This window comes from Coleofasciculus sp. H7-2, from assembly GCF_042747725.1.
Classification (GTDB): Bacteria; Cyanobacteriota; Cyanobacteriia; order Cyanobacteriales; family FACHB-T130; genus FACHB-T130.
Window position 1 is genome coordinate 1 of record NZ_JBHZGO010000017.1, and the last position, 43,172, is coordinate 43,172.

Consider the following 43,172-nt stretch of genomic DNA (forward strand, 5'->3'; position numbering starts at 1 on the left):
GCCCATCGTCCTCTTGAGCAAGGTTTCTTGCTCAGGAGTCGGATAGATGCGGTACTTGAAGGCTTTCTGCGTCATGTCTCACAGTGTACCAGATATTTTGTGAGACGCTTAAGAGATTGGCGCTACCGCGCCGTCGCTATCCCTCCCTGTGCTAAAGCAGCAGGGTTTCCCTCGAGGTTTCGATGAGACATTAGCAACCATCTCTGGAACGTTGTTTCGGGGGTTCGCTTTTACAGCAATGATTGGTCTTTTTTCTCGTACCTCCGCATTGCTGACTGCGTTCATTGGGTTCTATGCGCTTGGCATTCCCCAATTCTTTGGAAAGGTAGATCGCGATCATCACCTTTTATGGTTTTCAGCAATTTTAGCGGCAAGTCGGTGTGGAGATTATTTTTCAGGCGATGCTATTTTTACTGCTTGGAAACGAGCCGATCGTGGTGTAGTTGAACCCCCTAGTTCCTCCAGCATCTACGCTTTACCGCTACGTTTTGTATGGCTCTTATTAGGGATTATCTACTTTTTTCTGGGTTTTTGGAAATTTTGGACGGGTTTGTCTGCCAAAATAGCGATCGCCACAGCTTAGTAAAAGTAAATTTCCGTGTAGGCTAACAATCGCGTCCAGCTAACAGCCGAGTCATGTTAAGATACTTGTCAATTCTGAAAACTGTGTTGGAAAGGTGGATTTTAATATGGAAGCAGCGCTGCTGTTGGCAAAACTGCCGGAAGCTTACTCCTTCTTTGACCCCCTGGTAGACGTTCTCCCGATCATCCCCGTGTTCTTCTTGTTGTTAGCTTTCGTTTGGCAAGCATCTGTGGGTTTCCGGTAAACCTGAACTGCCAAAAAATTGAAAGGGCACCTCTCTTGGGTGCCCTTTCATTATTCAGGGTAGGCACAAGGCTTATCCCTAAAACTTGTTTAACGCTGTGGTCCCATCGCTTTCTGAAAGGCAGGACGTTCCGAGAGTCGCTGGATATAGGTAACAATCGCTGGATATTCGCTCAGATCGAGCTTCAGCATCACTGGTATAAAAGCCAGAACCGATCCTACCGCTACATCGACAACAGTTAGTTCCTCTCCTAAGAAGAACGGTTGTCGTTGCAAAATTTCATTCAGCGGTGTCAGCAACTTGGGCATTTCGCGTTCCCGATTTGCTTCCACAAAAATCCCTGTACTCAAGGTGGCATTGCCAAATATTACCCACTGAGTGATTTGTGCTTGTTCCTCCAGAGTGGCTGGCATCTTAGTGTACTTTTGGGCGAGATAGAGTAAAATTGCCCCCGACTCCCAAAGCTTAAAATCCCCATCTACAATTGCCGGGACTTTTCCCATCGGGTTAATCGCTAGGTACTCTGGTTGCCGATGAGCGCCTGCCTGCATATCGAGCTGGACGAATTCGTAAGGAACGCCCAACTCTTCGAGATACCATTTGACAATTGATGCCCGACTAAAGGCACCGCCATAGAGTTTCAACATCACAAATATCCTAAAGAACCTTATGGGTGTGAGAGTGTTGTTTCACGTTGTCTTCTTTGCGGACAACGCGCTGAGCATTCAGCACTCGCTTGCGTTCGACAGAATAGTTAAAGTCATTGCGGGTAGCGCCTAGAGGAATATGGGATTTGGCTTCTGGTTTGTTCTTATAGGTGCGAGCAGATGCGATCGCCCGAAAAGCAAACTCATCGCTAAATTGCGCCTCTTCTGGAAAATCCGCTGGCTTCTGGAGGCTATCGCCGACGATAACTGCACCCATTGTGGTCGCAACAGCCATCTTGTAAGAGGTGGGAATCCCTTTAAGAATCGCTTCAAGAGCAGCTGAGGGGATGGGTTCAATAATGTTGACTTCTTGGACTTCGCCATCTTCCTTGAAGAAACAAGTGGCTAAGCCAAGTAGCAGGTAGTCATCTTCGCCGAGATCGGCAGCATTGGGATAAGAAGTTGCAGTTGTCATAGGACGGTTTTAATGAACGATTGCAAAACACCAGCGAGAGCGCGTAAGTATCGCTTGCATTCTACCAGCATCTATTCAGTTGGGGCAGTGGGGAGTATCGCTTCAAATTTTCCCCTGCACCCTTGTACAAGCCTTCCCCTCGCATCCCCAACTCAAAATCCATAGTTTATATTCCGATGCCAATTCTGCAAGCTTCACAGTAGTCTGTTCTCCCAGACTGGTAGATCCGAGATGAAGGCGAGTCTCTACAGATGGTTTCAGTAATGCTGCAAATTGGGACTGTAGATTTCATAAAGGACATCCAAACCGAATTGAAGGTATAGGCGATCGCTCCCCTGCTGGAAGACGCTTTACTCAGTGACACAAAACATCCCCGGCAACTGAGAGGAAGCCGCTAAAGTGATTCCAGATAAGTCTAAGGTACCCTTGAGGATGATTATGAACGCTCGCGCAATCAATTTTCAAGACCAGGCAAGACACCAACACGGTTCGCCGGTTTCATCGACCACCGGCGCGGTTCCAAGGCGTTTCCATCCAGTTACCTCGGTATCTGGAGGACACCAAAACTCATCCGTTCGCTCTCTACGCGCCTTAGCACAGGAAAAAGCTCAACACGGCGATCTCAATGGCGCGATCGCTATCCTAACGACTCTCCTAGAACTTAACCCCACCAGTGCCGCTGACTACAATAACCGGGGGTTGATTTATTTCCAGAACGGTCAAAAGGATAAAGCGATCGCCGACTATAACACGGCTTTGGAACTCGATCCCCACTTGGACAGTGTTTACAACAATCGCGCCAACTACTACGCTTCTCTGGGACAGTTGGCAGAAGCGATCGCCGACTACGAGATGACCCTGGATCTCAACCCTGGCAACGTTCGCGCTTGGATTAACCAAGGGATCACCTTTCGGGATCTGGGACTTTACGACTTGGCGTTAGAGAATTTTGACTTAGTGCTGGGATTAGGTCAGCTACAAGGTAATATCTATGCAGAGCGAGGTCGTACCTATCATCTGCGGGGCGACTGGAACTGCGCGATCGCTGATTATCGGAACGCTCTGGCTGTGTTGACTCCTTTTGGTTCTGCTGGACGCTTGCGCTTGCAAGTCGAAAATTGGATGAACCAACTGCTGAAACCGATCAGCGCTTGAGGAACCATTTAAAATTCAAAATTTAAAATATTTTGAATTTTTACTCATCAGTCGTATTATTATCCAGCCACACAACTTGACGCTGAGAGGGGTCAACTCGATGGCTTTGTTCCTGCATCACGCTTTTGGCTTGCTGGGGATCGAAGTAGCGGCTGAAGTTATTACTTAAACGATTGACACGTTTTTCTGTGCGCTTCACTTCTTCTCGGATTTCTCCCAGTTTTGCTTGCTGGGACAGATGATAAGGCAAAAGTTGCACGAGAGCGGCGATCGCTGCCGATGAAAGCACTACATTTACCGCTAATTTAGCTGTTGTTTCTATTGCGATCGCCCGGTTAGGATGGCGTCGCTGTTGTCGCCGCGTCCGAGGAACTATCCGGCGGCTTGGTGCCGGTTGCAAAGGTTGAGAGGGTTCAATAGCATTCATGGTGTCAGGATACCACTCTGGACGCTTGCGCCACTATGTCTGTCAATGGATGCCTGTCAAAGGCTTCAAAGGGATGTACACCTGCCTAGAGTTGCTGCAAGTGAATTAAGAAGCTAGGTATTGGGTGCTAGGGACTAGAAACTAGGGTAAGAGGGAGCGGGAGAAGGGAAGTCGATGTATACTGAAGCCCTTTCATCCCCTCACTCTCTCTTGCCATCAGCGGCTAGTCCCTAGCAGCGAGTGACATCTACTTGTACAGTTCCGTTGATAGCCGGACTGCCATGATGCCAGCAAACAGCGCCACAACTAAAGCAACATACACTTGGGTATCGGATATCGACATCGTTTACCAACTCCTTATTTCAGGTTTATAGTTCAACAATTTCGGCTAAATTATGCCCAACATAACCATCTTGTAACAAGATGCAACACACCTGCGTAAAAATTCTCGCTTCACCGTTTGGATCGATGAATGGGAATTTTCGACTAAATTTTCCCGACAAAGGTTAAGCTTAGTTAAGACAGCAATCATTTTGGCACAATTTAGCCAGTTAATTTTTGCTTTTAGTTTGATAGTTCCAGTTTGAAGCTTGCGTGAATGCTAGACCAAATCCTGAACTCTCCGCTCAATCCGGGACTTGAAGCTCCCCTTGTACTGCTTGTTCTAGTTGTATTAGAGGCAGTGCTGTCAGCGGATAACGCGATCGCCCTAGCAGCTATTGCCCAAGGCTTAGAAGACAGCACGCTCCAGCGTCGCGCCCTTAACTTCGGATTAGCAGTTGCCTACATCCTGCGAATCACTTTAATTCTGACAGCAACCTGGGTGATTCAGTTCTGGCAGTTTGAGTTATTGGGGGCACTATATCTGCTTTGGCTGGTGTTCCAGTATTTTACTTCCGATGAAGGGTCAGGTCGGGAACATCATGGACCGCGATTTACTTCCCTATGGCAGGCAATTCCGATAATCGCCATAACCGATTTAGCTTTTTCGCTTGATAGCGTCACTACAGCGATCGCTGTTTCCAAAGATACCTGGCTGGTTCTCACCGGAGGTACGATTGGAGTGATTACGCTGCGGTTTATGGCTGGATTATTCATCCGTTGGCTCGATGAATTTGTCCATCTTCAGGATGCTGGCTATATCACCGTTGCCCTTGTAGGATTGCGATTGCTATGCAAAGCGATTCAACCAGATTTAGTGCCGCCAGAGTGGTTAACCATCGTCTGTATTGGAGTGATATTTGCCTGGGGATTTTCTCAGCGCATCCCCGCTGAGGAAACCGCACAGAGTCAGCAGAAGGAAGAGCAACGTTAGGCAAAAAAGCACTGGGAATGGCTAATCGCCGATAGCACATTATTGTTTAAGAGCCGTTCGCGATTAGCCATTGGCTATTTACTCGTAGATCCAGGAAGTCAAGCTCGGCTTCCAGCTGACCAGTTCTTCATCTTTAAACCACAGAGCAATCTCGCGCTGCGCGGTTTCGATAGCGTCGGAACCGTGGATGAGGTTGCGACCAATGCTGACTCCATAATCGCCGCGAATTGTACCTGTTTCAGCGGTCAGTGGGTTAGTCGCACCAATCATTTTTCTGGCAGCTGCGACAACCCCATCCCCTTCCCATACCGTCGCGACTACTGGGCCTGAAGTGATAAACTCGACCAGACCCGCAAAAAACGGTCTTTCTCGGTGTACGTCATAGTGCTGCTCTGCCAGTTCCCGGCTTACACTCATCAACTTTAAGCCAACCAGAGTAAAACCTTTAGCTTCAAAACGCCGGATAACCTCACCCGCTAGGTGGCGCTGTACACCATCAGGCTTGACCATGACAAAAGTCCGTTCCAAGTTTATCTCCTTTAGATTTTACAAACTGATACAAAACACAGATTAGACTAGAAGGCTTTTTAACGCAAAGGTACGCGAAGATTAACTTTGATAGGACTCGCCGCACATCACCACATAGTAAGGGCAACCACAGGGGGATTGCCCCTACAAAACGCTATATGTATAAGCTTTGCGTAAGTCCTGTTTGAGTTAAATCCAATTGCTTTGACACCACTAGATTGAGAATCTCACCCAAATCCCCCTTGGCGTACCGAGAGCGTTAAAAGTTTACTACCCGTTATGCCGTTCTAGCGCCAGTTGAATCAGTTGATCGACTAATTCTGGGAAAGAAACACCCGTCGCCGCCCAAAGTTGGGGATACATACTTGTTGCAGTGAAACCGGGCATGGTATTGATTTCATTAATCAATACTTCGCCAGTGGCTTCAACGTAGAAAAAGTCTACTCGTGCCAAACCAGCACCATCAACTGCGGCAAACGCTTGGAGAGCCATTTCTTGGATTTGAGTGGCAATGGCATCTGGCACTCTCGCCGGGATCGCTAAATCCGCTCGTCCTTCGGTGTACTTAGTTTCGTAGTCGTAAAAATCACTTTCAAAGGTAATTTCTCCAACCACGGAAGCCTTGGGATTGTCATTCCCCAAAACGGCACATTCTAACTCCCGCGCTACGACGCCTGCTTCCACAATCAGGCGACGGTCGTAGCTGGCGGCGTTATCAAGGGCGGTTTCTAACTCCGAGAGCGATCGCACTTTGGAAATTCCTACCGATGAGCCTAAATTCGCCGGTTTCACAAAACAGGGATAGCCGAGTGTCGCTTCAATTTGTTGGCAAAGTTTGGGGAAAACACTAGGATTCGACCACACTTGCGATCGATTAACGGTGATATATTTCACTTGAGGCAATCTGGCATGGGCAAATGCCATTTTCATGGCAATTTTGTCCATTCCCATCGCGGAACCTAAAACCCCAGTCCCGACAAAAGGCACCTGCATTAATTTAAGCATCCCCTGAACGGTGCCATCTTCCCCATTCGGGCCGTGGAGAATAGGAAACCAGACATCTACCTCAGCCGCTTGGTGGGGAAATTGCCAACGAGTTGCGTTTTCGTTACTGGGTAATTGTTGCTGAGAATTTTCTGAGGCGAGTTGGGATTCCGGGGGTCTTCCAGATGCTAAAAGTTGTTGAGCTTTTTCCCCTGCTTGCCAATGTCCATCTTTGTGGATGTAGAAAGGCAGGAGTTCGTACTTAGCGCTGTTTTGGTTGGCACTCAAAGCGATCGCGATCGCTCGTGCCGAACTTAGCGAAACTTCATGTTCTCCCGAACAACCCCCAAACAGCAATCCAACCCGCATTTTATTCATTTGTGATACTCCTGACACTGCACACCGCCGATAGTTTACTACAGCCTAGAGGCGTGAGACGAACCCCGATACCGGAACTGCCTCTACTCTCTTTCTTATGATGCCAGTGTTGTTTGCCTCGCTCAGGAGCGTACAACGAGTTTCCAGGGGCGTTGGATACTCCTCGCTTCTTCCGGCTCCAGCACGGCAATCCGCCATCCTCTGCCCCAAGGTCGCGCCAGGACTACCCGATCGGGATTCGCTGCTTTGACCTTTTGAGCCGCCGTAGTTGTCAACTCGCTGAGGGCGATTTTTTCCACTGCTGGAGGTGCGATAGCGACTGGCGTCGTGTCTGTGGGTGCCGGAATGGTGGGTGCCGTGGCGACTGGCGTCGTGGCTGTGGAAGTCTGGAGGCTTGGTTTGGCGGTGGGGAGGGGTGCCGTGGCTGCGGAAGTCTGAATTGCCTGAATCGGGGGTTTTTTACCCTTGAGCTGAAGCGATTCCTGTTTCGGAAGAATCAGTTGACGAGTGCTAACACCGAGTAAGTAAGTAAAGCGGCAAGTCAACCAAGCAATGCTTCCAGCCGCAATTGCCGTCCAATACACCAATATCAGAGTGTTGTATAAGGTGTAAGCAATTCGAGGGGGAAGATAAACCGCTTCTTGTAAGTCTCGCCGGAGGAGTGGGAGGCGGGAATTTACTTCAAGTTTCCACAAGGTGATAAATGTTTTCATAGCAGATGCTAGCACCGCGAAATCCTCTGAGCCACCTAAAAATCTTATACCGGCACTGGCTGATGCACTTCCATTGGTTCTCCGGTCAAACTAAAAGCGCGAACTTCTGTGATTTTGACTTTCACCACTTGACCTTTGAGTTCGGCAATGTTACCGGTAAAGAAGGTGAGACGGTTGCCCCGCGTGCGCCCCATCACTTGGGTGGGATCTTTGGCATTTTGATCTTCTACCAAGACTTCTTCGATGCGACCGAAGTAACGCTGCGACGCTTGAGCTGCTTTAATTGAAACTAAGTGATTGAGACGTTGAAGGCGATCGCTTTTTACCTGTTCGCTCAGCTGATTCTCCCACAGGGCTGCTGGTGTTCCCGGACGCGGAGAATATGCAGCCGTATTTAACAGGTCAAAACCAATCTCTTCCACCAGCCGCAGCGTATTCTCAAACTGTTCCTCGGTTTCTCCAGGAAAGCCGACAATCGCATCTGCACTAATCGAGGCATCTGGCATATACCGGCGAATCGTGTCAATGATGCGGCGATATTTCTCATGGGTATAACCCCGTGCCATTGCCTTCAGAATGTCGTTATCTCCCGACTGGAAGGGAATGTGGAAATGTTCGCACACCTTGGGCAATTCGGCACAAGCTCGAATTAATCTTTCGGTGAAATAGCGGGGATGGCTAGTTGCAAAGCGAATTCGCTCAATTCCCGGCACATCATGAACGTAGTACAGCAAGTCTGTGAGCGTATTCTGGTGACGCCCTTCTGCCGTAATTCCTGGTAAATCCCGCCCGTAAGCGTCGATATTTTGCCCCAGCAGGGTGATTTCCTTATATCCTTGACGCCCCACTTCCTCCATTTCGGCGCGAATCGCTTCTGGAGTCCGCGATTGCTCGACGCCACGAACGTTGGGAACCACGCAGTAAGTACAGCGTTCATTGCAGCCGTAAATTACATTCACCCAAGCTGTCACCCTACTGTCGCGGCGCGGCTTGGTGATGTCTTCAATGATATCAACTGCCTCAGTCGCCACCACCTGATTGCCGTTGAAAACTTGCTCCAGCAAATCTTGGAGGCGATTGGCGTGTTGCGGTCCCATTACTAAGTCTAATTCTGGCACCCGCCGCAACAGTGCTTCCCCTTCCTGCTGAGCGACGCAACCAGCCACAACCAGTGTCAAATCTGGTTGCTCGTGCTTGCGCTTCGCCTGTCTGCCTAGATAGGAATAAACTTTTTGCTCGGCGTTATCCCGAATGGTGCAGGTGTTGTAGAGGATCAGGTTTGCATTTTCAGGTTCTTCTGACCATTCAAAGCCCATATTTTCCAGAATGCCAGCCATACGCTCTGAGTCGGCTTTGTTCATCTGGCAGCCAAAGGTGGTGATGTGATACCGGCGGGGAGAAGTGGTCATGGACGGCTACAACAAATCAATGAAAGTAATCGGAACTGTATATCTATAGTACCTATCTGGAGAATACAGCTATCGCGTCTTTACATCTAAAACTGCAAGAATTGCCTGTAAACGTTGCGAAAGCTCTCAGCCAATTGCTCCCACGGTGCCCAAGCCGCAATGAGTCGGCGAACTTCTTGCACCTTTAGGCAAGAGCCATATATTTTCTGACGCTTGTAAAAAATTCTGGCAACAAATTAGGGCGTTTATTCTACGAATTAAGAAATAAATTACAGCCTTCCCAAATCAGTTATTCAGATTGTTTTGCAATTTTATCCTGATTATGCATCATAGAGTCCGAATCAGGCAATAGAAGCTCTGACGAGACATCTACTATGCGCCTTTACAGCTCCCTCCTCTTATCAAGCCTGTTAGTTACTGGCTTAGCGGTGAATTTCCCAAACGTTCGGGATCGCTCAGGAAATTTGCACCAAGCAGATTCAGCCCAAAAATACTTATTTACTCATGATTCAAGTCAGGACAGCGCCCATCGCGGTAGCGGACGAAGAGGAGAAGGAAATTCTGAAGCTGCTATGAGGAGGTTGTTTCAACTTAACTTGACATAGAAGTCAACCCAGGAGCGCACAGTTCCACAGGTCGGTTTTTCTGGTTTCTACGAGGATTAAAACAGTCAACATCAGCCAAATAATCGCCGAATTCTAAAAGCCCGTTTTCTTGAATAAAACGGGCTTTTTATATGATATTTTTGGATTCACCTACTTTGCCTTATTTTAGGAAAATTAGATAATTACTTAGCCAAAAAATTGTAGATGTAACTCTGAAAATCAGCGAAGAGGGCGATCGCTCTCTGGGTTAATCAAGGAGTCCCGGATGATAGAGAAAGGCGAGATTTCGCGCCTTGAGTGCGGTGTCAATCCTGTTTTGAGTTTTGTAGGGGCGCACAAGAGTGCCTCTACAAAACTCAAAACAACGTTGATAGACCGCTAGGCTGGTTTCCAGGTGCCGTGGAAGCTATGGGGAATCACACTGGGTAATCCCAAACGGCACGCGGGTTGCTCCGAAAGGCGATCGCTATTCATAATCCAGACTTCGCTGGTATCGGTGTTGCCGTCATACACCACCGTTAATACCCAACCCTGTTCGGGATTCAGGGCATCTGGGGCATAGATGGGTTCTGAGGGATAGCGATTATCACCCAAATCTGCTTCCTCTAGGGTGCCAGTTTTGGGGTCAAAACGAGCGATCGCCCCAAATTGTTCTTGGCTAATCTCTACACCCTGCCGATGTACTGATAGATAGGTATGGGGCGAAGCTTGACCAACCAGATGCTGTGGCACAACCGGGAACTCACAGTGCCGATCTAAGACTTCTTGTATGCTTGTTACCTGACTAATTGCCGGGTTGAGATGCACTTGCCACAGCGTACTCTTGGCAGGAGTTCGGGTTTCACCCGTCGCTACTTCCTTGAGATACTGATTTGTCTGAAAGTCTTCGTAGCGGACAACATCCACAATCACCGATCCGCTGGCATCTACATAGCCGTTCGCAAAGTGCCACTGATACCAGGGTTCAGTTTCGCCACGACTCACCAACGAGAGGGTTTCGCGGTCAAAAACCAAAAACTGAGTACCGAGGCTTGGTTGCCACTCTAGCGCCTCGCTATAGCTGCTGATGCCTGTTAGCACCGGGAGCAAGTTCACTCGCACTGGCGGCACGAAAAAGACTAAATACTGCCCAGCTAAAACAAAATCATGCACCACTGGGATGCCATCTAGTGGAACTGCCACCTTTTGCAGAATCTTGCCTGTGGAGTCACTTTTGTAAATATTCAGCGTTGCATTCAGTCCGGGTGAAACCCCAAAGTTAAAAATTTCCCCAGTCTGGGCGTCGCGCTTGGGATGAGCGGAATAATGTAATCCGTCACCCAGTTCCGATAAATTATCTAATCCCCAAGTTTCCAGGGTTTGCAGGTCGAGGGCGTGGGGTTTGCCGCCTTCCCACAGTGCCAGCAGTTTATCCGGCAAAGCCAGTACTGAGGTATTGGCGGCATTCTTAATCGGTTTGAGCCATTGATTCCAGATCGGGCCTGGTGCGGTCATGCCATAGTTGCCATAGAGCAATTGATTCGCTTTGGCTTCCTCTTGGTATCCCTCTGAGTGGACGTAGCGATAGACACCAGAGGCACCGGCATCGGTGAACTGCACCCCCAGAATTGCACCATCCCCATCAAACCAGTGTCCCACCCGGATGCCGCCACGTTCTAATCGGGCGGGGCCGTTGCGGTAGAGGGTGCCGCGCAAACCTTCCGGTATTTTGCCAGAAAGGAGTGGGAGGGGAGTGAGGGGAAATTCTTGTGCAGGTTGGGCGATCGCTTTTGCCCAAGCTTTACGGGTTGACGGTTTCGTGACTGTTGTCATGGTTCAGGAATAGAAGGCACCGAAACTTGATAAAATTAAGTAATGTTAAGCAAGTTCCTTCTTTAGTGTGAACGATTTTGCGGGAGTGCTGCTATCTTTCGGAAGTGCGATCGCGTTGCGCTGACTTGTCAGTTCGCGCGTTGCGCCGACCTGGTGGTTCGCGCTCTCCTATGATTTAGAGGGAAGGGATCGCGATCGCTAGAGCAAAAATTAGCTTTATATGAAGAAACTGATTAGAGGGCTGCGTGAGTTTCAAAGCAACTACTTCAGCGAACACCAGGAATTGTTTGAGCAACTCGCTCACGGTCAGAAACCGAGGGTGCTGTTCATCGCCTGCTCTGATTCTCGCATCGATCCGAATTTGATTACTCAAGCGGCTGTCGGCGAACTGTTTGTCATCCGCAATGCTGGCAACCTGATTCCGCCGTTTGGTGCAACCAATGGTGGCGAAGGCGCAACAGTTGAATACGCCGTTCATGCGTTAGATATTCAGCAAATTGTTGTCTGCGGTCACTCTCACTGCGGTGCCATGAAGGGGCTGTTAAAATTGAGCGGTTTGGCGGCAGAGATGCCCTTGGTTTACGAATGGTTAAAGCACGCAGAAGCGACACGTAGGCTGATTAAAGAAAACTACACAGAGCTTGCGGGTGAAGAACTTCTGGAAGCCACGATTGCTGAAAACGTGCTAACGCAAATCGAAAATCTGCGGACTTATCCAGTGATTCGCGCTAAACTTCACCGAGGCAAACTGTCTCTCCACGCCTGGATTTATCACATCGAAACGGGAGATGTTTGGGGGTACGATCCGATTCGTCAGGAGTATCTGCCACTCTACAGCCAGCTTTCCACCAATCAGGATGAGTCAGTAGAGTCTCATCCTGAGCGAGTTGCCTCAATGTTGTTATCCCCTGAGCAAGCAGAACGAATTTACAGAGGTTCTGCTGCGCGATAAAAGTGTGGGTTATCAAGCGTTTATCTGCTGGTATCTGCAATTTCAATTATTAGGAGCCAGCAGCATTCTCTCCTCTATCTCTTCCCAGGTTTTGGGTGATACCCGCACTGCTGCTTGTTTGCACTGAGTTATGAGGTAATTGGCATAGAAATAATTGTCGAATGCCTTTATTTCTTCCTCAGTTAAATTGACCATTTCTGAGCTGAGATTGAAAGCATTGAGCAAGGTTTGCAGGAGACGGTTGACAAATTCCTGACGCACTTTCAAGGGGAGTTGATCGTCAGGAATTTTAGCTTTCAGTGCTTCCAGTCGGGCAATCAGCACAGTAAAGTTTACATCCTTAAAGATTTTTAGTTGCTCAAGTTTACGGGCGTAGGCGATGGCGTTGGCGATGGCATTGGCGTTGGCGATCGCCCTTTTCCCCACAGGTTTAATATCGCTTTCCGAGCCAGCGGTTGCCTGTTCCGCCCATTCTAATAAAGCTTTCAATTTAGGAGTATTGATGTACTTTTGCGCCTCTTTTTACATCCGCAACAATAACTCATCGGCTCCACCCCGCATCAACCGGTGGTGCGTCAAGTTTTGGTGGGTCGATTAAAACTAGAGAAACATCTACTCCCAAGCATAATCTATGGAATGTCGGCTCTGCGGTTGTCCAAGCACCCATAAACATGGGCTTTGCTCCGAACGGTAGCCAACGGGATTTTTGCCCTCAGTGTAAGCAGACCTTCAACGAACGCTTTGACACGATGTACTATCATCGCCATGTGAGTGAAGAGCAGATTCGGCAGGTCTTACAGGCTCATAGTGAGGGGAGCAGTCTCAGAGGCATTAGCCGCACCAGTGGACTTGCCTACAACACCGTTGTCAGCCTGGTTCGTGCAGCCAGTCAGCAGGCTCAATTGGTTCATAACGCTCAGGTTCAAGCGGTGCAAACGGAGGCAGTCAGTGGGGACGAATTGTGGTCATTTGTCGCAAAAAACAAAAACAATGTCTCCCTGGTGAATTCGAGGTAGGGGATTGCTGGATTGGGGTCAGTCTAGCTGATTCCAGTGGGCTGATTAAAGCTGCAAGAGTTGGAAAACACACTGATGAATTGATTGAAGAGTTGGTCGTCAGCAGCGAGGGAAAAACGGATTGTAAACAATGGAATAGTGATGATTGGGGAGGCTAGGAGCGAGTCTTGCCCCCTGAGATCCTCCACTACATTGGCAAAGATCAGACGCAACGACTAGAGCGAACGAATGGCATTGTCAGACAACAAACCGGACGTTGGCACCGTAGACAAAACAAGTTTGGCAAGATGTGGGAACAAACGAAGGTGACGACCCGATTAGTCGTGAGCTACTTCAATTGGATTTGGCAGCATAGTCGGTTTAAGACAACAGCCACCCAACGTGCGGGATTAGCATTGCGACCTTGGACTTGGCATGATCTTTTAGCCTACCCCACCATTATCTGAGGCACAACCCAAAATTTTATCAGAAGTCCGCCGTCCCAGGCGGTTGTCTCAACATTCCAAAAACAAGTAGCCCACGAATGTAACGAATCTTAACAATCATCCGTGACTCCGGCGTATAGTTTCATCCGTGACTCCGGCGTATAAAGACCCCTTTTCACCCGTGACTCCGGCGTATAGTTTCATCCGTGACTCCGGCGTATAGTTTTTTAAAAGTTTATTTTTCATAGTACTTAATCGATGCTCCCGCTTGAAGTCTCAAACCCCCAGAGCGAAGAACTTGACGTAGTAAGAGCCGCTACAGCTATTTGGAAGAAATCGAGAGGAGAATCATTTTATGGTTGTTGCCCGCATAGAGGGTGCAAGAGAAGAGTTAACTCCTAACATACTTCACCCCAACGAACGACAGAATAAAGCTATTGACGCCCTCATAGTGGAGAGTGACGAACTAACTTATGATGACGAACGCTCCCGCTCTTTTCTGGAAACTAAGGTAGACCGGGGCTTGTACGAAGCATGGGCGGCTTTGCGAGAACTACGCGTTCGCAAGCTGTACCGACCTAAAACTTGGGAGGAATACTGCAAGCGGCGGTTCGGCTACGGACGCGACTCAGCAGACTTGAAGGTATTTGCCGCAGACGTTGTAGACGAACTGGAAAAAATGCCGACCAATGGTCGGCAAATTTTACCGACCAGCGACCGACAGGTTAGGAACATGCGCGGTCTGACCCCAGATGAGTACCGCCAGGTTTGGCTTGAATCGGTGGAGTCATCTGGTGGGAAAGTCCCATCGGGAAGGGTTGTAAAAAGTATAGTAGAGCGCATCAAAGAACGTACTCCCACTCCCAATCCATACCGCCAAGGCGAAATCTGCCAGATTGTTGCTAAAGGCAATTGGGAATTGCGCTCGCTGAGCGGCTGTTGGGGTATAGTTCTGAATGCTGGCGCTCTGAGTTGTTGTATTCGCACCTGGAACGGAGACTATCCTGCGGTGAAACCTGAAAATTTAGAATCTTTTGACTATACCGACACTGAATGCCGGGAAGCCCAACAAATCTGTTCGCGCATCACCCGGTTAAGAACGCATGACTTGGAATCTGCCGCTATGGGAGTTCTAGAAGGCTTAGGAAGGCTCAAGCGATCGCGACTCACCAGCTTGGAAGAAAAAATTCTCGGACTTCTGGAAGAGGAATACTTAAGCTGACAATTAACTTTAGAAACTCCCGTATGCGTCTATGTAAATCTTGTTTCTAGTCTGCCAGAATCTAGTTTACTAGACGCTAGATTACTATCTTTAGAGAAACTAGGAAACTCGTTATATCAAGTTCGGTTGAACACTTATCATATCTGTCAGACTGTTCGTAGCTCAATCATTTCTTTCTTTAAATACCTCTTTATACTCTGCACAATATTCGTCTATTATTGGTGCTACTGAGTGTGCAGAAGAAAGCTAAATGTTTTAAAATTTGTAGCTCTACATCCATTGCTATACCTCAGTTGTAGAGTTTTTATCTTCTAACTTCTGCATTAATTATACCCGGAGAGTGACAGAAGAGGGATATGACAAAAGCAAAACTGAGATGCTCCTAACATTAAGCGGCAAACTCTTTTCGTAGATGTAAGGCGATGCTATTAGTTTCCGCTAAATTGCGTCCCGTTGTTTGAATACACAAACCGAGTCCTTTATCTTCCCAAGTCAGCACAAATTCCACAATTCCATCAGGATAAGTTCGCCGAATTGGGTTAATCTGAGCCGGATTGAAGGGCAGAGAATTAACAATCTTTTTGACATAAAGAGAGCGACGGATTTTTTTCGCGAACGCTTCTAAAATATCTTTCCCGTGGTCATCTCTGAGGCTGATAGGCTTGTGTTCGGGCTTAGTTTCATCTTTGGGAATTAAAGAGAGGAGCGTAGTCTCCTGCTTGGCAAATTGCAGTCTACAGCGCTCATTAAACAGCATTCCCATTGCTGAAAGACTAACGACTGATACCCCCTCACTCATCTCCTCTTCATCAATGAGAGACTGGAAATACTCACTTTCAAGGCTATGCTCAACTTGTGACTTCTCAAGGATTTGACTGTTCTCTAGCTGTTCAAACAATACATAGTTATTCAGCCAAAATGCCAAATCGAGAGCAACAGGCTGTGGCGGTAGCTCAATCACTTCGGAAAACTTCTCAAATAGATAGTAAACTGGAATCTCTAGAGCTTGTCCAACCATGCCAGCGAAAGAGATTTGTGCTTTATATCCACCTGTGGCATTAATAGCGATCGCTTCCGACGAGAAATTCCTTACTTCGTTGCTAATCTCACGGACGAGATTTTTTAAGCCTTGTTGCTTAAATGCTTTGACATTATCATCTCGTAACCCTTCAAGCTTTCGCACGTCAACAAACTCGAACCGCAGGGGATTATTAGTATTGTTGTAATATAGTTTGAGAATCTCACCTATTTTCTTTCCATCTTCTGTATCAGAGACTAAAAAAATTAAACGTATTCGTTTTGCTAGTAATCCTTTTTCACAAATACTAGTAATTGAGTTAATTTCTGCACCACACAAACGGTCAGAGTTTTTTCGGTCGAGCAGTAGCAAAGCTAGCTGATTCCAGTTTTGTGCCTCAAAGACCTGCTTAATGGCATCTTCTGCATATTTGAGATTATTAAGCAGGCTAGTACCGACCGTACAAATGAGTGTACTTCTCATCTTTATATCCTCTAAAAATATCTTCTGACTTCGAGCGCATCAATGCCGCCCGTGTTTTCCAGTCTACTCCTTTCTTGGAAGTACCCCATTCCCGACTGGGAGCAAGAAGTCTAAGGTATATTTTAAGTGCATAGGTAAAATGAAGAATTAAGAGTAGATGGTACTATGCCTGAATTTCAAGAGTTCTCATTAGTTTTGCATCTGGAGCCAGTTATCCATCTAACAGGCGAGCGGTTTGATGACTTGTGTCAACTCAATCGGGAATTACGCATCGAACGCAAAGCATCAGGGGAACTGGTAGTTATGTCGCCAACCGGATCGGAAACAGGAGAGCGAAACTTTAGTCTAAATGGACAGCTTTGGGTTTGGGTTAAGCAGGATGGGACGGGTAAGGGATTTGACTCATCCACTGGTTTTACTCTTCCTAACGGGGCAAAAATTTCCCCTGATGCTGCTTGGATAAGACTGGAGCGATGGGATGCTCTCTCTAAAGAACAGCAGAAAAAATTTGCTCCCATCAGTCCCGATTTTGTTGTAGAGCTACGCAGCCAGAGCGATCGCCTAAAAGATTTGCAAGAAAAAATGCAAGAGTATATTGACAATGGGGTGAGGTTGGGTTGGCTGATTGACCGCATACAGCGAAAAATCTACATTTATCGCCCTGGAATTCCAGTGGAATGTCTTGACAACCCTAATAGTGTCAGCGGCGATCCTGAATTACCTAGATTTATTTTGGATCTCAGCGAGATTTGGTAGTCTCCCAGATGTCGGGAACGCCCTGAGCCTGTGGAAGGGGACGGGGAACATGATTAGTTACTACCAAACATTTGCAATTTTGTCATTGGCAGGACTCTTCGGAAAGGGGTATTTCCAGATAGCTGTTAGAGTACCAATATTCCTACTGCTGAGTCTACCGATACTGATGAATAAGATTCAACTTCAGCTTATTCCCCATCAAACCGCAGACGGTTTGCCTTATGGGCATCTGCGAATCCACCTTCCTAGCTTAGATGGCATTATCGAACCAGAAGACTTGAAGGGATTGAAACTGCCGGAAGGTATTCTATCAAGCCAAGGTGTTGTGATTGAAGGCAGAGGACCAATTTGGCTGTATGGCTACCTAGTCCACGAATGTCATGCAACAGCCTGGGTGGGGTGCTACGACCCTCGTTTGGAAGGGGCTGTAGTAGTAGAAACCCACACACCCAAAGTTTCTGTGGGGTCTGTTGTCCAGTTAAAGCTGCCTAACTAGGATTTATGGAGGTCATTGACGATGGTTGCCTGCCTCAATAAACCGTTGCAACTGACGGTGACAGAAGTTACCGATCGCAATGGCGATCGCTACCAATGCTTAGAAATTGATATTACTGTAACCGAACTTAAGCCTGCTATCTTAAGTGAGCTAGAGTTGCCAGCTGAGTTAGACAAAAGCCGGGGGTTAGTCTTGTGGGGTTCAGCTCCAATTTGGCTATACAGCTATCTGGTTAAGCGCTGCCAAGCATTGCCTTGGGTAGGCTGCTACAGCGTGCCTTTAGGGTCATTTATCGTAGTAGCTAGCCGCTGCAAGGAGATGGTCGCTGGTGATGCGTTTCAGTTGGTGAATAAATCACAATGCTCGGCGATTTTAATTGGGGGACCGCCAAACAGTGGCAAGAGTGTTCTCTGCTATGCTTTAGCCCACACTTTTAAGCAAGAAATAGCCAACAAAAACATCTTCTTGCAGCGGGCGCAGTGGGATGGGGAAGGCAACTGGTTTGCCCAGATGAAAAATCGACCCTTAGCAGAGGAACTCAGTAAGCGTGCTCGTGCCAAAGGTTCAGAACAGTTCTTTCTTTATCATGCCAATGCTGTTAGTAGTATGCGTGAAGGGATGGAGCTAGTATTGGTAGATTTTGGTGGTATGCCTAAGCCAAAAGATGTCGTTCTGCTGCACCGTTGTACTCACTACATCATTATCAGTAGTCAGCCAGAGGAGATTTCTAAATGGCATGACTTCTGCGGCAAGCGAGGTGGACTCAAACCCTTAGTTGTGATTCACAGTGTCCGGGAGAAGCGCTTTGAGGTGTTACCCAATGACAAGTTCTTGGAAATCGTTGCTGGACCTTGGGAACGTGGTGAGGCACTCTCGATACCGAAAGAACTACTGGAAGCGGTGCTGAAATTACTAACTCGCTAGGTGTGTGGAATTAACGGGGAATAGGGAATAGGGACAGGAAACTCGATGGGGATTTAAACCCCTACAAAGAATTTGGAGAATTAAACACATGGTCAAGACAGTCACAGTCAAACTTACAGAGCGATTTGAAAAGGCGCTAGTTTACGCCAACCATCTTCATGCCGAACAAATCCGCAAGGTATCTGGTGTTCCCTATGTTTCTCACCTGTTGAGTGTAACAGCGCTGGTGCTAGAGGATGGGGGGAATGAGGATGAAGCGATCGCGGCTTTACTCCATGATGCGGTAGAAGACCAAGGGGGGGTAGCTACACGCGCCGAAATCCTGAAGTTGTTTGGAGAGAGGGTAGTCACAATTGTTGATGGTTGCACTGAGTTCGATAGCCTGCCTAAGCCGCCGTGGAAAGAGCGCAAACTACGGTATCTCGAACAGTTGCGTCAGGGTTCAGCTTCTGTACGTCGGGTGGCGTTGGCGGATAAGCTGCACAATGGGCGATCGCTCCTCAGCGATTACCAACAACAAGGGGAGGCAATTTGGTCGGTATTTGGTGCTGGTAGGGAAGGAATATTGTGGTTTTACCATTCGCTGATAAGTTTGTTTCGCCAGACAAACTCAAGTCCGATGGTGGAGGAACTAGCGCGGGTTATTGGTGCGTTGGAATGAGATCTTGCACCTGTCGCAATAACCGCCTTGGCTCCCATTGGATAGCATAGCTCGTTGGAAAGTTCCTCTTCCAGTACCATGCCACAATAGCTCTGTTCTTTTAAATAGTCCGAAACGCCAATCAGGGTGTGTTCATACAGGAGGTCTACTGAATTATGATTCGTGAAGTTGTCCAACAAGCCTTGAGTGTGGGTTACTTAACCCTTGAAGACGAAGACAAACTGCGGCGGCTGCTTCAGATTAAGTATGATTCTGAGGATCTAAATGCTTTTTTTATGTTGCAGCTTGCTGCTATGGAAGGTCGTGTTAAGCAACAGTCTCGCGAATTTTCCCACAACTGAGCCTAGTCGTGGAACAAGTGTTAAACGCTTAAAATTGTGAGGTCAATATGGCTTTCAGTAGCTACAAGAGTATTGGTGCAGTTGTCCAAGAATTTCAGATTACCTATACCGAAGCAAATTTCATCGGTGAAATAGAGTTTAACATCTCTGACTACTTCCGAGAAGACTTACAAACCGTCATGGGGGAAGAAGTTGTTGATAACTCAGAATTTGCCATTTGTGAAAATTTAATTTATCCCGTTTTAAAAGAAGTCTGGAAGTGCGATCGCAGCAAGTTCCTTTTGTGGAGTCACGAGTCACTCACCTGTGATGAAAATCTTTCAGGATTTCCCGCCTATATCTTGGCGAAACGCTCTCCATTGGGAAAGGTTGTCTTTGATAAACCTTACTTCCTTTTAATTGAAGCAAAGCAAGATAAATTTGAAGAAGGATGGGGTCAGTGTCTAGCCGAAATGATTGCCGCACAACAACTGAATGAAGACCTACAAATGACGGTTTTCGGGATTGTTTCTAACGGCGATCGCTGGCAATTTGGTAAACTAGAAGCCAATACATTTGCCAGAAATATTATTTTTTATAGCATTCAGGAGCTTGAGAAACTGTTTAGTGCTATTAACTATGTTTTCAGACAGTGTGAATTGCAACTTGATGAGAAAGTAGCAGCTTAATCTAGAGAATCTTTGTAGAGTTGCCAGGTTTGTTCAATTTCCTGCTTCATGCACTGTCGCAACTGTTGGGGGAAAATTACTTCTACTTTAGGTCCCCAGGCTCGCAGTCGCATGATTACATTATTTTCATTTTGGCGATAGCGAAGGGTATAGTAAGCTGCATCTGGATACTGGTTAATGTGTGTTATGAGTTTTCTTTGATTTGGTAACTCTAATTGCTTAATTAAAGCTATTGCATCTTTATGGCTATCCAGCTTCTCAAAGGTAGGATGACGGAAGGAGTTGTCAATGTAGCATTGGGCAAAATTTGCCTCAAAACGGAGGAGAGTTAAACCGACATTTTCATAAAAATCAAAGCCATAAGCAGAGTCTAATTCTTGTTGGATATAATCAGGACTGTAGTTTTCAGGGTGGTTAATAATTTCTGATTGTAGAAATGGTAAATTGGCAGTATCCCAGGATAAGGTTTTGAGTCGGGTTATCCGTTCTAAACGGTAATTATACCATCCTATTTGCGGTTGAGCCTCAGTTCGCTGCGGTCTTTGACCAAATGCACAAAGGTAGTAAGCTCTTTGATAATAATAAAGACAGACTGGGTAAACGATGTACTTTGTGGTTTTATTTAAGTAAGCACTGTAATAAGTAATTTGAATGGGTGGGGTAGGAGCAATCTTCCAAAGTTCTTTTAATCGATCTGCTGAGTCGGCTGATGCCTCACGGAGTTCTTCATTGACTACATATTCGTGATGTATGAATAAGCGCTGTTCGCCATTAATTTTTGTGAGTAAAAGCTCGGCGATCGCTGATACTTCATTGGTAAAAATCTCTAAAGCTACGTCAGAATCAAAGCTTTGGTTGGTTGCTAATATTTCAAGTATAGCAGCAGGCGATCGCTTGCGAAATTTGTGAATCTGCTTTTTTGAATTAGTCTTTTCATTAATAACTTTTCGTTCTAAAATCTGATTTTTGAGGGTAGCTAACTGAGTAAATTGATTGCGGAAGGTGCGCTCTGTAGTAGCAAATATCGAAATTGATAATAATTCTTGAATGTCATTATCTTCTAGGTTATATCTAGATTTTAAGACTGAAATAAACTGGCTTTTAACTACTCCAGTGTAGTCAGCAAACAACCAATATTCTAAGGTATGAGATTGATAATTACTAATTATTTGCTTAAACTTAGTTAACCAATCAGCACAGTTAAATAGTTCGGCTTCAAATTCGATAAAGAAATGACTATCGGGGTCGTATAATGACCGTAAAATTACCCATCGTCTCGCACCACTTGCTAAAAGCATGAGGCAATTAGATTTGGCTTGAGGGGAAAGATTATTAGAAACTTGTAGTAATTCCGGCACAAGTTTCTCTAAACGTTGTACCGTCGGAAAAAATTGTTCGGTAGACATAAGTTAATCCTTTTATCCATCTGCTTTTTTTTGATTATCTCAGGTGTTGGAAAGCCCCTTTTCTTACTGCCTGTCATATTAAAGGGAACGGGGAATGGGGAACAGACAATACATAGTTTGAATGCTGAACAGCTTATGACTACTACAATTCCTAACGAGTCTTACCACAGCGGAGAATTTTCTCCAACTGCAATCCTGGATGAATTCCTCCGTTTAGAAAATTTTCAACGTGCATGGGAAAAGGTAGCCGAAAATCGCGGTTGTGCGGGGGGAGATGGGGAAACTATTGATAGATTTGCTCGCAATCAAACTCTTAATATTTATCAATTACGCGATGCGGTTGCTAATGTCACTTATCAACCTTTCCCTTGCAAGCAGGTGATTATTCCTAAACGAAATGGCACGCAAAGAGAGTTAAAAATTCCCACCGTCAGGGACAGGATTGTCCAGCAGGCTTTATTAAATGTACTCTATCCGTTAATGGAGGAGAAGTTTAATAAAGCCAGTTTTGCCTATCGTCCTAATTTATCTTACATCAATGCGGTGGAGGAAGTTGCACAGTGGCGAGATCTGGGATATCGTTGGGTGTTAGATGCAGATATTGTCAAGTTTTTTGATAATATTGACCACCACAGATTATTAAAAGAAGTTAGGTTACACATCGATAATCCGAGAATTTTATGTTTGATTAAATCTTGGATATCAGTTGGGGTGTTAACGGAGGAAGGGTTGATATTGCCACAAAAGGGTATTCCTCAAGGTGCGGTTGTTTCTCCCATTTTGGCGAATGTTTATTTGCATGAGTTTGATGAGTTGGTTACGGCAACAGATTTAAAGCTGGTGCGCTATGCGGATGATTTTCTGGTTTTAGCCCGGACTCAAGAGCGGATTTTACAAGCCAAGTTAGAAATTGTCAATTTATTGGAATCAATAGGATTGACGATGCATACCGAGAAAACCCAAATTACTCATTTTGAGCGTGGGTTTCGGTTTTTAGGTCATGGTTTTTTTGAAAATGCTATTTTTCCTATCGATGCAAATGAAGTGAGTCTGAAGTCAGCTTTAGAGAAAGTTAAGGGCATAATTCTAGGGCTAACTAAACGTAAGAATAAACGTAAAAAAAAAGGCGTTGCTGAATTGGGGGATGAAATCTGTAGGGGCAATCCTCCCGCAGTTGCCCCCCACCGCTTTCATTCAGCAAGGTCAAAAAAAAGTCCTAACGCTGAAACTTCTCCCCCAAACCCTCTCTTACAAAGAGAGGAAAGTCAGTTTTCTTCCCCTTCTCTACAAGGGAAGGAAGTTGGAGGGTTAGGTCAGGACAATGACGAGGAAGTAAGAGATATTGCGACTTTACATCAACCTTTTCTGGCAGAAGTAGAAACGGAATTACTTCCTCAAAGCGAGGAGGATGATAGTGTTTTTCAAAAAAATATTTGGCATCGAGAAATGGCAGCTATTTATCTAATCGAACAAGGCACGAGTATCTATAAGGATTACCAACGTTTTATCATTCATGTGTCTGAAAAACAGAAGGTTGAAGTACCGATTCGAGAAGTGCAGCAAATTCTGGTTTTTGGCAATATTCAATTATCCACTCCGGTGATTCAAGCTTGTTTGCAATCAGAAATAGCGGTGTTGTTTCTTAGTCAAAGCGGTCAATATCACGGTCATTTATGGAGTGCTGAGTCAAGGCATTTAGAGAATGAGTTGGTACAAGTTGAGAAACGCGGTGATGCGGATTTTCAATTTAATGTGTCTAAGGCGATTGTCTATGGTAAGTTGATGAATTCTAAGCAGCTATTGTTGCGTTTTAACCGCAAGCGCAAACTAAGGGAGGTGGAGAAGGCGATTTTTGGCATCAATTAAGATATTGAGTCGTTGGAGTTGGTGGATAATTTAGATACGTTACGCGGTTATGAGGGGATAGGGGCGGCGAGGTATTTTCCAGCGTTTGGGAAGTTAATTACTAATTCTAAGTTTGAATTTTGTCTGCGTAACCGTCAACCGCCAACAGACCCAGTTAATTCTTTATTGAGTTTTGGTTACACGCTTTTGTTTAATAATGTGTTGAGTTTTATTATCGCTGAGGGGCTTTCTCCTTATTTAGGTAATTTTCATTATGGGGAAAAGCAAAAGCCTTATTTAGCTTTTGATTTGATGGAGGAAATGAGGTCGGTTGTTGTTGATGGCTTGGTTTTAATGATTATTAATAATTCTGTGTTCAAACCACAAGATTTTGATGTAGCCGCTAGTACGGGAGGGGTCTATTTAAATCAATCAGCAAGACGGGTTTTTCTCAAACAGTTTGAAACTCGGATGAATGAAGAAGTTTCCCATCCAGATTTGCAGTCTCCAGTCACCTATCGTCATGCGATTCAATTACAAGTCAGACGATATAAACGTAGTTTATTATCTGGGGCTGGCTATGAAGCTTTTTTAAGAGCTACGTAAATGTTAGTCGTTGTTGTTTATGATATTCCTGATGATAAAAGACGTACTAAGTTGTCCAATTTTTTAGAGGGATATGGGCGAAGAGTTCAACTTTCTGTGTTTGAATGTTTCTTAAATTTGGAGGAAATGCGGCAGCTTTTTGAAAAGGTGCAAAAGTTAGTTAAGCCGATTGAGGATAATGTGCGATTTTATTGGATATCGCAGGAAGCTGTATCGAGGTCGTTAATTATTGGTGGGGAAGCACCCCAACCACCGCCAAAGTATTATGTTATCTAGGTTTGAGGACATTTTAAGGAGAGTTTTCAGATGTTCATCTACACACCTCGGCAAATCGTCGAAACCCTATATTTTTCGTTGAGGTGTGTCGATGCCTTACAGGGAAAGGGTTTGAGGGATGTGTTTTGAGCAATTTTGGGAAAGATATGTTACTCTTTTAAGAGGTGTGTCGATTCGGCGGCTGAAACCTTTACTGGGTTTGGGCTGCTAGACGAACTCCCTACCGATTGGGTTAAATCGGATTAGTTGGAAACAACTACAGTAGCAAGCAAACTAGCAGCAGTCAATAAGTTAACCCTACCGATTGGGTTAAATCGGATTAGTTGGAAACGCAGAGCTAATAGTGCTCCAAGTCCTAAAACAGTTATCCCTACCGATTGGGTTAAATCGGATTAGTTGGAAACTTGATACTTTCTATTTGTGAAGCTAAAGAATCAAGCCCTACCGATTGGGTTAAATCGGATTAGTTGGAAACATTTTCTACTGCGCCACTTCCTACCACTGAAGGGCGGTAAGCCCTACCGATTGGGTTAAATCGGATTAGTTGGAAACGAATTAGCAGTGACCGTCGCAATCCCAAGGACACGAAGCGCCCTACCGATTGGGTTAAATCGGATTAGTTGGAAACTGTATTACCGTTAGTATTTAAATTACCTAATGTAAAAACCCCTACCGATTGGGTTAAATCGGATTAGTTGGAAACTGTGACTTATTATCTACCTTACCCCCCGGAGGGTTACAGAACCCTACCGATTGGGTTAAATCGGATTAGTTGGAAACGGATATAATCCTCCACTGGGACTGAACGATATCACTTCCCTACCGATTGGGTTAAATCGGATTAGTTGGAAACATCAAGTTTAACTCGTCACTAGGCTTCAACTTTAAGATTCCCTACCGATTGGGTTAAATCGGATTAGTTGGAAACCGGCACATCTCGCCGGCAGTTTTGACAGTACCACAAACCCTACCGATTGGGTTAAATCGGATTAGTTGGAAACAATTAGCAAAACTCTAAAAACACTTTTCTTCATTTTCCCTACCGATTGGGTTAAATCGGATTAGTTGGAAACTTTTCACCAGGCTGATGCTTGTAAATAACTATATCTTCACCCTACCGATTGGGTTAAATCGGATTAGTTGGAAACTTAAGATTGACATTGATTTCCCTCTAATACTTCCAAACCCTACCGATTGGGTTAAATCGGATTAGTTGGAAACCCACCATTCCGGGCTTCAGATTGAAAGAAGCCTGCCCACCCTACCGATTGGGTTAAATCGGATTAGTTGGAAACAAACTCTAAAAAACACTTTTCTCATTTCGATGAGGCGTAATTTTCCCCTACCGATTGGGTTAAATCGGATTAGTTGGAAACGGAGAAGCTTGGTAAACAAAACTATTAGCTTTGCTTTTCCCCTACCGATTGGGTTAAATCGGATTAGTTGGAAACTGGTAAACAAAACTGAATTAGCTTTGCTTTTCACCGCCCTACCGATTGGGTTAAATCGGATTAGTTGGAAACAACTTTTTCGTCTGTTTATCAAGCTATATTGTGGAGAAGCCCTACCGATTGGGTTAAATCGGATTAGTTGGAAACTTTATCAAGCTATATTGTGGAGAAGCTTGGTAAACAAAACCCCTACCGATTGGGTTAAATCGGATTAGTTGGAAACCTCGGACTTCTCCCGACCATTCAATTCCAGCGCCCCTACCGATTGGGTTAAATCGGATTAGTTGGAAACGAATTACTACTGAGCTGTCCCGTTTGAGATGCAGCCCTACCGATTGGGTTAAATCGGATTAGTTGGAAACCAGAAATAACGGAGGAAACAGTTACGTTAGCCCCCTACCGATTGGGTTAAATCGGATTAGTTGGAAACAGGAACAGCACCTTGGAACTTCAGCACTGGAGGTGTTGAACCCTACCGATTGGGTTAAATCGGATTAGTTGGAAACTCTCTGGCAACTCCCAGATCCAGATGTCCAGAGCTGGACCCTACCGATTGGGTTAAATCGGATTAGTTGGAAACATATTCTGCTTCTTGGGCTTTCTTGCGCCACGTCCCTACCGATTGGGTTAAATCGGATTAGTTGGAAACTGTTTCCCCGCGCGATCGCTCGATCCCTAAAATCAGGGTCCCTACCGATTGGGTTAAATCGGATTAGTTGGAAACGATTGAGTCGCTCGTGCTAGCTGGAATAGGCTTGTAAGCTGTGCCCTACCGATTGGGTTAAATCGGATTAGTTGGAAACCGGGTAAGGACAGGACGCCCTCTACTAGAAAAATTTCCCCTACCGATTGGGTTAAATCGGATTAGTTGGAAACTTCAGTCCTCCACCAGTTGTCCGAAGAGCAACAGTGGAACCCTACCGATTGGGTTAAATCGGATTAGTTGGAAACCTTGTAAGCGCCGCCTTCAATCCAAGTAAACGAGGGGAAACCCTACCGATTGGGTTAAATCGGATTAGTTGGAAACCAAAAAGGATTAACCCAGGGCCTTTGAAGAAATCGTTGTCCCTACCGATTGGGTTAAATCGGATTAGTTGGAAACCCTGGATTGATTGTGCAATCTGCCTTGAGAATCGCCCCTACCGATTGGGTTAAATCGGATTAGTTGGAAACTAACGGGGGCAGCGGTTGCTGTCCCGTTGTTTTTACCCCTACCGATTGGGTTAAATCGGATTAGTTGGAAACGTTGGCATCCCCGCCGTTGCACTCCGATGGGTAGTCACCCTACCGATTGGGTTAAATCGGATTAGTTGGAAACGCATGGACTTGTCCTTTTTGAAGAAACTAATGTTTCCCTACCGATTGGGTTAAATCGGATTAGTTGGAAACGGTTGTGGTTGTATCTTACGTTCATTTTTTTAGTTCCTTTTAACCCTACCGATTGGGTTAAATCGGATTAGTTGGAAACACTTGTTAGTGGTCGCCGAACGAAATTGCTTATTTAACCCTACCGATTGGGTTAAATCGGATTAGTTGGAAACGATTTACTACCATGGCAACCAGCAAGGAAAATTAAGCCCCCTACCGATTGGGTTAAATCGGATTAGTTGGAAACTTTTGTGAATTGTGACCAAGCCCCCCAGCTTTGTAGTCCCTACCGATTGGGTTAAATCGGATTAGTTGGAAACTCCCTCTGCTATATAAATGGAACACCCACAATGGCATTCCCTACCGATTGGGTTAAATCGGATTAGTTGGAAACCACTATCCCTAATTGTTCTCGAACATTCGGCAAACTTCCCTACCGATTGGGTTAAATCGGATTAGTTGGAAACGAAAGTTGTGGAAACATTGGAAACGGAGTTTGAGGAACCCTACCGATTGGGTTAAATCGGATTAGTTGGAAACGTAGTACCTGTGCTTTCCGCTTGGAAAGTACGACCGCCCCTACCGATTGGGTTAAATCGGATTAGTTGGAAACGGTGTTTCCATCTGCAGTGCCGTAAGCAGGAGCAGTACCCTACCGATTGGGTTAAATCGGATTAGTTGGAAACAAAAGGAGGAACCGAAAAACCAAATCAACAAAGTTTGAGTACCCTACCGATTGGGTTAAATCGGATTAGTTGGAAACCAGTGGCATTGGAGCCAGAGGTGGTGGTGATCGGCTTATTCGACCCTACCGATTGGGTTAAATCGGATTAGTTGGAAACAATAGGACAGAATTGTCACCAATCTGTCCACCCAGTGAAAACCCTACCGATTGGGTTAAATCGGATTAGTTGGAAAGATTTTCATTTACCTTTGCTTGACACCCTGAAAGTAAACCCTACCGATTGGGTTAAATCGGATTAGTTGGAAAGCGAACCAGAACTGGGCAAACTCACAGTATGCCGTTTCCCCCTACCGATTGGGTTAAATCGGATTAGTTGGAAAGGCCATTGTTGTAGGCGACCTCACGGAAGCCGTATTCCCTACCGATTGGGTTAAATCGGATTAGTTGGAAAGCTGGAAATATCGACCTTGCCGGTCACTTTACAGCCCTACCGATTGGGTTAAATCGGATTAGTTGGAAAGTTTTAGTTGTCTTTCTACCTCCCCGAGTATCTCTTCCCCCTACCGATTGGGTTAAATCGGATTAGTTGGAAAGTACTAGATCCATTTTTTTCTCCTTTTAGGTGTATGCCCTACCGATTGGGTTAAATCGGATTAGTTGGAAACTCCTTTGGGCTGGGCAAGTACGAAGGGGAATGTGTCCCTTACCCTACCGATTGGGTTAAATCGGATTAGTTGGAAACTTTCATGCATCGCGCCGACCCGCCCCTTTGTCATCAGCCCTACCGATTGGGTTAAATCGGATTAGTTGGAAACTTCCAGGTCTCGCTTTCGCTGAGACCTGATGGGTTTATCCCTACCGATTGGGTTAAATCGGATTAGTTGGAAAGTTCTCAACGTTGAGGGGGATTGAAAGCTTCTAACCCCTACCGATTGGGTTAAATCGGATTAGTTGGAAAGACGTTAAAGAATGGTTCCAGAGCTGGGCGCAGGACCCTACCGATTGGGTTAAATCGGATTAGTTGGAAACTTTGGGCAACGCCAGCTTGAGTACGAACTTGCGCCCTACCGATTGGGTTAAATCGGATTAGTTGGAAACCTGAAGTCAAATCTTTGACAACAACTTTCCAAACACCCTACCGATTGGGTTAAATCGGATTAGTTGGAAACTGTCCAACTCTAGCTCAACCTCCTACCCAGAAAATCAGCCCTACCGATTGGGTTAAATCGGATTAGTTGGAAACTCTTTTTTGCAACTTTTAAAAACTAGAAAACTTTTAGCCCTACCGATTGGGTTAAATCGGATTAGTTGGAAACCTGAAGTCAAATCTTTGACAACAACTTTCCAAACACCCTACCGATTGGGTTAAATCGGATTAGTTGGAAACTGTCCAACTCTAGCTCAACCTCCTACCCAGAAAATCAGCCCTACCGATTGGGTTAAATCGGATTAGTTGGAAACTCTTTTTTGCAACTTTTAAAAACTAGAAAACTTTTAGCCCTACCGATTGGGTTAAATCGGATTAGTTGGAAACTTTATTCCCTTCCGAAGAGGGGTTTTTTTCAGTTGCAACCCTACCGATTGGGTTAAATCGGATTAGTTGGAAACCAACGTTCGCCATTGTCTGACGAAAGAATGGCTTTTCCGCCCTACCGATTGGGTTAAATCGGATTAGTTGGAAACGTTGAGCCTGTTCTTGGTTTCCACCTTTGAGCGAGGCTTGACCCTACCGATTGGGTTAAATCGGATTAGTTGGAAACAGTGCAAGCACCGACATTCATGTCCGCTCCGGGAATTACTTCCCTACCGATTGGGTTAAATCGGATTAGTTGGAAACCAAATGCTGTGGCACCTGATGGCGCACTCCGTCATCCCTACCGATTGGGTTAAATCGGATTAGTTGGAAACAGAAACGTCACCAGTGCGGTTGTTGTTAGCATTGGACCCTATCGATTGGGTTAAATCGGATTAGTTGGAAACCGTATTCTCGTTGTCGAGATTACAGAAACCCAAAGCACCCTACCGATTGGGTTAAATCGGATTAGTTGGAAACCAAATGCTGTGGCACCTGATGGCGCACTCCGTCATCCCTACCGATTGGGTTAAATCGGATTAGTTGGAAACAGAAACGTCACCAGTGCGGTTGTTGTTAGCATTGGACCCTATCGATTGGGTTAAATCGGATTAGTTGGAAACTCTTGGGCAGAGGCAACATCCACCCCGGCCATTAATAAACCCTACAGATTGGGTTAAATCGGTAAGGTTAGAAACTTGCCCAACGAAAATAAATAAACTCTAGACCTATGATTTTGTCCGAACTTAGGAGCATTGTAGAGTGGTCAAAGTTGTCACGATCAACATTCTGTTTGAAAGAGAAACATGGGCACAGCGACGCGAACTTTTGGTGGAGGGTTTGGCAGCACAACAGGCAGATTTAATTGGACTACAAGAGGTCATACTTCCAGAAGACAACAGCGCTTGGTTGGCACAGCAACTTAATATGCCTTACGTGCAGCTAGTACCCTACAAAGGACCAGACAATTATGGAGCGGCAATTCTCAGCCGTTATCCCTTCACGCAACAAGATACCCTTGATTTGGGAAGTCAGGAACGCATAGCACAATACGTGCAGGTTGAAGTGAATGGTCAGCCATTGGTATTTTGTAACGGCCATTATTACTGGTATCCAGGTCCCAATCCCGAACGGGTAAAACAAGTGCAGTTGCTCCTCGACTGGCTGGGTAAATTACCACCCGATATGCCAATCATAGCCGTAGGGGATTTTAACGGAATGCCCGAAACACCTGCAATCGCACTGATGCGCGAACAATTTACCTCAGCTTACGCCGCATATAACGATCGTGAGCCAGAGTATACCTGTCCCACACCCTTAAAAAAACAACGCAGTTGGCAGTACAAGTTACGCAAATACTTAGTCAGCTCGTGGCTTAACCGCACCTTGCAACCTTGGCATGGTACGTTAGACTACATATTTATCAACCAGCATTTGCGAGTGCGCCATTGCCAACTCATTCTCACCTCCCCTGCCCCCAATGACCGCAGGCTTTACCCCTCCGACCATTTTGGCATTGCTGCTGAACTTGAAATAGTCAGGGAATCATCTTGAGCGATCAGTCATTACATTTGCGATCGCTCACTTTCTAAATCCCGACTCAATGACATTCGACAGCAGATATTGTTTTAGCTTTTCGCTCTCCTTTCGTGCGACAGTTTACAGGTTTTGCTGTTGCTTAAGTAGATGAAAATGAGAAGTTTCTCCCGATTGGATTGAATCGGATTAGTTAGAAAGACCCCATTCCAAGCACTTGTTATATTGAACCTACCGATTGAGTTAAATCGGAATTAACCAGGTTTTGTTTATGAGGTACTTCCAGTGGCAACATTTAGAGAACGAGCTGAAGCTAGACTAACTGAATGGATAAATAGCGGAAAAAGCAATAGACAAGTATTAGTGTTTCCGCTAGAGTACGATCAACTACGGGCTTTTTTATGGTCTAGTCGCGAAGCTAGAAAATCCGAAGAATTCAGTGAATATATCCCCAGCCTTGGATCAGCAAATTTCCAAGCACTCGGTCATAATAATTACCACGAAATGCTGAACGTGCGAGAATGTTGTAGTCGTTGCAGTACAACTTATAAATTAGAAAACTTATCAATATGTGTCGAATGCGAGTGCTCCTATTGCTATCGTTGTGTAGAAGGTAGTTCCTGTCGCTGTGGTGGAGAATTGGTAGGTTAGTGATATTTACATAATTAACTATAGATTTTCCTGACTTGAAGCAAGAAGTCTGAAAATCAGGTAGGAGATCCCCGATTTCTTGGAGAAGTCGGGGATCTTAGCTTTTTAGCGATCGCTTTTAGACTCAACTGCAAACCGCTACATTGCATAACAGAGCCTTTCTATATTCTAACTTCCCACTCAAACAAGAAAACCCCTTTTCCACCGTTGAGTTTTAATACAAATAACAAACAAGAAAAGGATTCCAAAACATTTATGGGAACAACCCGGCGGGTACTAATTCTTGCCGATGGCGACAATACCTTCTTGGCTGCACAAAGGTTTAACAGGAGGCTGGACTGGCAGAAAATCCGAGACTATCTTGCTGACCCGCAAGAAGGTCGAGAACTAATTGAAATGGTGATCTATATCGGTTTACCACCAGCCAGAGAGCGATTTGAAGAACAACGAAAAACTAAAGAAAAATTCATTTACTGGGCAAAAAGTAATGGGTTTTTAGTAGTTCATAAAGAAGGTAAAACCAAGGGTGATGAATATGAAACCAACATTGATATTGTCATGGCGATGGATGCCATTGAATTCGCCTTAGACGTTCGCCCCGATATTGTTGTCTTAGTCACTGGAGATTCTGACTTTGCCTACCTTGCCGAAAAACTGAGAAGGCGGGGAATGCGGGTAGAAGTTGCCTCTGTCGAACAATCTCTCGGCAACGATCTCAAAGTTGCTGCCAGTAGTATCGTCGATTTGATTGGAGTCTTCGATAGCTTTGAACAAAAAAAAAACCAGCAAAATTTTCACCGAATTGGTCACACTAATATCTTTGATTAAAAAGGAGTCAAAAACCATGCTATCTCTACAAAACATGAACATTTTATCTCGCCACCTCCCCGCCTACCGCTCTACTTTTTCTAAGCTTATCTCAATTCATCCAAGGAGAATTATGCAGACCCTCAACGGTAAATTAATCACCGAAGATCCATCCGAGTTAGATAAAATTAAGCAAGAAATTGAAAATCTCACCCAACAGTTTGAACACTTAGAACTACAGATGACAACAATCAGCGAGAACAGTGAAAATGACAAAACAGATTATCTCAAACAAATTGTTTCCGTCGAAACGTCCTTACAAAAGTTAGAACGAATTTATAACCGCTTGCTATCGACAACTATTGTGGCAGCTATCGGCTTAGCAAGTTGGTCTGTTGTCTTAGGTTTTAATCATGACCAAACCCCAATTAAACAGGTAAATTCCACAGTAGACAGCGCCTTAACTCAACCATCTGCAAACCGTTAGTAAGCGACTCTCTTAGAGGATGTTTTAAAAGGTACTTGACAAACATCCTCTTCATCTTTGTTAACTCAACTACCATTAACGAGATTGCAATGAAAGCAATTTTCAAGCGAATCCAAAAGTGGCGATCGCCTCAGTTAAATGAGCCGCAAAAAGTTAGCGATCAACAGCCAACTCTTGTTAACTCAAACACCACAAAGGAGACTACCGTGAGAGCAATTGTCAACGGTAAATTAGTAAATTTACCTAATGGCGCAACCGTTGAAGATTTGAGATCTAAACTGCCAGAAATTGGCAACGATGACGTTATGGAAGAAGGGTTTGGCGGCACTAAGCCCTTAAAAGAACATGAAGCCCTCAAAGAAGGTTCCAAAGTTTGGACTGTTCCCAAAATTGTAAAAGGATAAAAGAAATTATGACAATAGCAATCAATCGTAATCAAACAGGTTTTCAACCCAACACGAGACTACTTGCCGAACTCAAACTTCTAGAAAAAGCAGCAAAAAACGTACACGTTGGCAGTAAAACCATTGATGGCATTCAATACACAGCCGTACTGGTTAAAGGAATGCCATTGTCTTCTCGGAAATTTACAGTTTCTAATACCGATGTCTTATTCCTACTGCCACCAGATTACCCGCGTCTTCCCCCAATTGGCTGCTATCTTAACTACCCTTGGAATACCGTTGGCGAGGGAGATCATCACTTCACCCACCAGAGTCACTATGGCGCACCTTTTTTAAGTGATGAAGGCTGGTACTGGTACTGCGTCGGACTGGGTGGCGGCTTTAATCAAGACAGATGGCTTAACTCCTGGCGACCTAGCAATCAACCCGATCGAGGACACAATCTCTCAACTTTATTTGTCACCGCCCGCCACGCAATTAACACAGATGATTGAGTGCAAATAAACACAACATGGGTAGTAAATTGTAGGGCGGGTTAGGCGATCGCCGTAACCCACCAAAGCCTAAAAAATGGTGCGTTACGCTACGCTAACACCCTACAATTGACTTTCTTAAGAATAGTGCAACATCTCAGTTTTACCTAACTACAACTCCCGATACACACCTCATTACCGAAAAAAATCATGAACAACAAAAAATCTCCCCAGATTTCTCTCCACATTCCCCCAAAAATGTGGCATCAATTTCACCACACCTTGCTTGATGCTCGCACAAACAATGAAGAAGTAATTGGATTCTTATTCTGTAAATGCCATCAGGTCTCAAAACAGAAAATTAGATATTTACCTCAATCTTGGGTTGTTCCCTCTCCCGATTGCTACGAACGTCAATCGGCTAGTGAATTAGTGATGAAACAGCAATTTCATGAGTACTTGCTTGAGACATTTTTGGAAAAGGAACAATTAGATGTCGTTCACATTCATACTCACAGCGATCGCCACAAACCTGAATTTTCCTGCGTTGATGACCTTTATGAATCAGCATATGCTAAATTTCTCTCGTCTCACTTCAAAAAAAAGCCGCGTTTAATCTCTGGAGTTTTTGACGAAACATTCCAACACTCTCAATTCCGCATTTGGGACAGAAAAGGCAAATCATTCGAGAGCATTAACTGCACTCAATCTTGGTTTGAACTAACCCAAGAGGCGAATCGCGATTGGACAGAATTGATGTTTGCCCGTCAACAAGTCTTTGGAGAAGGGGTGCAAAAACAGCTTGGCGAACTCACCGTCGCCTTGATTGGCTGTGGCGGCATTGGCTCAATTTTTGCCGAACTGCTGGGGCGTTTGGGGGTGAAAAAATGGATATTAATTGACCCCGATCGCTTAGAATCAGTTAACCTCAATCGCCTACCTGCTGCCACCCAGGAAATGGCTGACCAGCAGTGGCATAAGGTTCACTATGTCAAGCACCTGATCAAACGCATCTACGCCACTGGTTCTGCTGTCAAAGCCATACCCGCCTCAATTGCTGATGCAGCGGCGAGACAGGAAGTAGCTGCTGCTGATTTGATTGTCGTAGCAACTGACAATCACTCCTCTCGGCAAGTTGCCCAAGAATTAGCCCTAGCATATATGCGTCCCCTGGTTTGTCTGGGTACTCACATCGACATGCAACCGAATAATACACCGCGAATGTATTGTCGCGTCACCGTCCCACCGCTTGGGGGTGGGTGGTGTCTAATGTGCGGCAATATTATTAACTTGCATCGCGCTGCCCTAGAGTCTGCCGCAAACGAGATTAATCATCTAGCTGCCAAAGTTGGTTATGTAGAAGGCATCAGCAATCCGGCAGTATTCTGGTTGAATAGCCTGTGTGCGAGTACGGGAGTTGGCATCATCCACAGTATGCTCAGTGGCTTTCTGAATGTGGATAATGGTCTTGACTGGGTTTATGAGTTTCCTGGGTCTAATTGGCTTAAGGCAGATACCAACTATTTAGGTACTTCTGGTTGTTATTTTTGTGGGGGTTGAGTATCGCTTAGGCGTTGGTGCGACTTGAGGAGGGAAGGCAATCGGCAAAGCTGAGAGCATCTGGATCGAGGGATGAGGCGATCTCTGACTCTAGAACCGCCTCGATTGGATAGTCGATCTCGGCAGCACGTGCTAAAAGCGCTTCCCTGATATGTTCTGGTAGCTTTTCCAAGAAGGCTTGAGCGGTTATTGGATCGAGGTGATGTGTCTGTGTGGCGGATTGCATAATCATTCCCTCATTGGAATCTTGACGTTGAATGGATTAATCGGCGAATCGCTTTCAACCGTTGGCTGCTATCACCCTCGTTGAAAAGGGCTGTCATCGTGGAATCATATACTCGTAGGGTGTCAGTTGGTCAAGTCCTTAAGCTGCTGCGAATATCAAACTTTGGAAAAGGGTTTTTCCAGCCATGTTTATACTAATGACATCAGCAATCACAAGCAAATAGCCAAACGCTGTAACTGAACATGGAAAAAGCTAATCAGTGTTACACCATCATTACTTTTGCTCCAATTCAAGCATTTATCGAAAAATCGCGCAAACTGCGGGACTTATATGGCAGTTCTTTTCTCCTCTCTTATTTAGCTTGTGCGATTTGCAATGCCGCCAAAAAAAATGGTTGTTCTGTTGTGTCTCCAGCGTTAATTAATCTGACGCAAGGAACACCCAACCAAATTATTATTGCAGGAGATTTCCCGAAAACAACAGCAGAGGAAGTTTTTAATACGGCTTGGCGAACTGTTGTAGAAACCTGCCGTGGATACATCGAGAAGGAAGTAAAAACCTTTACCATCAAGAAGGAATTAAAGACCTTTACTTATACATGGCAGCGACAATGGAATGCTTGGTCAAATCATGGCTGGGAGTTTTTTTGGGCGCAAAGCAAAGAAGAAGAACTCTGTCAAGAAAAAGAAGCTGGAGTCACTGAAAAAGATGCCACTCTAATTACTCATGCCCGCCGCAAACTGAATCAAATTAAAACTCAACGAAATTGGACAGGGATTAATTGGCAGGGAGAAAGTTCAACACTATCGGGGACGGAAGCGATCGCATACCCTCGCATGACCGATAAAACTCATCCCCTCTCCTCTAGTATGGCAGAACAAACTCAGGAAATTAAGCAATTTCATGAAAGTCTGAGTCAGAAACTAGGGGAAGCTATTCTCGACCCTTCTGAACGATTGAGTATTCCTGAACTAATTAAGCGGTTAATCACCTTAGATGCAATTGCCAAGCAATTAAATCTTGCAGAAACAGATCTTCCTAGCGTTGAAGTTCCAGAAAGTTTTGTTGAATTAAACCGATTTGAAAATAAATTATGGACAGGATGGTTTCAAGGGGATGGGGATAAGATTGGCGAGTATCTGCGGCAGTTGAGAGATCAAGGTAAAGATGAAGCTGAATCTCTCAAGACTTTTAGCAAAGCGATGATGGAATGGGGTAAAAAGCTGAAGTATTATTTACCGCCTTCTCAAGAAGATAGAGTTAAACGCCAGAATTTAGATGCGGCGGATGGACGAATTATTTATGCAGGTGGAGATGATTTTTTTGGTGTCCTCTACCGAGAGGATAAGACTGCATTAAAGCCGCAAGAATGCCTTAATTGGTTCTATCAATTCCCCGAAACTTGTTGGAAAAAGCATGATCAAAAAATTACGGTGAGTGTAGGCTTAGTTTGGGCTGCCCCTAATGTACCTCAACGGGATGTGCTGCAACACTGTCGAGATGCAGAGAAATCAGCTAAGAAAAAAGGACGCGATCGCCTCGCTATCCGTATCCTATTTAATAGCGGGAATCACCTAGAATGGGTTTGTCCTTGGTGGTGTTTGCAAAATTTTCTAGAAAGTTACCAAGACAGACAAAGAGATATACTAGTCTCTTTGAAGGAAAAGCAAAATAACCCTAAGAAAAAAAACAACTGGACGCATTTTTATAATGATGTTGCGACTTTAGAATCTCACCATGCTTTTGAGGGACAAACACAAATTGCACTTGGTCTATTTGAGATTTACTTGGGTAAAGAAAATCGCCAATGTTTAGAAACTCATCTGTGGGATAAAGAGGGTAAAACTGGAATTTTAGGCAATCAACCCCATGACGAGGAAAAACAAAACATCAAAGCTTTAAATAAGTGGGTAATTAACCTGGCTAAAGTTGGGTTCCATTTGTTCTAGTCTGCATCTAATTTAATTCTGTCCTCAAGTAAGATTTCATTATTATGTTTTGTCACCTGATTATTATCCAACCTCTCGGTTTTCTATATGGCAGTGCTGGTCCATTTCTTTCGCCAGATAACTTAGTGGGGCGATCGGGAAATAGCTTTCCCCCCAGTGCAGCAACAGTATCGGGATTATATGCTGCTAGATACAGCAAACCTGGAACCAATGAACGAGGCGAAACTACCCAAAGATTAGATCTACCAGATTTAATTCTAGCGGGTCCTTTTTGGGCTTATACCGAGAATCCACAAAACTTTTACGTTCCAACTCCATTTAACTATTTAGCCGAGATGAATCCTCCGCAAGATGGGCAAGAAATTCGTCAAGGGAAAATTACCGAAAAATTAGCTTGGAACAGCAAAAATCAGCAATGGCAACCGCTAAAAGTTGGCAAGTTTGATACTAAAACCTGGCTACCAATTAACGAATGGGAGAAGTCTGAGACCGTTTCTGAAGTGCCTTGGCAGTATTTACCTCATTTACATCCGCGTTTAGAAATTGACCAGCGTCGGGTCGATACAAGTTTAGAACGGGGCAGTTTGTTCTTGGAAAATTCAATTCAAATGCATCCGGATACTTGTTTAGTTTATTTGACTAATACACCCATTGATGAGGGTTGGTACCGTTTTGGAGGTGAGGGACATTTGGTAGATGTACAGTGTCAGGAGATTACTAATGAAACGCTTTTAAAACTATTACATAAACCTGTAGGAGGTAATTTTGCCCTGATTTCGCCTGCGGTCTGGGGTTCTAATCGCTTATCTTACCGACTTCCCACCATTGGGCAAAAAGAGGACTGGAAAACAGCACCAGAATGGGAAAAAGCCCAAATTTTCACCGAACGTCCTATTCCCTTTCGTTATCGGCTAGGAGGAACGGGTGAAACCAAACGCCTCGCTAGGGGACGTTACGCTGTCCCCGCTGGAACTGTCTATGTTTTGGAAACGGGGATTTCCCAACCTTGGTTTGAATGGAATAAGTCTTGGTTCCCTTGTGAAGGTTATTCCTATAAACGTTGGGGCTGTGGCTTAGCTTTACCTGTGTAAAAATCGCGCATTTAATATAGTTTGGAGACTTAACGATGTATCATAAAGCTTACGGAATTATTGAAACTCAAGCGCCCTTGCATGTGGGTGCAAGTGCGGGAGAAGAAAGCGGCAATCTCAACCTAATTTTTCGAGACCAATTTACCCAAACCGGAATAATTCCTGGCAGTTCGATTCGGGGACGGTTTCGGGCAGATATGCGAGGGCAAAATTCAACTGAAACAAATAAGTGGTACGGACATGAAGCTATTGCTGAACCTGGACAAAAAGACGGCGGCACAACTGAAGCTATGGTTAAATTTGAATATGCTTCCCTTGTTTGGCTACCTGTATTTTGTCCTGGTCAACCGATTGTTTGGGTTAGCTGTCCTTTACTCCTGAAACGCTATCAGCAAATTACGAAGATTGAAACGTCCATTCCTCTTCCTTATACTGCGTCTCCAGGGTTAAAAGCGAGAGTTGTGCCAGAAGAGGTTAACGAAGAGATTAACCAAGCCAAACCAGGAGTTAGCCCAGCCAAACCAGGAGTTAATCAAGCAAAATCAGGGGTTAATCAAGCAAAATCAGGAGTTAGTCAAGCCAAGCCAGGAGTTAACCAAAGGAAAAAAGTCTTATTTTTCAATCTCGGTTTTTTAGAAATTGACCATGAAGTTGATCTATCTCCTTGGATTCCAACTGGGACAGATTTAGACCCTAATCAGTTAGTAGTTGTTCATAACAACGACATCGCTCAATTACATGATATGGCGCTCTATCGGCAAAGTCGAGTCAAACTTTTAGATGACATGAAAAAAGTTGATACAGAGAAAGGTGCATTCTTCAATGTAGAAGCTTTACCTGTGGGAAGTATCTTAATTTTTCCCCTTGCTTTAAAACAAAAGGGCTGGAAACCTTTCAAGGCTTCTGAACCCAATCAATCTTATACAGAAGAACTGTATTTTGGTGGTTTGGAATCTATTGGGTTTGGTCGGTGTAAAGTTACCCTGGCAGGGGATGGATTCAACGTATCTGAAACTGAAACGGAAACACAGGAGGCTAATCACTAATGGCTTGGAAATCTTATACCACAACTCGCACAGCTAACATAGACCAAACAGCCCAACAGCTAATTTTAGATGCGAAAAAACGCGATCGCGATTCCCTTAATCAAGCGTTTAAAATGCGAGAAACCGTCGCCTATGGATTAGAACGGTTTTGGGGAGAACATTTACGACTACAAGCTAAAGAACTTAATAAATCTCTCTACTGGAAAGAAACTTGGGATGCTTTAGTCGAGATAATGAAAAATGCCGGAATTAAAATTCCCAACGATGTTGTTAATGTCAACAACACCTCAGCCGTTGAAGCTATGGCGCAGAAATTGTGGAAACTCGATCTTGAAGATCAACGCATTATCTTAGCCGTGTTGAGTCAGTTGTGCGATGCCCTTGTTTGGTGGACACAACGCTATAAAGGGACATCCTCATCTAGTTAACAGGGAACAGGGAACAGCAAACAGGGTTGTTTGTAGGTTGGGTTGAGCAATAGCTAAACCCAACACCTATAGAAATTGCCGTTTTTTCCTTGACCTAACCTCCAGAGTTTTTGCTTAAGTCAATACCATTTCAGTTAAATTTGTTCAGATAGAATTGAGTAAATCCTATGTCTCATCTTCCAGATCCAGAGCAGAAAATTCCTTTGATGTTTCGCGCCCAAATTAAAGGGCGATCGCAACTTCACTTTATTGACCAAAATAAACAGGAACAAGATAGTGAACGTTGGGTATCTGAATGGATTGAACGGGTAGATACTAAACAGCCAGAATTTGGCGAAGATGTCAAAACCCATACCTATACCTTTCCTTGGCGATTTGTTACCAACGGCGGGCAAGATGAAGGAATTATTCGCCCAGTCATGGGGGCTTATGGGTTCCCGTTTTATCCCGGTAGCTCCATGAAAGGGATATTTTGTCAAGCTTGTACGTCCGAACAACGAGAACGTTATCGACTGACCAAAAATGGAGATGAACCCAGTTTATTGCGGTTTCATGGGGGCTATCCCGTTAATGATTGGACGCAAAATCTGCTTGATATTGTCCATCCGCAGCAAGGATGGCAAGTCAAAACAACCGATACCCGCGATAAACCAAGAGGAGAAAGTGCTTTTGCTCTCATTTCCCTTTATCAACCCACATTTGAATTTGGGATTTCTAGTTTACTGCCGGATACTAACTGGGATGAAGTATGGCAAATTTGGGAAAAAGCATTAGGGTTTGGGCTGGGGTGTCGGGTAAGTAGTGGCTATGGTTTAGCCCAAGCCCGTTTGGAGGGAGAGGAAGAAAAAGCACTCCCAACTCAAGGTAATTTACTCTATAAATGTCATCTAACAGGAAAAGGACAAGCCCCTAAGTTACTAGATAGTGAAGACGGAGAATTTCGTCCTAACATTTTTAGAGGAGCTGTGCGGGGTCATGCTTTACGCATTTTTGGCGGTTTGACGGGAGATAAAACAGCGGAGGATTTAGTCGATACGTTGTTTGGTGGTGTTCGGGGAGAGGGCACACAAGGGTTATTGGCAATTGCGTTTAAATCTTCTCATTTAAAGATTGAACCATTCCAGGCTGGCTATGGTGAACCAACTTATCAGGTGACAGGTGAACTGCGTTGGTTGTTGACTCAATCTTTAGCAGCAGCACAACAGGAGTGTTTAAAGAAACTGATTCGTGGCTTGATGCGCTTTACCATGTTATTCGGTGGGTTTGGTAAGTCTTGGCGACGGGCAGATCATCGGGAATTTTATGATAACTATTACCGAAACAAGAAAAAACCGTTAATCGGTTGTCATTGGCAATGGCATGGAAACTCTTTGGCTGAAGCAATTCCGGTTAGAAATTTAAACCAGGTTGCACCTTTTATTGAAGCAGTGCAACAGACAGCAAAAGAGTGGATGAGTTTGCAAGGGATTACGGCTAAACCTAACAATAAAGCTCCTTGGCGAGAAATCTGGCATCCTAAAAATGTGGAGGTTTGGGGACGGATTGCGGAAGATGAAGATGATTCTTTGGCGATTCAATGGTTTCATCAACCTTATCAACGTAATGACGGTAGCCTAGGACAACCTGAACTTAGTATTAAACGCTCATCCGTAACTGGTTTTGTCGGTCGAATGAGTCAAGTGGGTCGGATTTGGCATCGGATGTATCCCAAGGTTATTCTAGGCACTAATCCTAATGACCCAAATGGGAGAAACGTGCCGCGCCGAACCCGCGAATATCTGGAACTGTTAACGATTTTTCCTGATGATTCTGATGAATGCCAAGATTTTCTAGGTTTTCTCGATCAGCAAGCTGAAATTGATTCTTCAGGAAAATCTTTTCAAAGGCTTTGGGGTGAGTTGGCTGAGTAAGTGACATCTCCTACACCTAAACTTCGGTCATGGCGACAATTTGAGCGATCGCCAATTGATAAAGCCAGAGCTAGAAGAGAGTTAATTGACCGAAGCCTAGAGAGAGGATATCGACCAGGTATCGTACTAATTGATGCTGGCTACGGCAATAACATAAAGTTCCTACTGGAACTGGAAAAAAGGAAACTTAGGTATTTAGGGGATTAGCAGCGCACTATTACAACTAGCGCTGGCTATCAATTTCCTGCTATTAGTTGGAGCTATATTCTTTACTAACTTACCTACTTGGTTATTACTCCCGCTTTTACTAAGCTGTTGCTGCATTCTTATAGTTGCTCTCAAAAAACTTGCTGTCGGTCGGTTTTATCCAAAATCCCTTCCTGACCGAGAAGCAAACCAGAAAAAAGAGTACGAACTGCAACTGCTTTTCGACAACAAAACTATTGACGCTCATAGAAGAAGATTACACGCCCGACTAACCCAATCGCTCGTTCTTACACAGGGCTATAGTACGGCTCAGCAGGGAGCATCGGAGGCTCGATTTAAACATTACTTGGAAAGGTATTTTCCCCATCATATTTATCAAGGTTTTAAACTACCTATTCCCGAAAGCGACCTGAGTTACAGTGCAGATTTTACCTACGCAGACAGAGCGCTTGGCCTATAGAACCCATTTGACATCTCAGGAAGGGGCTGCAAGCCGCTTCAGCATTAACCTGACAAAGCAGAGATTGATCTTGGTCGTGGCATGAGATAAAGTGCGCTCAAAGTTCTTCACGAGACTTTTACAGCGCTCCATCCAAGCATTCGATCGTTCGATGACCCAGCGAGCCACTGCTGGGACAAAGCCCGCTTTGCCTTGTGCTGCTTTCTCTTGTTTCGAGGGTTTCGTTGACAATTCAAAGCTGATTTTCGTCATGATATCGGGATAAACCTGCTCTAACGCCTCAATCAAAGCGTCAATGTGATCACCGTGGTCTAGCAGGATCGTGATCTTAGGAATATTGACGGGTTTCGCTTTGAAATAATCGGCGTTGCTGAATTAGGGTATGATAAAGCGAGCGATCGTGCGAGCGCCAAAAAAAACACTCATGAAGATGCAATATTATGCAATGCCCTGAATGTCAGTCAACTCATATTAATAAAAATGGTCAGAA

At 44.9% G+C, this 43,172-nt stretch carries 41 protein-coding genes, 4 pseudogenes and 1 CRISPR repeat array; of the genes and pseudogenes, 29 read left to right on the forward strand and 16 right to left on the reverse strand.

The genetic code is table 11. The features are described from left to right. The coding region (locus ACFW2W_RS02840; RefSeq protein WP_378173165.1) for a helix-turn-helix domain-containing protein at positions 1–75 on the reverse strand (75 nt) is incomplete at its 3' end. A 163-nt stretch (positions 76–238) separates the two neighbouring features. Between ACFW2W_RS02840 and ACFW2W_RS02845 the strand changes: the two genes are divergently transcribed. Both ACFW2W_RS02845 and ACFW2W_RS02850 read left to right on the forward strand, forming a co-directional pair. After that, complete coding sequence (locus ACFW2W_RS02845; RefSeq protein ID WP_378173067.1) at positions 239–583, forward strand: hypothetical protein; 345 nt, start codon at positions 239–241, stop codon at positions 581–583. Positions 584–689: 106 nt separating this feature from the next. Next, the gene (locus ACFW2W_RS02850; protein ID WP_190413748.1) at positions 690–827 is read left to right on the forward strand and encodes a photosystem II reaction center protein K; all 138 of its coding nucleotides are present in this window, start codon (positions 690–692) and stop codon (positions 825–827) included. An 89-nt stretch (positions 828–916) separates the two neighbouring features. Here ACFW2W_RS02850 and ACFW2W_RS02855 read toward each other — a convergent pair whose 3' ends face one another. Then, the gene (locus ACFW2W_RS02855) at positions 917–1,474 is read right to left on the reverse strand and encodes a glutathione S-transferase family protein (protein WP_378173069.1); all 558 of its coding nucleotides are present in this window, start codon (positions 1,472–1,474) and stop codon (positions 917–919) included. A gap of 10 nt (positions 1,475–1,484) precedes the next feature. Next, the gene (locus ACFW2W_RS02860) at positions 1,485–1,949 is read right to left on the reverse strand and encodes a hypothetical protein (RefSeq protein WP_378173072.1); all 465 of its coding nucleotides are present in this window, start codon (positions 1,947–1,949) and stop codon (positions 1,485–1,487) included. A 438-nt stretch (positions 1,950–2,387) separates the two neighbouring features. Between ACFW2W_RS02860 and ACFW2W_RS02865 the strand changes: the two genes are divergently transcribed. Then, entirely contained in the window at positions 2,388–3,104 is a 717-nt protein-coding gene (locus tag ACFW2W_RS02865; RefSeq protein ID WP_378173075.1) for a tetratricopeptide repeat protein, read from the forward strand. Between the two features lie 40 nt (positions 3,105–3,144). On the opposite strand, the gene ACFW2W_RS02870 is transcribed toward ACFW2W_RS02865, so the two are convergent. Further along, on the reverse strand, positions 3,145–3,531 hold the full coding sequence (locus ACFW2W_RS02870; protein ID WP_378173078.1) for a hypothetical protein: 387 nt from the start codon (positions 3,529–3,531) through the stop codon (positions 3,145–3,147). A 247-nt stretch (positions 3,532–3,778) separates the two neighbouring features. Beyond that, positions 3,779–3,874, reverse strand: a complete 96-nt coding sequence (gene psaM, locus ACFW2W_RS02875) for a photosystem I reaction center subunit XII (protein ID WP_378173080.1) — start codon at positions 3,872–3,874, stop codon at positions 3,779–3,781. Between the two features lie 255 nt (positions 3,875–4,129). Between psaM and ACFW2W_RS02880 the strand changes: the two genes are divergently transcribed. Then, positions 4,130–4,846, forward strand: a complete 717-nt coding sequence (locus tag ACFW2W_RS02880) for a TerC family protein (protein WP_378173083.1) — start codon at positions 4,130–4,132, stop codon at positions 4,844–4,846. Between the two features lie 78 nt (positions 4,847–4,924). On the opposite strand, the gene ndk is transcribed toward ACFW2W_RS02880, so the two are convergent. The 4 genes from ndk to miaB form a co-directional block, all read right to left on the reverse strand. Further along, positions 4,925–5,374, reverse strand: a complete 450-nt coding sequence (ndk, locus tag ACFW2W_RS02885) for a nucleoside-diphosphate kinase (RefSeq protein ID WP_378173086.1) — start codon at positions 5,372–5,374, stop codon at positions 4,925–4,927. A gap of 270 nt (positions 5,375–5,644) precedes the next feature. Next, positions 5,645–6,736 carry a D-alanine--D-alanine ligase family protein gene (locus ACFW2W_RS02890; RefSeq protein WP_378173089.1) on the reverse strand — a complete coding sequence of 364 codons (1,092 nt, stop codon included), beginning with the start codon at positions 6,734–6,736 and terminating at the stop codon, positions 5,645–5,647. Positions 6,737–6,858: 122 nt separating this feature from the next. Next, a complete protein-coding gene (locus ACFW2W_RS02895) occupies positions 6,859–7,449 on the reverse strand; it encodes a hypothetical protein (RefSeq protein ID WP_378173091.1) in 591 nt (196 codons plus the stop codon). 44 nt (positions 7,450–7,493) lie between these two features. Then, positions 7,494–8,858: a tRNA (N6-isopentenyl adenosine(37)-C2)-methylthiotransferase MiaB gene (gene miaB / locus ACFW2W_RS02900; protein WP_378173094.1), complete on the reverse strand. Its 1,365-nt coding sequence runs from the start codon at positions 8,856–8,858 to the stop codon at positions 7,494–7,496. A 374-nt stretch (positions 8,859–9,232) separates the two neighbouring features. Between miaB and patX the strand changes: the two genes are divergently transcribed. Further along, positions 9,233–9,463 (forward strand): heterocyst-inhibiting protein PatX, encoded by a 231-nt coding sequence (gene patX / locus ACFW2W_RS02905; protein ID WP_378173097.1) that lies wholly within the window; start codon positions 9,233–9,235, stop codon positions 9,461–9,463. A 378-nt stretch (positions 9,464–9,841) separates the two neighbouring features. Here patX and ACFW2W_RS02910 read toward each other — a convergent pair whose 3' ends face one another. After that, positions 9,842–11,275 carry a carotenoid oxygenase family protein gene (locus tag ACFW2W_RS02910; protein ID WP_378173100.1) on the reverse strand — a complete coding sequence of 478 codons (1,434 nt, stop codon included), beginning with the start codon at positions 11,273–11,275 and terminating at the stop codon, positions 9,842–9,844. Positions 11,276–11,495: 220 nt separating this feature from the next. Between ACFW2W_RS02910 and ACFW2W_RS02915 the strand changes: the two genes are divergently transcribed. After that, the gene (locus ACFW2W_RS02915; protein ID WP_378173102.1) at positions 11,496–12,227 is read left to right on the forward strand and encodes a carbonic anhydrase; all 732 of its coding nucleotides are present in this window, start codon (positions 11,496–11,498) and stop codon (positions 12,225–12,227) included. 42 nt (positions 12,228–12,269) lie between these two features. Here the strand turns inward: ACFW2W_RS02915 and ACFW2W_RS02920 are convergent, their stop codons facing one another. Further along, positions 12,270–12,716: a hypothetical protein gene (locus ACFW2W_RS02920; protein WP_378173104.1), complete on the reverse strand. Its 447-nt coding sequence runs from the start codon at positions 12,714–12,716 to the stop codon at positions 12,270–12,272. Between the two features lie 142 nt (positions 12,717–12,858). On the opposite strand from ACFW2W_RS02920, the pseudogene ACFW2W_RS02925 reads away from it, so the two are divergent. Continuing rightward, positions 12,859–13,689, forward strand: a pseudogene (locus ACFW2W_RS02925) (IS1 family transposase). A 96-nt stretch (positions 13,690–13,785) separates the two neighbouring features. On the opposite strand, the gene ACFW2W_RS02930 reads toward ACFW2W_RS02925, so the two are convergent. Continuing rightward, entirely contained in the window at positions 13,786–13,914 is a 129-nt protein-coding gene (locus tag ACFW2W_RS02930) for a hypothetical protein (RefSeq protein WP_378173106.1), read from the reverse strand. Between the two features lie 109 nt (positions 13,915–14,023). Between ACFW2W_RS02930 and ACFW2W_RS02935 the strand changes: the two genes are divergently transcribed. Then, entirely contained in the window at positions 14,024–14,890 is an 867-nt protein-coding gene (locus ACFW2W_RS02935; RefSeq protein WP_378173108.1) for a hypothetical protein, read from the forward strand. 388 nt (positions 14,891–15,278) lie between these two features. Here the strand turns inward: ACFW2W_RS02935 and ACFW2W_RS02940 are convergent, their stop codons facing one another. Further along, on the reverse strand, positions 15,279–16,391 hold the full coding sequence (locus ACFW2W_RS02940) for a putative CRISPR-associated protein (protein WP_378173110.1): 1,113 nt from the start codon (positions 16,389–16,391) through the stop codon (positions 15,279–15,281). 165 nt (positions 16,392–16,556) lie between these two features. Here ACFW2W_RS02940 and ACFW2W_RS02945 point away from each other — a divergent pair, with 165 nt between their 5' ends. The 6 genes from ACFW2W_RS02945 to ACFW2W_RS02970 all read left to right on the forward strand — a co-directional run bounded on the left by ACFW2W_RS02945 (position 16,557) and on the right by ACFW2W_RS02970 (position 20,237). Beyond that, entirely contained in the window at positions 16,557–17,147 is a 591-nt protein-coding gene (locus ACFW2W_RS02945; protein WP_378173113.1) for a Uma2 family endonuclease, read from the forward strand. Positions 17,148–17,313: 166 nt separating this feature from the next. Continuing rightward, positions 17,314–17,643 (forward strand): CRISPR-associated ring nuclease Crn3/Csx3, encoded by a 330-nt coding sequence (gene crn3, locus ACFW2W_RS02950; RefSeq protein ID WP_378173116.1) that lies wholly within the window; start codon positions 17,314–17,316, stop codon positions 17,641–17,643. Between the two features lie 21 nt (positions 17,644–17,664). Continuing rightward, entirely contained in the window at positions 17,665–18,567 is a 903-nt protein-coding gene (gene crn3 / locus ACFW2W_RS02955) for a CRISPR-associated ring nuclease Crn3/Csx3 (RefSeq protein ID WP_378173119.1), read from the forward strand. Positions 18,568–18,655: 88 nt separating this feature from the next. After that, on the forward strand, positions 18,656–19,228 hold the full coding sequence (locus tag ACFW2W_RS02960) for an HD domain-containing protein (RefSeq protein WP_378173121.1): 573 nt from the start codon (positions 18,656–18,658) through the stop codon (positions 19,226–19,228). Positions 19,229–19,383: 155 nt separating this feature from the next. Beyond that, complete coding sequence (locus ACFW2W_RS02965; RefSeq protein WP_378173124.1) at positions 19,384–19,569, forward strand: hypothetical protein; 186 nt, start codon at positions 19,384–19,386, stop codon at positions 19,567–19,569. A gap of 47 nt (positions 19,570–19,616) precedes the next feature. Further along, entirely contained in the window at positions 19,617–20,237 is a 621-nt protein-coding gene (locus tag ACFW2W_RS02970) for a hypothetical protein (protein WP_378173127.1), read from the forward strand. Here the strand turns inward: ACFW2W_RS02970 and ACFW2W_RS02975 are convergent. Further along, complete coding sequence (locus tag ACFW2W_RS02975; RefSeq protein WP_378173129.1) at positions 20,234–21,643, reverse strand: TIGR03985 family CRISPR-associated protein; 1,410 nt, start codon at positions 21,641–21,643, stop codon at positions 20,234–20,236. The two genes, ACFW2W_RS02970 and ACFW2W_RS02975, sit on opposite strands and share 4 nt — an antisense overlap. 135 nt (positions 21,644–21,778) lie before the next feature. Between ACFW2W_RS02975 and ACFW2W_RS02980 the strand changes: the two are divergent. The 9 genes and pseudogenes from ACFW2W_RS02980 to ACFW2W_RS03020 form a co-directional block, all read left to right on the forward strand. After that, positions 21,779–22,768: pseudogene (locus ACFW2W_RS02980) on the forward strand (reverse transcriptase domain-containing protein); the annotation flags it as partial. 321 nt (positions 22,769–23,089) lie between these two features. Continuing rightward, positions 23,090–24,094: pseudogene (gene cas1 / locus ACFW2W_RS02985) on the forward strand (CRISPR-associated endonuclease Cas1). Continuing rightward, positions 24,095–24,370: a CRISPR-associated endonuclease Cas2 gene (cas2, locus tag ACFW2W_RS02990; protein WP_378173132.1), complete on the forward strand. Its 276-nt coding sequence runs from the start codon at positions 24,095–24,097 to the stop codon at positions 24,368–24,370. It begins immediately after the preceding pseudogene. 218 nt (positions 24,371–24,588) lie between these two features. Beyond that, a CRISPR array of direct repeats spans positions 24,589–30,145; the repeat unit is 36 nt; unit sequence CCCTACCGATTGGGTTAAATCGGATTAGTTGGAAAC. Positions 30,146–30,209: 64 nt separating this feature from the next. Beyond that, a complete protein-coding gene (locus tag ACFW2W_RS02995; protein WP_378173135.1) occupies positions 30,210–31,001 on the forward strand; it encodes an endonuclease/exonuclease/phosphatase family protein in 792 nt (263 codons plus the stop codon). Between the two features lie 888 nt (positions 31,002–31,889). Further along, positions 31,890–32,462, forward strand: a complete 573-nt coding sequence (locus ACFW2W_RS03000) for an NYN domain-containing protein (protein ID WP_378173137.1) — start codon at positions 31,890–31,892, stop codon at positions 32,460–32,462. A gap of 112 nt (positions 32,463–32,574) precedes the next feature. Next, entirely contained in the window at positions 32,575–32,928 is a 354-nt protein-coding gene (locus ACFW2W_RS03005; RefSeq protein WP_378173140.1) for a hypothetical protein, read from the forward strand. A gap of 89 nt (positions 32,929–33,017) precedes the next feature. After that, the gene (locus ACFW2W_RS03010; RefSeq protein WP_378173141.1) at positions 33,018–33,332 is read left to right on the forward strand and encodes a hypothetical protein; all 315 of its coding nucleotides are present in this window, start codon (positions 33,018–33,020) and stop codon (positions 33,330–33,332) included. Between the two features lie 8 nt (positions 33,333–33,340). Further along, positions 33,341–33,826 carry a hypothetical protein gene (locus ACFW2W_RS03015; protein ID WP_378173144.1) on the forward strand — a complete coding sequence of 162 codons (486 nt, stop codon included), beginning with the start codon at positions 33,341–33,343 and terminating at the stop codon, positions 33,824–33,826. Between the two features lie 189 nt (positions 33,827–34,015). Beyond that, positions 34,016–35,365, forward strand: coding sequence for a HesA/MoeB/ThiF family protein (locus tag ACFW2W_RS03020; protein WP_378173146.1), 1,350 nt, complete (start codon positions 34,016–34,018; stop codon positions 35,363–35,365). A 7-nt stretch (positions 35,366–35,372) separates the two neighbouring features. Here the strand turns inward: ACFW2W_RS03020 and ACFW2W_RS03025 are convergent, their stop codons facing one another. After that, the gene (locus ACFW2W_RS03025; protein WP_378173149.1) at positions 35,373–35,591 is read right to left on the reverse strand and encodes a hypothetical protein; all 219 of its coding nucleotides are present in this window, start codon (positions 35,589–35,591) and stop codon (positions 35,373–35,375) included. A 242-nt stretch (positions 35,592–35,833) separates the two neighbouring features. Between ACFW2W_RS03025 and ACFW2W_RS03030 the strand changes: the two genes are divergently transcribed. The 6 genes from ACFW2W_RS03030 to ACFW2W_RS03055 all read left to right on the forward strand — a co-directional run bounded on the left by ACFW2W_RS03030 (position 35,834) and on the right by ACFW2W_RS03055 (position 42,222). Then, positions 35,834–37,540, forward strand: a complete 1,707-nt coding sequence (locus ACFW2W_RS03030) for a type III-B CRISPR-associated protein Cas10/Cmr2 (RefSeq protein WP_378173152.1) — start codon at positions 35,834–35,836, stop codon at positions 37,538–37,540. 44 nt (positions 37,541–37,584) lie between these two features. Beyond that, on the forward strand, positions 37,585–38,631 hold the full coding sequence (locus ACFW2W_RS03035) for a type III-B CRISPR module-associated Cmr3 family protein (protein ID WP_378173154.1): 1,047 nt from the start codon (positions 37,585–37,587) through the stop codon (positions 38,629–38,631). Positions 38,632–38,666: 35 nt separating this feature from the next. After that, entirely contained in the window at positions 38,667–39,677 is a 1,011-nt protein-coding gene (locus tag ACFW2W_RS03040; RefSeq protein WP_378173157.1) for an RAMP superfamily CRISPR-associated protein, read from the forward strand. Next, positions 39,677–40,105, forward strand: a complete 429-nt coding sequence (locus ACFW2W_RS03045) for a hypothetical protein (protein ID WP_378173160.1) — start codon at positions 39,677–39,679, stop codon at positions 40,103–40,105. Before ACFW2W_RS03040 ends, ACFW2W_RS03045 begins: the two co-directional genes overlap by 1 nt. A 167-nt stretch (positions 40,106–40,272) precedes the next feature. Beyond that, positions 40,273–42,015, forward strand: coding sequence for an RAMP superfamily protein (locus ACFW2W_RS03050; RefSeq protein WP_378173163.1), 1,743 nt, complete (start codon positions 40,273–40,275; stop codon positions 42,013–42,015). Next, a complete protein-coding gene (locus ACFW2W_RS03055; RefSeq protein ID WP_378173168.1) occupies positions 42,016–42,222 on the forward strand; it encodes a hypothetical protein in 207 nt (68 codons plus the stop codon). 475 nt (positions 42,223–42,697) lie between these two features. Here the strand turns inward: ACFW2W_RS03055 and ACFW2W_RS03060 are convergent. After that, positions 42,698–43,051, reverse strand: a pseudogene (locus ACFW2W_RS03060) (hypothetical protein); the annotation flags it as partial. Between the last annotated feature and the right edge of the window lie 121 nt (positions 43,052–43,172).

What these genes read in the sequence shown, in the direction of transcription:
- ACFW2W_RS02845 (WP_378173067.1), top strand. Translation starts at nt 239, where the DNA reads ATGATTGGTCTTTTTTCTCGTACCTCCGCATTGCTGACTGCGTTCATT.
- ACFW2W_RS02850 (WP_190413748.1), top strand. Translation starts at nt 690, where the DNA reads ATGGAAGCAGCGCTGCTGTTGGCAAAACTGCCGGAAGCTTACTCCTTC.
- ACFW2W_RS02855 (WP_378173069.1), bottom strand. Translation starts at nt 1,474, where the DNA reads ATGTTGAAACTCTATGGCGGTGCCTTTAGTCGGGCATCAATTGTCAAA.
- ACFW2W_RS02860 (WP_378173072.1), bottom strand. Translation starts at nt 1,949, where the DNA reads ATGACAACTGCAACTTCTTATCCCAATGCTGCCGATCTCGGCGAAGAT.
- ACFW2W_RS02865 (WP_378173075.1), top strand. Translation starts at nt 2,388, where the DNA reads ATGAACGCTCGCGCAATCAATTTTCAAGACCAGGCAAGACACCAACAC.
- ACFW2W_RS02870 (WP_378173078.1), bottom strand. Translation starts at nt 3,531, where the DNA reads ATGAATGCTATTGAACCCTCTCAACCTTTGCAACCGGCACCAAGCCGC.
- psaM (WP_378173080.1), bottom strand. Translation starts at nt 3,874, where the DNA reads ATGTCGATATCCGATACCCAAGTGTATGTTGCTTTAGTTGTGGCGCTG.
- ACFW2W_RS02880 (WP_378173083.1), top strand. Translation starts at nt 4,130, where the DNA reads ATGCTAGACCAAATCCTGAACTCTCCGCTCAATCCGGGACTTGAAGCT.
- ACFW2W_RS02890 (WP_378173089.1), bottom strand. Translation starts at nt 6,736, where the DNA reads ATGAATAAAATGCGGGTTGGATTGCTGTTTGGGGGTTGTTCGGGAGAA.
- ACFW2W_RS02895 (WP_378173091.1), bottom strand. Translation starts at nt 7,449, where the DNA reads ATGAAAACATTTATCACCTTGTGGAAACTTGAAGTAAATTCCCGCCTC.
- miaB (WP_378173094.1), bottom strand. Translation starts at nt 8,858, where the DNA reads ATGACCACTTCTCCCCGCCGGTATCACATCACCACCTTTGGCTGCCAG.
- patX (WP_378173097.1), top strand. Translation starts at nt 9,233, where the DNA reads ATGCGCCTTTACAGCTCCCTCCTCTTATCAAGCCTGTTAGTTACTGGC.
- ACFW2W_RS02910 (WP_378173100.1), bottom strand. Translation starts at nt 11,275, where the DNA reads ATGACAACAGTCACGAAACCGTCAACCCGTAAAGCTTGGGCAAAAGCG.
- ACFW2W_RS02915 (WP_378173102.1), top strand. Translation starts at nt 11,496, where the DNA reads ATGAAGAAACTGATTAGAGGGCTGCGTGAGTTTCAAAGCAACTACTTC.
- ACFW2W_RS02930 (WP_378173106.1), bottom strand. Translation starts at nt 13,914, where the DNA reads ATGAAAAATAAACTTTTAAAAAACTATACGCCGGAGTCACGGATGAAA.
- ACFW2W_RS02935 (WP_378173108.1), top strand. Translation starts at nt 14,024, where the DNA reads ATGGTTGTTGCCCGCATAGAGGGTGCAAGAGAAGAGTTAACTCCTAAC.
- ACFW2W_RS02940 (WP_378173110.1), bottom strand. Translation starts at nt 16,391, where the DNA reads ATGAGAAGTACACTCATTTGTACGGTCGGTACTAGCCTGCTTAATAAT.
- ACFW2W_RS02945 (WP_378173113.1), top strand. Translation starts at nt 16,557, where the DNA reads ATGCCTGAATTTCAAGAGTTCTCATTAGTTTTGCATCTGGAGCCAGTT.
- crn3 (WP_378173116.1), top strand. Translation starts at nt 17,314, where the DNA reads ATGAATAAGATTCAACTTCAGCTTATTCCCCATCAAACCGCAGACGGT.
- crn3 (WP_378173119.1), top strand. Translation starts at nt 17,665, where the DNA reads ATGGTTGCCTGCCTCAATAAACCGTTGCAACTGACGGTGACAGAAGTT.
- ACFW2W_RS02960 (WP_378173121.1), top strand. Translation starts at nt 18,656, where the DNA reads ATGGTCAAGACAGTCACAGTCAAACTTACAGAGCGATTTGAAAAGGCG.
- ACFW2W_RS02965 (WP_378173124.1), top strand. Translation starts at nt 19,384, where the DNA reads ATGATTCGTGAAGTTGTCCAACAAGCCTTGAGTGTGGGTTACTTAACC.
- ACFW2W_RS02970 (WP_378173127.1), top strand. Translation starts at nt 19,617, where the DNA reads ATGGCTTTCAGTAGCTACAAGAGTATTGGTGCAGTTGTCCAAGAATTT.
- ACFW2W_RS02975 (WP_378173129.1), bottom strand. Translation starts at nt 21,643, where the DNA reads ATGTCTACCGAACAATTTTTTCCGACGGTACAACGTTTAGAGAAACTT.
- cas2 (WP_378173132.1), top strand. Translation starts at nt 24,095, where the DNA reads ATGTTAGTCGTTGTTGTTTATGATATTCCTGATGATAAAAGACGTACT.
- ACFW2W_RS03000 (WP_378173137.1), top strand. Translation starts at nt 31,890, where the DNA reads ATGGGAACAACCCGGCGGGTACTAATTCTTGCCGATGGCGACAATACC.
- ACFW2W_RS03005 (WP_378173140.1), top strand. Translation starts at nt 32,575, where the DNA reads ATGCAGACCCTCAACGGTAAATTAATCACCGAAGATCCATCCGAGTTA.
- ACFW2W_RS03010 (WP_378173141.1), top strand. Translation starts at nt 33,018, where the DNA reads ATGAAAGCAATTTTCAAGCGAATCCAAAAGTGGCGATCGCCTCAGTTA.
- ACFW2W_RS03015 (WP_378173144.1), top strand. Translation starts at nt 33,341, where the DNA reads ATGACAATAGCAATCAATCGTAATCAAACAGGTTTTCAACCCAACACG.
- ACFW2W_RS03020 (WP_378173146.1), top strand. Translation starts at nt 34,016, where the DNA reads ATGAACAACAAAAAATCTCCCCAGATTTCTCTCCACATTCCCCCAAAA.
- ACFW2W_RS03025 (WP_378173149.1), bottom strand. Translation starts at nt 35,591, where the DNA reads ATGCAATCCGCCACACAGACACATCACCTCGATCCAATAACCGCTCAA.
- ACFW2W_RS03030 (WP_378173152.1), top strand. Translation starts at nt 35,834, where the DNA reads ATGGAAAAAGCTAATCAGTGTTACACCATCATTACTTTTGCTCCAATT.
- ACFW2W_RS03035 (WP_378173154.1), top strand. Translation starts at nt 37,585, where the DNA reads ATGTTTTGTCACCTGATTATTATCCAACCTCTCGGTTTTCTATATGGC.
- ACFW2W_RS03040 (WP_378173157.1), top strand. Translation starts at nt 38,667, where the DNA reads ATGTATCATAAAGCTTACGGAATTATTGAAACTCAAGCGCCCTTGCAT.
- ACFW2W_RS03045 (WP_378173160.1), top strand. Translation starts at nt 39,677, where the DNA reads ATGGCTTGGAAATCTTATACCACAACTCGCACAGCTAACATAGACCAA.
- ACFW2W_RS03050 (WP_378173163.1), top strand. Translation starts at nt 40,273, where the DNA reads ATGTCTCATCTTCCAGATCCAGAGCAGAAAATTCCTTTGATGTTTCGC.